Origin of the sequence: Peptostreptococcus russellii, from assembly GCF_003012055.1 — a bacterium.
Classification (GTDB): domain Bacteria; phylum Bacillota; class Clostridia; order Peptostreptococcales; family Peptostreptococcaceae; genus Peptostreptococcus; species Peptostreptococcus russellii.
Map to the genome: position 1 here is coordinate 57,672 of NZ_JYGE01000004.1, position 57,671 is coordinate 115,342.

General features: G+C 31.4%; 48 protein-coding genes and 1 pseudogene (2 of these 49 cut by a window edge). 3 read left to right on the forward strand and 46 right to left on the reverse strand.

The features are described 5' to 3' along the window. The 27 genes and pseudogenes from rlmN to UF10_RS05520 all read right to left on the reverse strand — a co-directional run. Window positions 1-605 carry the 5' portion of a 23S rRNA (adenine(2503)-C(2))-methyltransferase RlmN gene (gene rlmN, locus UF10_RS05390; RefSeq protein WP_106776811.1) on the reverse strand. 427 nt of this gene lie to the left of the window's left edge, so 605 of the gene's 1,032 nt are visible here — the first part of the coding sequence; the start codon lies at window positions 603-605; the stop codon falls past the left edge of the window. Between the two features lie 22 nt (window positions 606-627). Continuing rightward, window positions 628-1,995 carry a 16S rRNA (cytosine(967)-C(5))-methyltransferase RsmB gene (gene rsmB / locus UF10_RS05395; protein WP_330403930.1) on the reverse strand — a complete coding sequence of 456 codons (1,368 nt, stop codon included), beginning with the start codon at window positions 1,993-1,995 and terminating at the stop codon, window positions 628-630. Between the two features lie 356 nt (window positions 1,996-2,351). Beyond that, entirely contained in the window at window positions 2,352-3,041 is a 690-nt protein-coding gene (locus UF10_RS05400; RefSeq protein WP_106776812.1) for a zinc metallopeptidase, read from the reverse strand. 25 nt (window positions 3,042-3,066) lie between these two features. Beyond that, window positions 3,067-3,996, reverse strand: coding sequence for a methionyl-tRNA formyltransferase (gene fmt, locus UF10_RS05405; RefSeq protein WP_106776813.1), 930 nt, complete (start codon window positions 3,994-3,996; stop codon window positions 3,067-3,069). Window positions 3,997-4,017: 21 nt separating this feature from the next. Continuing rightward, window positions 4,018-4,482 carry a peptide deformylase gene (gene def / locus UF10_RS05410; RefSeq protein WP_106776814.1) on the reverse strand — a complete coding sequence of 155 codons (465 nt, stop codon included), beginning with the start codon at window positions 4,480-4,482 and terminating at the stop codon, window positions 4,018-4,020. Between the two features lie 108 nt (window positions 4,483-4,590). After that, window positions 4,591-7,053, reverse strand: coding sequence for a primosomal protein N' (gene priA / locus UF10_RS05415; protein ID WP_106776815.1), 2,463 nt, complete (start codon window positions 7,051-7,053; stop codon window positions 4,591-4,593). A 60-nt stretch (window positions 7,054-7,113) separates the two neighbouring features. After that, on the reverse strand, window positions 7,114-8,337 hold the full coding sequence (gene coaBC, locus UF10_RS05420) for a bifunctional phosphopantothenoylcysteine decarboxylase/phosphopantothenate--cysteine ligase CoaBC (protein WP_106776908.1): 1,224 nt from the start codon (window positions 8,335-8,337) through the stop codon (window positions 7,114-7,116). A gap of 35 nt (window positions 8,338-8,372) precedes the next feature. Beyond that, the gene (gene rpoZ, locus UF10_RS05425; protein ID WP_106776816.1) at window positions 8,373-8,639 is read right to left on the reverse strand and encodes a DNA-directed RNA polymerase subunit omega; all 267 of its coding nucleotides are present in this window, start codon (window positions 8,637-8,639) and stop codon (window positions 8,373-8,375) included. Next, window positions 8,633-9,265 (reverse strand): guanylate kinase, encoded by a 633-nt coding sequence (gene gmk / locus UF10_RS05430; protein WP_106776817.1) that lies wholly within the window; start codon window positions 9,263-9,265, stop codon window positions 8,633-8,635. Before gmk ends, rpoZ begins: the two co-directional genes overlap by 7 nt. Before the next feature lie 17 nt (window positions 9,266-9,282). After that, the gene (locus tag UF10_RS05435; RefSeq protein WP_106776818.1) at window positions 9,283-10,164 is read right to left on the reverse strand and encodes a YicC/YloC family endoribonuclease; all 882 of its coding nucleotides are present in this window, start codon (window positions 10,162-10,164) and stop codon (window positions 9,283-9,285) included. Window positions 10,165-10,223: 59 nt separating this feature from the next. After that, entirely contained in the window at window positions 10,224-11,051 is an 828-nt protein-coding gene (locus UF10_RS05440) for an alpha/beta fold hydrolase (protein ID WP_106776819.1), read from the reverse strand. Between the two features lie 2 nt (window positions 11,052-11,053). Beyond that, complete coding sequence (locus UF10_RS05445) at window positions 11,054-12,832, reverse strand: Rqc2 family fibronectin-binding protein (RefSeq protein ID WP_106776820.1); 1,779 nt, start codon at window positions 12,830-12,832, stop codon at window positions 11,054-11,056. 106 nt (window positions 12,833-12,938) lie between these two features. After that, the gene (gene pyrR, locus UF10_RS05450) at window positions 12,939-13,466 is read right to left on the reverse strand and encodes a bifunctional pyr operon transcriptional regulator/uracil phosphoribosyltransferase PyrR (protein WP_106776821.1); all 528 of its coding nucleotides are present in this window, start codon (window positions 13,464-13,466) and stop codon (window positions 12,939-12,941) included. Window positions 13,467-13,493: 27 nt separating this feature from the next. Then, window positions 13,494-14,468 carry an RluA family pseudouridine synthase gene (locus UF10_RS05455; protein WP_106776822.1) on the reverse strand — a complete coding sequence of 325 codons (975 nt, stop codon included), beginning with the start codon at window positions 14,466-14,468 and terminating at the stop codon, window positions 13,494-13,496. A 55-nt stretch (window positions 14,469-14,523) separates the two neighbouring features. Continuing rightward, window positions 14,524-14,970 (reverse strand): annotated as a pseudogene (gene lspA, locus UF10_RS05460) (signal peptidase II); the annotation flags it as partial. A 225-nt stretch (window positions 14,971-15,195) separates the two neighbouring features. Beyond that, on the reverse strand, window positions 15,196-16,203 hold the full coding sequence (gene trpS, locus UF10_RS05465) for a tryptophan--tRNA ligase (RefSeq protein WP_106776824.1): 1,008 nt from the start codon (window positions 16,201-16,203) through the stop codon (window positions 15,196-15,198). A gap of 378 nt (window positions 16,204-16,581) precedes the next feature. Then, window positions 16,582-17,481 carry a sulfite exporter TauE/SafE family protein gene (locus UF10_RS05470; protein WP_106776825.1) on the reverse strand — a complete coding sequence of 300 codons (900 nt, stop codon included), beginning with the start codon at window positions 17,479-17,481 and terminating at the stop codon, window positions 16,582-16,584. Window positions 17,482-17,723: 242 nt separating this feature from the next. Next, window positions 17,724-18,422: a 5'-methylthioadenosine/adenosylhomocysteine nucleosidase gene (locus UF10_RS05475; protein WP_106776826.1), complete on the reverse strand. Its 699-nt coding sequence runs from the start codon at window positions 18,420-18,422 to the stop codon at window positions 17,724-17,726. Between the two features lie 200 nt (window positions 18,423-18,622). Then, window positions 18,623-19,678, reverse strand: a complete 1,056-nt coding sequence (locus tag UF10_RS05480) for a YeiH family protein (protein WP_106776827.1) — start codon at window positions 19,676-19,678, stop codon at window positions 18,623-18,625. A gap of 312 nt (window positions 19,679-19,990) precedes the next feature. Further along, window positions 19,991-20,881, reverse strand: coding sequence for a sulfite exporter TauE/SafE family protein (locus tag UF10_RS05485; protein ID WP_106776828.1), 891 nt, complete (start codon window positions 20,879-20,881; stop codon window positions 19,991-19,993). Window positions 20,882-21,043: 162 nt separating this feature from the next. Next, window positions 21,044-22,051 (reverse strand): proline racemase, encoded by a 1,008-nt coding sequence (locus tag UF10_RS05490; RefSeq protein WP_106776829.1) that lies wholly within the window; start codon window positions 22,049-22,051, stop codon window positions 21,044-21,046. An 84-nt stretch (window positions 22,052-22,135) separates the two neighbouring features. Then, window positions 22,136-22,600, reverse strand: coding sequence for a glycine/sarcosine/betaine reductase component B subunit (locus UF10_RS05495; protein WP_106776830.1), 465 nt, complete (start codon window positions 22,598-22,600; stop codon window positions 22,136-22,138). Window positions 22,601-22,611: 11 nt separating this feature from the next. After that, window positions 22,612-23,370 carry a proline reductase cluster protein PrdD gene (gene prdD, locus UF10_RS05500; RefSeq protein WP_106776831.1) on the reverse strand — a complete coding sequence of 253 codons (759 nt, stop codon included), beginning with the start codon at window positions 23,368-23,370 and terminating at the stop codon, window positions 22,612-22,614. Between the two features lie 168 nt (window positions 23,371-23,538). Next, window positions 23,539-24,270: a D-proline reductase (dithiol) protein PrdB gene (prdB, locus tag UF10_RS05505; protein WP_106776832.1), complete on the reverse strand. Its 732-nt coding sequence runs from the start codon at window positions 24,268-24,270 to the stop codon at window positions 23,539-23,541. Between the two features lie 26 nt (window positions 24,271-24,296). Beyond that, window positions 24,297-24,683: a CBO2463/CBO2479 domain-containing protein gene (locus UF10_RS05510; protein ID WP_242969061.1), complete on the reverse strand. Its 387-nt coding sequence runs from the start codon at window positions 24,681-24,683 to the stop codon at window positions 24,297-24,299. Between the two features lie 48 nt (window positions 24,684-24,731). Next, on the reverse strand, window positions 24,732-26,633 hold the full coding sequence (gene prdA, locus UF10_RS05515) for a D-proline reductase (dithiol) proprotein PrdA (protein ID WP_106776834.1): 1,902 nt from the start codon (window positions 26,631-26,633) through the stop codon (window positions 24,732-24,734). A gap of 1,469 nt (window positions 26,634-28,102) precedes the next feature. Next, a complete protein-coding gene (locus UF10_RS05520; protein WP_106776835.1) occupies window positions 28,103-29,863 on the reverse strand; it encodes a sigma 54-interacting transcriptional regulator in 1,761 nt (586 codons plus the stop codon). A gap of 926 nt (window positions 29,864-30,789) precedes the next feature. On the opposite strand from UF10_RS05520, the gene prdC reads away from it, so the two are divergent. Next, window positions 30,790-32,103, forward strand: a complete 1,314-nt coding sequence (prdC, locus tag UF10_RS05525) for a proline reductase-associated electron transfer protein PrdC (RefSeq protein ID WP_106776836.1) — start codon at window positions 30,790-30,792, stop codon at window positions 32,101-32,103. A gap of 428 nt (window positions 32,104-32,531) precedes the next feature. Next, on the forward strand, window positions 32,532-33,119 hold the full coding sequence (locus UF10_RS05530) for a flavodoxin family protein (protein ID WP_106776837.1): 588 nt from the start codon (window positions 32,532-32,534) through the stop codon (window positions 33,117-33,119). Between the two features lie 226 nt (window positions 33,120-33,345). On the opposite strand, the gene selB is transcribed toward UF10_RS05530, so the two are convergent. The 5 genes from selB to UF10_RS05555 all read right to left on the reverse strand — a co-directional run bounded on the left by selB (window position 33,346) and on the right by UF10_RS05555 (window position 40,006). Beyond that, on the reverse strand, window positions 33,346-35,235 hold the full coding sequence (gene selB, locus UF10_RS05535; RefSeq protein WP_106776838.1) for a selenocysteine-specific translation elongation factor: 1,890 nt from the start codon (window positions 35,233-35,235) through the stop codon (window positions 33,346-33,348). Further along, window positions 35,235-36,668 (reverse strand): L-seryl-tRNA(Sec) selenium transferase, encoded by a 1,434-nt coding sequence (gene selA, locus UF10_RS05540; protein ID WP_106776839.1) that lies wholly within the window; start codon window positions 36,666-36,668, stop codon window positions 35,235-35,237. Before selA ends, selB begins: the two co-directional genes overlap by 1 nt. Before the next feature lie 121 nt (window positions 36,669-36,789). Continuing rightward, a complete protein-coding gene (selD, locus tag UF10_RS05545; protein WP_106776840.1) occupies window positions 36,790-37,842 on the reverse strand; it encodes a selenide, water dikinase SelD in 1,053 nt (350 codons plus the stop codon). Window positions 37,843-38,025: 183 nt separating this feature from the next. Continuing rightward, window positions 38,026-39,009: an NAD(P)-binding domain-containing protein gene (locus UF10_RS05550; RefSeq protein ID WP_106776841.1), complete on the reverse strand. Its 984-nt coding sequence runs from the start codon at window positions 39,007-39,009 to the stop codon at window positions 38,026-38,028. A 229-nt stretch (window positions 39,010-39,238) separates the two neighbouring features. Then, on the reverse strand, window positions 39,239-40,006 hold the full coding sequence (locus UF10_RS05555; RefSeq protein ID WP_106776842.1) for a helix-hairpin-helix domain-containing protein: 768 nt from the start codon (window positions 40,004-40,006) through the stop codon (window positions 39,239-39,241). Window positions 40,007-40,428: 422 nt separating this feature from the next. Between UF10_RS05555 and UF10_RS05560 the strand changes: the two genes are divergently transcribed. Further along, window positions 40,429-42,366: a D-alanyl-D-alanine carboxypeptidase family protein gene (locus tag UF10_RS05560; protein WP_242969062.1), complete on the forward strand. Its 1,938-nt coding sequence runs from the start codon at window positions 40,429-40,431 to the stop codon at window positions 42,364-42,366. 290 nt (window positions 42,367-42,656) lie between these two features. On the opposite strand, the gene UF10_RS05565 is transcribed toward UF10_RS05560, so the two are convergent. The 14 genes from UF10_RS05565 to yqeK form a co-directional block, all read right to left on the reverse strand. Next, the gene (locus UF10_RS05565) at window positions 42,657-42,980 is read right to left on the reverse strand and encodes a DUF2325 domain-containing protein (protein ID WP_106776843.1); all 324 of its coding nucleotides are present in this window, start codon (window positions 42,978-42,980) and stop codon (window positions 42,657-42,659) included. Window positions 42,981-43,252: 272 nt separating this feature from the next. Next, complete coding sequence (locus tag UF10_RS05570) at window positions 43,253-45,928, reverse strand: cation-translocating P-type ATPase (RefSeq protein ID WP_106776844.1); 2,676 nt, start codon at window positions 45,926-45,928, stop codon at window positions 43,253-43,255. Between the two features lie 374 nt (window positions 45,929-46,302). Next, window positions 46,303-47,220: a WYL domain-containing protein gene (locus UF10_RS05575; RefSeq protein WP_106776845.1), complete on the reverse strand. Its 918-nt coding sequence runs from the start codon at window positions 47,218-47,220 to the stop codon at window positions 46,303-46,305. Window positions 47,221-47,527: 307 nt separating this feature from the next. After that, window positions 47,528-47,905 carry a RidA family protein gene (locus tag UF10_RS05580; RefSeq protein ID WP_106776846.1) on the reverse strand — a complete coding sequence of 126 codons (378 nt, stop codon included), beginning with the start codon at window positions 47,903-47,905 and terminating at the stop codon, window positions 47,528-47,530. A 127-nt stretch (window positions 47,906-48,032) separates the two neighbouring features. Beyond that, the gene (gene ilvA / locus UF10_RS05585; RefSeq protein ID WP_106776847.1) at window positions 48,033-49,250 is read right to left on the reverse strand and encodes a threonine ammonia-lyase; all 1,218 of its coding nucleotides are present in this window, start codon (window positions 49,248-49,250) and stop codon (window positions 48,033-48,035) included. 279 nt (window positions 49,251-49,529) lie between these two features. Further along, on the reverse strand, window positions 49,530-49,916 hold the full coding sequence (locus UF10_RS05590; RefSeq protein WP_106776848.1) for a YhbY family RNA-binding protein: 387 nt from the start codon (window positions 49,914-49,916) through the stop codon (window positions 49,530-49,532). Window positions 49,917-50,017: 101 nt separating this feature from the next. Next, window positions 50,018-51,298, reverse strand: a complete 1,281-nt coding sequence (gene obgE, locus UF10_RS05595; RefSeq protein WP_106776849.1) for a GTPase ObgE — start codon at window positions 51,296-51,298, stop codon at window positions 50,018-50,020. 165 nt (window positions 51,299-51,463) lie between these two features. Then, on the reverse strand, window positions 51,464-51,754 hold the full coding sequence (gene rpmA, locus UF10_RS05600; protein WP_106776850.1) for a 50S ribosomal protein L27: 291 nt from the start codon (window positions 51,752-51,754) through the stop codon (window positions 51,464-51,466). A 13-nt stretch (window positions 51,755-51,767) separates the two neighbouring features. Beyond that, window positions 51,768-52,085: a ribosomal-processing cysteine protease Prp gene (locus tag UF10_RS05605; protein WP_106776851.1), complete on the reverse strand. Its 318-nt coding sequence runs from the start codon at window positions 52,083-52,085 to the stop codon at window positions 51,768-51,770. Window positions 52,086-52,091: 6 nt separating this feature from the next. Beyond that, entirely contained in the window at window positions 52,092-52,400 is a 309-nt protein-coding gene (rplU, locus tag UF10_RS05610; RefSeq protein ID WP_106776852.1) for a 50S ribosomal protein L21, read from the reverse strand. A 197-nt stretch (window positions 52,401-52,597) separates the two neighbouring features. After that, window positions 52,598-53,560: a DMT family transporter gene (locus UF10_RS05615; RefSeq protein ID WP_106776853.1), complete on the reverse strand. Its 963-nt coding sequence runs from the start codon at window positions 53,558-53,560 to the stop codon at window positions 52,598-52,600. Between the two features lie 459 nt (window positions 53,561-54,019). Next, window positions 54,020-56,440 (reverse strand): leucine--tRNA ligase, encoded by a 2,421-nt coding sequence (gene leuS, locus UF10_RS05620; protein ID WP_106776854.1) that lies wholly within the window; start codon window positions 56,438-56,440, stop codon window positions 54,020-54,022. A gap of 414 nt (window positions 56,441-56,854) precedes the next feature. Then, window positions 56,855-57,238 (reverse strand): ribosome silencing factor, encoded by a 384-nt coding sequence (rsfS, locus tag UF10_RS05625; RefSeq protein WP_207654578.1) that lies wholly within the window; start codon window positions 57,236-57,238, stop codon window positions 56,855-56,857. A 7-nt stretch (window positions 57,239-57,245) separates the two neighbouring features. Further along, window positions 57,246-57,671, reverse strand: partial view of a bis(5'-nucleosyl)-tetraphosphatase (symmetrical) YqeK gene (gene yqeK / locus UF10_RS05630; RefSeq protein WP_106776856.1) — the 3' portion only. The gene runs 159 nt beyond the window's last position; the window shows 426 of its 585 coding nt (coding positions 160-585); the start codon falls outside the window, past its right edge — the gene reads right to left on this strand; the stop codon is at window positions 57,246-57,248.

Consider the following 57,671-nt stretch of genomic DNA (forward strand, 5'->3'; position numbering starts at 1 on the left):
ATCATCTTATCTACAAGACCGCAAGTGGATAATGTTATATGTCTATAACCTATGTTTAGACCACTCTCTTCATTTACAAGCTTTAAAAATCTCTTTGTGTTTTCAAAGTTATCTAAAGGTTCTCCACTTCCCATCATTACGATATTTGATACTCTTTTTCCTAGATCTTCTTGAACTTTCATTATCTGATCTAGTATTTCCCAAGCTTCCAAGTTTCTTTCCAAACCATCTATTGTTGATGCACAAAATCTACATCCCATTCTACATCCTACTTGATTAGAAACACATACTGTAATTCTGTCTTCATATTCCATAGCCACTGTTTCTATAATATTTCCATCATTTAATAAAAATAAATACTTTTTTGTTTTATCTATTTTTGAATCAAGTCTAAGATCTATATCTATATTTCCTATAATTGACTTTTCTCTTAACTTATCTCTTAATGACTTTGGAATGTTTTTCATCTCATCAAAATCTCTTACATTTTTATATATCCAAGAAAAAATTTGCTTTGCTCTAAACTTTTTTTCTCCAATACTTAGAATAAATTCCTTCATTTCTTCTTCTGTGAGATTTTTTAACACTATCTTCCCTTTATACATTATATCACACCTCTAATACTTTTTAAATTTTTTTCATCTTACAAATAAAGAATCCATCCATATTGTTCTCGTAAGGATATATATTAATGTATCCCTCATCTAATGTTTCCTTATTTATGTCTATATTTTGAATAGATTCTAGTGTGAAGTTTTTATTTTCTTCTAAAAAATTTTTGATTACATCAATATTTTCTTCTTTAAATATTGTGCAAGTAGAGTATATCAAAGTTCCACCGCTTTTTACATAGCTAGATGCATTTTTAAGTATATTCATCTGTATATCTGGCAGATTATTTACATCTTCCTCGCTTTTGTATTTTATTTCTGGTTTTCTTCTTACTATACCAATACCAGAGCAAGGAACATCGCTTAAAACGTAATCAAACTTTTCTACATAATCTTCATTCAAAACTGTAGCATCTGATTTTTCAGATCTAATATTTTTTAGTCCCAATCTCTTGGCATAGCCGTCTATAAGCTTTATTTTATGATCATAAATATCCTGAGATACTACTTCTCCTGTATTGTTCATTATTTCTGCAATATGAGTACTTTTGCCACCTGGAGCTGCACACACATCCAATACCTTTGAACCTTCTTTAGGGTTTAAAACTTTGGCTACCAACATTGAGCTAATATCTTGTATGCTTATATAGCCTTTTCTAAACATAATATTTTTTTCTATATTTTTAAAGTTTTCAACTTCTAGAGCTTCATCAAAGCCATCAACCTTTTTTGCTACTATCTGATCAGCACTTAGATTGCTTATTATAAATTCTAACATATCTTCATAACTTTCGTGTCTATATGCCTTACTTTTATTTATCCTTATATACAGTTTAGGCTTTTCATCTAGCGCCTTTATAATTTTCTTTGTCTTTTCTTTTCCGTGCTCCTCTATCAGTCTATCCACTATCCATTTTTCATATGAGTACTTTATTGCTATATTATCAGATGTATCTTCTTTTATTTTAAATATTTCTTCCTTTTGTCTAGATACATTTCTAAGAATAGCATTTACAAAGCTAGAAGACTTTTTATCTATTTTCTTCATCATATTAACAGACTCATTGATAGCCGCATAGTCAGCAACTCTATCAAGGAAAACTATTTGATATACACCCATTCTTAATATAGTTTTTACTGAATGTTGCATTTTTCTAACCTTTATTTTTGATAGCTTATTAATCATATAGTCAATATATCTTTTATTTTCTATAACACCATACACTAGTTCAGTGACCAAACCTCTATCTCTATCATCTATCTTTTCCTTATCCAAATGGGAATTTAAAGATATATTGGAATAATTTTTATTTATTTCTATATCCATCAATACCTTGTACGCGATTTTTCTTGCCGACATATAATCTCCTTCCAAGATTTTCATATCTTTCTTATTATCTATTCTGTTTTTCAATCTTGCTGTTGCCTACATATGAGTATTTTAATAACTATATATAAGCCAGTATTATCTATTATAACCTATCATTCATATTAAATAATATAAATAGTGAAATTTTCCAAGTCATTTTATGTTTTTTTTATTTAAAGACTTTTATTTATAATTTTATAATTAATTTCCCAGAGTTATATTCCTAATTTTATACAATATATTTTATTTTTTTTATATTAATCTATGTTATTAGCTCTTTTATTTAATTTATTAAAGTATGAAAACAGGCTATCGTTACAACAAACAATATGACTATGTGCATAGCACATAGTCATATTTAATATTTCTTATTAATCATTATTTCTCGCTATCACAACTAATCTAAGTAATTGTAAAATAGCAGAAAGCGCCGCTGCTACATATGTCAATGCCGCTGCCTTCAATACTTTCTTACTTTGATACTTTTCTTCTTGTCCAACAATCCCCAAAGAGTCTAATTGGATTAAAGCTCTTCTTGAAGCATTAAATTCTACAGGAAGAGTTACTAATTGAAACAATACTGTTGCAGAAAATAATACTATTCCTATCCACAGTAAGTTTTTATTTACAAAAAATCCCATTAAAATTATTATCCAAGATGCTGATGATGCAAAGTTTACTGCTGGAACAATCGCACTTCTAATAACTAAAGGAACATAAGATTCCTTGTGTTGAATTGCATGGCCACACTCATGTGCTGCAACTGAAATTGAAGTTATAGAAGTTCCATAATAAACATCTTCAGAGAGATTGATTTTTCTACTCCTTGGATCATAGTGATCCGATAAAGTTCCTCTTACTGGATATATTGCTACAGATGAAAGTCCATTAGAGTCTAGTATTCTCCTTGCAACTTGTTCACCCGTCATTCCCCTTGCAGATCTTACTTTAAAGTATCTACTAGTTACAGAATTGACCTTAAAAGATGCATATGCTGATAATATAATAGCTGGTAATAATATTATCATCGTACTATCCCAATAAAATCCAAATGGATACATAAAATTCACTCCTTATCTAAAAATACTACTTTAAAATTGTTCCCTTCTCAATAGTATTTCCCTTTATATATTCTGACACAGGCATTCTTTTCTTATTTGGCATTTGTAAGTCAATTATTAAAAGTGATTTGCTTCCACAAGAAACTTCTAAACCATCCTTACTAACCCCAATAACTGTACCCGCTAATTCTTTGCTCTCTTTATCTATTACTTTTGTCTTCCAAATTTTCATCTTTCCATAGTCTGAATTACACCAAGCTCCTGGCCAAGGAATTGTTCCTCTAACAAGATTATGTATATCAATTGCATCTTTTGAAAAATCTATATGACCTAAATTTTTATCCATCATAGGTGCATATGTAGACAATGAATCGTCTTGTTTTGTTCTAGTATAGCTGTTATCCTCTATTGACTTGATTGTTTCGCTAAGTACTTTTGCACCTTCTTGCATCATCCAATCATGAAGTTCACCTGCTGTTATTTCATCATCAAGTTCAAACTCCTTTGTCATTATAATATCTCCAGTGTCAAGACCTTCATCCATAAACATAGTTGTGACACCAGTTTTGACATCTCCGTTTATTATCGACCAATTGATCGGAGCTGCCCCTCTTAATTTTGGTAAAAGGGATACATGTACATTTACACATCCATACTTAGGTATTTCTAATAACTCTTTTTTCAAAATTTGTCCATAAGCTATTACGACTATAAGTTCTGGTTCTAGACTTTTTAACTCTTCTATAAACTCTGAGTCTGATGCTTTTTGAGGTTGCATTACTTTTAAACCGTGCTTCAGTGCCACTTCCTTAACTGGTGACATTGCTAACTTTTTACCTCTACCCTTGGGTCTATCTGGCTGTGTAACTACAGCACATACATCATGACCATCAGCTATTATTCTCTCTAGAGAATCTACAGAAATATCTGGTGTTCCCATAAAAATAATACGCATACTACTCACCCTTTTCTTATTTTAATTTATTGTATCTTCTTCTTTTTCTTCATTAACTTTTTCTACAAATAAAACACCTTCTAGGTGGTCTAATTCATGACAAAATGCTCTTGCTAAAAAGCCTTCTCCCTCTAATTCAATTTCTTCTCCAAATCTATTTTGAGCCTTAAGCTTTACATAGTTTGGTCTAGTCACATCACCTATAAAATTTTCTACACTCAAGCAACCTTCAGGATCAGTTTGTTCGCCTGATGATTCAACTATTTCTGGATTGATTAGTTCTATTAGACCTTCTCCAACATCCACTACAACTGCTCTTCTAATAATACCTACCTGAGGTGCTGCAAGTCCTACACCATCATTTTCATACATAGTATCTGCCATATCATCTAGTAAAGTATGTAATCTTTCATTAAAATCTATCACCTTTTTACACTTTTTATTTAAAATTGGATCTCCCATTTTTACTACATTTCTAATTGCCATTTTATCCTCCTTGTTTTTCAATTAATTCAATTATATATTACTACTATATAACTATATTAACATTATTTCTTATATTTTTTAATATTTTTTACAAAATTTATTGTTGCTTTATATAAAGCTATTTGGATTTTGCTCAATACTGATAATAATATCTTCATCAAATATTTCATCAAATTTATTTATGCAAATGTATTTTATCATAGACTTTAATTTTTTTACGTCTATAAAACTATCTTTGACAATAACTTGCCATCTATATTTATCATTTATCTTATTTATAGAACACTCATTTGGCCCTAATATTGAATTTTGAGCCATAATTTCTTGTGATTCCATAAGATACTCGAGTGTCATAAAAAACTTATGGGCATTATCTCGCACCTTTGAATAGTTGACTCCTGAAAAAACAACTCTAATAATATTATTAAATGGTTCATATCCAAATATCTCTCTTATTTTTATCTCATCACTATAAAATCCCTCATAGTCATGTTCTACAGCTCTTTGTATAGCATAGTGTTCTGTGTTATAAGTTTGAAGAATTACATGTCCTTCTTTATCCGCTCTTCCAGCTCTTCCTGATACTTGAGTAATCAATTGAAATGTTGATTCAAAGGCTCTGTAATCTGGATAGTTAAGCATCATATCTGCAGATACAATCCCCACAAGAGTGACGTCCTTAAAGTCATGTCCTTTACTAAGTATCTGTGTGCCTATCAAAATATCGGCTTGATTGGAATTAAATTTATTCAATATATTTTCCAATTCTCCTTTTTTTGATGTAGTATCCTTATCCACTCTTAATATTCTATAATCTGGAAATTCTTCCTTCAAAACTTCTTCAATTTTCTCTGTACCTAAGCCTAGAGAGCTTATATGATTTTTGCCACACTCTGGACAAGTACTTGGAATATCTTTTTCCACTCCACAGTAGTGGCATACTCCCTTATTATTATATTTGTGGTAAGTAAGTGATATATCACACCTGTTACATTTAAATATATACCCACAATCCTTGCAGGTAACAAAATTTGAGTAACCTCTTCTATTTAAAAACAATATTACTTGATTTTTATCTTCAACTGTTCTTTTGACTTCATCTAGTAACCTTTTGCTTAAATCAGACTTATTTCCACTGTGTAGCTCATCTCTCATATCCACCAATTCTATATCTGGTAGCTTCATTTGATTAGCTCTTTTTTCTAGTTTCAGTAATTGATAATCTCCTTTTTTAGCTCTATAATAGTCAGATATAGATGGTGTTGCTGAACCCAACACTACAGATACATTCTGCTTATATGCCATATATCTTGCTACTTCTATAGAGTCATACTTTGGTGTCATCTCTGATTTATAGCTTAGTTCGTGAGCTTCATCAATTACTATTAAGCCTAGCGTTTGAAATGGAAGAAAAAGTGCTGATCTTGTACCTATTACAACCCTTATATTTCCATCTTTTATCTCTCTAAATACATCGTGCTTTTCACCTTCTGATAGCATACTATGAAATACTCCAACTATGCCACCAAATCTATTTCTTACTCTAGCAATTGTCTGTGGAGTAAGAGCAATTTCAGGTACTAAAAATATACTGTCCAAACCTTGATCCAAAGTATACTGAATAAGTTCCAAGTATACTTCTGTTTTACCACTACCAGTCACACCATGAATCAAAAATGGTTTTTTGCTTCCATCTTTTATAGACTCTTTTATATTTTTTAAAACACTTTCTTGTTCTATATTGAGGCTAATCTCTTTATTTTCATAATTTAATTTTGTTTCTATTTTTCTATAATACTTTACTTCATCTACCTTAATTAGTCCTTTAGATTTCAAACTTTTTATAGTACTTCTTGATATATCTAGTATTTCCATCAATGTCTGTTGCTCAGTCTCAGAGTTTATCTTAAGAAAATTTAAAAGAGCCTCTTGCTTGTGACCCAATCTGTATTTATTTTCCAGAATTTTTTTATCTATCTCGGCTTCTTCTCCATTTAAAGAAATATATTTTATAAACTTTTCATTTTTCTTATCTTGGTAAGTCCATACTATTTTTATATATCTCTTTTTTTTCATATCTGAAATTAATTTTTTGCTAAAAACTTCAGATAAAAGCTTATACTCTATAGAATCTCCATTGATATGTATAGTATTTATAAGCTTTTTTTCATTATCTTCTAACTTAAACTCATCTTCTATTCTATCTATCTCAACAATCTTTTTTGTTTCAAAACTATAGCCCTTTGGATAAAATAGATATAGGCAATCTGCATATGTACACATATACCTATTTCTCATCCAAAATATTAGCCTTATATTTTCTTTACTAAGAAAGGGTCTTTCATCTAGTATATCATCTATTTCTTTTATCTTATTAGGATCAAATTTATAGTCTATTAGCTCTTTTTTTAGTCCAACAACTATCGCCTCTGTTGGTTTATTAGAACGACCAAATGGAACACTTACTCTATGACCTATCTTGATTTCTTCCAACATATGAGAAGGCACCTCATATGTAAAAAGCATATCAGCGAATCTTCCCTTAGATCGCAATATCACATCTGTATACACACAAAGCACCTCCTTTAAAAAAGGGAAAAGTATCCACTCTCCCCTTAGAAAACTAATTTATTATTTCTTTTGGCTCAAAATATTTTCTACTCTATCCAATATTACATCTGCAACTTCTGTCTTTAAAAGTTTTGGATATTCACAAACATCGCCATTAGCTCCTATTATTCTAACTATGTTTGTATCTGAGTTAAATCCTGCTCCTGTCTTTGTCAAATCATTAGCTACTATAAAGTCTAAGTTTTTCTTTTTTATTTTCCTTGAAGCATTCTCCAACACATCATTGGTTTCTGCCGCAAATCCAACCAAAACTTTTTCACCCTTTATCTTACCTAACTCTTGAGCTATATCTTTATTTCTAGACAGTTCTATTACAAGATCCCCATCGCTTTTTTTGATTTTTCTATCAGAATAGTTCTTTGGCTTATAATCCGCTACGGCTGCACTTTGTATTACAACATCACATTCAGAAAACTCTGCCAAAATCTCTCTGTAAAGATCATCGGCACTCTCTATTTCTATATATTTATATAATTCCTTTGGTTTTTCTATATTAGTTTTACCTGATAGCAAGATTACATCCGCACCTCTTTTAGCTGCCCTTTGAGCTATTGAATATCCCATCTTTCCACTTGATCTATTCGTTATGTATCTTACAGGGTCAATCGACTCAACAGTAGGACCTGCAGTTACGAGTACCTTTAGACCTTTTAAATCTTTTTTGTCTTCATCTAGCTTAATGCTTTCAAAATAATTTTCAACATACTCTACTATTTTAGAAGTTTCTTCTAACTTGCCTGCTCCCACATCCCCACAAGCCAAAAGTCCTGATGCAGGATTTATAAACTTATATCCATAACTTTTTAGTCTAGATATATTTTCTTTTACAATTGGATTATTGTACATATTACTATTCATTGCAGGGGCTATAACTAGCTGTGAAGTAGTTGCCATAGCAGTAGTTGTAAGCATATCATCAGCTATTCCATTTGCAAGCTTACCTATAAAGTTTGCTGTTGCTGGAACTATCAAAAATAAATCTGCTGCTTTAGCTAGTTCAATATGTTCTACTTCCCAAGTCTTTGGATCTTCAAACATATCATCTATAACAAAATTATTACTTAAAGTCTGAAAAGTCATTGGACATACAAATTCTTTGGCTGACTTTGTCATTATTACATGGATATTTGCACCCAATTTCTTTAGTTTACTCACAACATCACAAGCCTTATATGCTGCAATGCCTCCAGTTACTCCTACAACAATAGTTTTATCATTTAGCATTGTCATCACCGATACATCCTTTACTATTTATTATATTATTCCTGTTCTAAAAGCTTTCTTTCCTGTTCTAGCTTATGTGCTATATCCTTTGCCTTTATCTCTTCGTCTGTAAGCAATCTATAACCTACTTTTCCTTCTATTATTTCTTCACTCGCTATTACCACTGGCTTATCTTTTGGATCAACTTCTATCAAAGGAGCTTCTCCATCTACTATTTCTCTCGCTCTCTTAGATACAGTAGCTATTAAGTAGTACCTATTTTCTATTTTTTCTACTATGTCATTTAATGATGGTTTTAACATTCCTTTATCTCCTTCTCAAACATCTCTAATACTTGTCTCTTATATCTTCCAACTTTATTTTTTTCTGCACCTACTATATTTTTAATATCATCAACTGATTTTTCCACTACATTGTTGAATATAAAATAGTCATAATCACCAATTAATTTAATTTCATTATAGGCACTTCCAAATCTTTTTTCTATTTGTTCTAGTGTTTCTGTCCCTCTTCCAACTATCCTATGTTTTAACTCCAATAGGCTTGGTGGGAGTATAAATATAAAAACAGCTTCAGGATATGCTTTTTTTATTTGCATAGCCCCCTGCATTTCTATTTCTAAAATTACATCATTGCCCTTATCTAACTCATCAAATATAGCCTTGCGCGGCGTTCCGTAATAGTTATCATAAATTTTAGCATACTCCAAGAATTCTTCTTCCTTTATCATACTTTCAAATTCTTGCATACTCTTATAAAAATAATTAACTCCTTCTTTTTCTCCATCCCTAGGTGCTCTAGTCGTTGCAGAAATAGATAATCTCATATGTTCTTTACTTACTTCCATAAGCTCTTTGCATATAGTTCCCTTACCTGCACCACTAGGACCAGAAATCACAAGCAAAAGTCCTCTTTTCTTTATACCCATATATTTCCTCCTCCTAGCTACTCTATATTTTGAATCTGTTCTCTTATTTTTTCTAACTCTGCCTTAACATCTATAACAAGATTCGTTATATCTATGTTTGAAGATTTAGAACCTATAGTATTAACTTCACGATTCATTTCTTGAATTAAAAAGTCCATCTTTCTTCCTATAGTGTCGTCCTTTTTAACTGTATTTCTAAGTTGATTTATATGACTTTTAAATCTTACTATCTCTTCTGTAATATTAGATTTATCTGCATAGATAGCAACTTCTTGAGCTAATCTAGATTCATCTAAAACACTTGGATCTTCTAGAATTTCACTAATCTTACCATTTAGCTTGTCCTTATATTCTTTGACTACACTGTCAGAATATTTTTCAATATCCAAGATAGCTTTTTCTAAAATAACAGTCCTATTTAATATATCTTCTTCCAGCTTTTCACCTTCTAAAGTTCTCATTTCACAAAGTTTTTTCAAAGATATTTCTGTAGCCTCTGACAGCATATCCCATAACAACTCTTCATCCTCTTCAGATTCTGAAGCTGTAATTATATCAGGAAACTTCGCAATATCTGTTACTTTTATATCATCTTCTATATCAAAATCTCTCTTTATCCTTCTTAGAATATCATAGTATTGAGATGCCAACTCATCATCATATTGTAGTTTGACACCAGATGATTTTACTGTCTCAAACTTGATAAATAAATCAATTCTTCCTCTACTTAAATAGTCCTTTACCAATAATCTTAATTTATCTTCTAAAAAAGATATTTTTCTTGGCAATCTAGGATTGATATCTAAGTATTTGTGGTTAATGGCCTTGCATTCTACAGATACATTGTAACTATCGTTTTTGTACTCTCCAATGCCAAAGCCTGTCATACTCTTTGCCATATTCATTCTCCAATTCAATTATATTCTTACCGTACCTTTTATTATAACATAAATATTTATCATTTTATGGTTTTTAAAAATAATTCTAGCTCTCTTGTAAATTTTTTTGCTTTATAATTTACAAAACTATGAGAACTCTTTTCAAACAAACAAGTGTATGTATTTTTGATATTGTTTTCTAAATATTCTACCGTTTCAGGGTTAACCAAAGAGCCTGGAGTTGCAAAAAATAAGGCTGTTGGAATAGTTATTTTTTTTATACTTTCTCTAAAGTCTTCATAGCCTATGGAAAACCACATTGACGTAATTGAATAAAAAGAATTACCTTTTAAATCAATATCAATCAATCTTTTTAAAGCATCATTATTTCTTCCTCTAAGTTCTGGATTAATGTCTAGATACATTTTTAAATACGCCTCAGTCATATCATCAAATTGACCTGCTATACTTTCTAAAAATTCTTTTTCTCCAAATCTTCCACCCATTATTCCATACTTCCACTGACTATCGCTTACAACTTTTGGTGTCATATCACAAATAACTACAGATGATATATTTTCTTCTCCATACATCTCTAGATACTTGTATACTACACAAGCTCCCATAGAGTAACCAACCAAAACTATATCTTTTAAATTTAAATATTCTATTAGCTCTTTTAAATCATTTGCAAGATGCCTTAGTGACATATTTTTATTGACTTTATCTGACCTGCCAAAACCTCTATGATCATACACTATTCTTCTATATCCATCTAAATTTTCAGATGGATACTTGAAATCCTTATGGTCTGATCCCCAAGCATGTAAAAATACTACTGGAGTATCCGCTTTTGATCCAAAATCTTCATAATAAATATTATATCCATAACTATTTTTAAAAAACATTACTACTCTCCTAGTTCTTCAAACTTCTTTATCTTTGCCTTTTCTTCATCTGAAGGCGTTACATATACAGTCTTATTCTTTTCATAAATCACAAGCCCTGGTTTTGCTCCACTAGGTTTTCTTACATTTCTCTTTGTAGTATAGTCTACTGGAACATTTTCAGACATCTTTGCCTTACTATAATAAGCTGCTAGAGTTGCCGCTTCTAATATTTCTTTTTCATCAAACTTCTTTCCACCAACCTTTAAAAGGACATGAGATCCTGGAATATCTTTTGTATGGAACCATAGATCTTCATTATCTGCTAGTCTTAAAGTCAGATAATCATTCTGCTTATTATTTTTTCCAACCATTATAAGATTTCCATTGGAAGATATATATTTCATTATATTTGTTCCAGGCTTATTGTTCTTCTTAGGCATCTTATAGGTCTTAATGTAGCCCTCTCTCATAAGCTCTTCTTTTATCTCTTTTAATTCCTTTTCATTTTCACAGTTTTCTATACTCAAAAGTGTATTTTCTAGATACTGAGCTTCTTCTTCATTTATCGCAATCTGTTTTGTAAGTTCTTCAGTTGCATTTTTAAGCTTATTATACTTTTTAAAATATTTCTGAGCATTCTCTGATGGTGAAAAATGAGCTTTTAACTTTATTTCTATCTCTTCATTATTATCATAAAAGTTAGCTAATTTAATAGACTCCATACCAGGCTTTATCATATAAATAAATGCAGTCAATAATTCACCTTTTACCTTGTATTCATCTGCTTTTTCCGAATCCTTAAGTTCCTTTGCTTGCTTTTCCAACTTATGATTTATACGTTCAAGCTTAAGACTTATATTTTTCTTCATATTTGAAGATTTTTGATTTATTCTTTCTTTCTTATCCTTAATTAAATAATAATCTTCTATAGCCTGAGATATTGTATCTTTTCTTACTTCTGTTAAATCCTCATACTGCTTCAATCTTATAGAGCTAAATTCAATGATTTTATCCCTTTTTTCATCTATTACCACATTTGGATAAATTTTATCCTTTGCTAAATCATCAAAAATTCTATTTATCTCATCTGCTATTTTTTTAGAATCTTCTAGACTTATTTGCTCTATATCTTTAGATTTATCTATACCTACTCTCAAGCATACATCTTTAGCTACTAAAGGTGATATTCCTAGTATATTAGTATATATTGATTTGAAAACTTGTCCTTTTCCACTTTTTATTCTTTCTAAGAGTTCATCTGCATTAATCTTATTTAAAGGGTTCATCTTATCCTGCTCTGGTGGCAACTCATACTCATTTCCAGGAAGAATCTGCCTTACTCTACTGATACTAATAGGCACTCTTTTTATAGAATCCAATATTTTATTCTGATTTTCCATAACCAAAATGATATTACTGTGCTTTCCCATTATTTCAACATAAAGATTTTTTATTGTTTTTTCTTTTAATTCATCGTATGACTCCACAGATATTTTAATTATTCTTTCAAATCCTACCTGCTCAATCCCCACTATTACACCATTTTGTATATGCTTTCTTAATGTCATACAAAATACAGGAGCCTTTTTAGGATTGTTTTTTTCATATTTATCTGCCAAGTATACTCTTGGATTAGATGCACTTGCACTTATTACAAGCTTTTTATTTCCTTCTCTAGATCTTACCTTCAAGCAAATCTCATCTCTTTCAGGTTGATATACTTTATCTATCTTAGATCCATTGAGAATTTCATTTAATTCTCTTGCTAGAGAATTTACTACTATTCCATCAAATGCCATTATCAAAACCGCCTTTTTAAAATCCATCTATTTGATAGTTCTTATTTTATTGTATAACTACTTATATCTTGATTTAATATTTTATTTTACTTAAGCCCACATTTTACTATTCCCAAATAGTAACAGAGCCTTCCTCATCTTCTTGAGAAAATTTAACCTTTACAGACTCATTCTTTGATGTAGGAACATTTTTGCCCACATAGTCTGCCCTAATAGGTAGTTCTCTATGTCCTCTGTCTATTAGTACAGCTAGCTGTATCAATTTTGGTCTGCCATTATCTATAATATAATCCAAAGCTGCCCTGATAGTTCTTCCTGTATAAAGAACATCATCAACCAATACAACTGTTTTATTTTCCACGTCTAGATTGAAGTTTTCATCCATAGTATCTAGCACCTTATCATGAGTAATATCATCTCTATATCTAGTAATATCTATAGAATCACAAGCTATTTTTGTTTCTTCTATTTCACCAATTTTTTCAGCTATTAAATTCGCTAGGGGTGTACCTTTTGTTTCTACACCTATTATATATATATCCTTTACTCCCTTATTTTTCTCTATGATTTCGTGACTAATTCTAGTAATTGCTCTAGACATAGCCTTTTGATCCATTATTTGTGCTTTTTCCATCTTATAGTCTAGCCTCCCAATACGCTTTTATAAATGTCTTATTATATTCAGTGCCTTCTTAAAATAATCAGGCAAATCTGAAGTAAACTCAAGATATTCACCCGTTGTCGGATGTATGAAACCTAATTTTCTAGCGTGTAACATCTGACCTTCTAAATGAGCAAACTTTTTGATTGGATATCCGTATATATTGTCTCCTATTATCGGATGTTTTAAGTAACTTGAGTGAACTCTTATTTGGTGGGTCCTTCCTGTTTCTAAAGTTGCCTTCATATATGTAAATCCAGAAAGATCTTCCAAAACTTCAAAATGAGTTACAGCTCTTTTTCCACCACTTTTAATTACAGACATCTTTAATCTATTTTTAGGATTTCTACCTATCAATGTATCTACAGTCTTTTTATCCCAGTCTACTCTTCCTGAGCAAATCATTTCATACTCTCTTGTAATTGAGTGAACTGCAAACTGTTCTGCCAATTTTTTATGGGCATTGTTGTTTTTTGCAACGACCAATAGCCCTGAAGTATTCTTGTCTATTCTATGTACTATCCCCGGTCTAATCACACCATTTATAGAAGATAACTTACCTTTACAATGATACATTATTGCATTTACTAATGTTTTATCTGGATTTCCTGGGGCTGGATGCACTACCATTCCTTGGGGCTTATTTACTATTAATAAGTCATCATCCTCATAAACAATCTCTATATCTATATCCTGTGCCTCTATTAACAACTCTTTTGGCTCAGGCATAGCCACTGTAACCAAATCTCCAGTACTCACCTTATAACTTGCCTTTTCCTTTTTTGAGTTTACTAAAATTCTATTTTCTTTTATTAACTTTTGTATATTACTTCTCGAAATATCTGTATATTGCTCAGATGTGAAAAGATCCAATCTTTTACCATCCCAATCCGCTTCTACAACAAATCCATCCACTTCCTCTGCAAAGGGATTTGATGCATCTATATTTTCCTTATCGTCTATTTTAAATTCCATAAATTATATTTTTCTGCTTATAGTTGAATATCTTTATTTATATAAAAACTATAAACTAATTTTCTTCCTTTCCACTTTTTAATAAATAAATACAGAGTAATAAAGTTCCAATGACTACAAATACATCTGCTATATTGAATACGTAATTCCAAATAAATCTAAAATCGAAAAAATCTACTACATAGCCCATCTTTACTCTATCTATTAAGTTGCCAATAGCTCCTGCTATGATTAGGCAAATTGATATTTTAGCAAGTTTAGAGGTCTCTGATTTATGTATATATACCAGGCCAACAACAGTCACAATAACTGCTACTATTATGAAAAATACTTGCATATTTTCAAATAAGCCAAATGCTGCTCCACGATTTTCAACATAAGTAAGATGAAATACTCCATCTAAAATTGCAACACTATTTCCATACTCCAAAAAATTCTGCATAAAAACCTTGGATACTTGATCTAGCAACACCAAAATTACTATAAAAATTTCGTACATAAAAACTCCTTTATCTACATCTAAGCTTTCATAATCACACTAAAGCCTTGATTTTATGTGATTGCATAATAGTCCATAATAAATTATTATACCATAAAAAATAAAAGTATCGGTCTAATTGCGATACTTTTATTTTTTATATTTTTAAATTATTTTAATGCTTTAATAGTAATTAAACACAGATAATTTATAATCTTATCAACTCTTGTCCTTATAAATTATTGATTACTAATAGTTTCTTTTTACAAAACCTATTTTATCATATACTGCATCTAAAGTTTCTTTCGCTCTCTTTTCTGCCTTCTGAGCACCCTTTACATAAATACTTTCTAGGTAATCTCTATTATCTAAAAGATAATTATACTGTTCTCTCATTGGTCTAAGAGATTCAACTACTGCCTCTGCCATTTCCTTCTTGAAAGCACCATATCCCTTACCTTCATACATATCTACTATCTGTTCTACAGTTTGATCAGTTAAAGCAGAATATATATTTATTAAGTTTCTAAGACCTGGCTGTTCATCACTATAATTAACAACGCCAACTGAGTCAGTAACAGCCTTTTTAATTTTCTTTGCTGTACTATCAGCACTTTCAGCTAAAAGTATATATCCATTTTCATTAGAATCTGACTTGCTCATCTTCTTTAGTGGTTCCTGAAGACTCATCACTCTAGATGTACCCTTTGGATAGTAGCCTTCTGGTACTACAAAAGTATCAGAAAATCTATTGTTGAATCTTTCAGCTAGATCTCTAGCCAACTCCATATGTTGCTTTTGATCATCACCTACAGGCACTACATCTGCCTTGTATAAAAGAATATCTGAAGCCATAAGTACTGGGTATGTAAATAGACCTGCATTAAGATTAGCCTCACTCTTTTTTGACTTATCCTTATACTGTGTCATTCTACTAAGTTCGCCCATGTAAGTCATAGTGCTTAATACCCAATTAAGTTCAGCATGTTGTGGTACATGTGATTGTATAAATATTGTGTTTAAGTCAGGGTCTATTCCACAAGCTATAAACTGTGCTAATAGCTCTATTGTTTGTCTTCTAAGTACTTCTGGATCTTGAGGTACTGTTATAGCATGCATATTTACCATACTGAAATAACAGTCAAAATCATGTTGTAAATCAGTCCAACTTTTTAGAGCCCCTAAATAATTACCTAATGTCATCTTTCCAGACGGTTGAACACCACTGAATATTACTTTCTTTCCTTCTCCACTCATATCATTCTCTCCTTATATAGTTATTTCAGAACCTATATAATATATTAAAAGTTTTTACCTAAATTCATTATATACTTCTTTAAAAAATGTGTCAATATTTGGGCTAATATAGCTATATGATGTTCGATTAGATTATATAGCTATTAAATAAGGGATTTATAATCTCATGATTATAAATCCCTTATTCTAAGTAAATATTTTTATGCTATTTTTTTAATATTTTTAATACTTCATTCAATATTGTTTTTCCCCTGATATCCTTTTATTAAGCTTTTACATAAAAAATAGACATCTTTAAGATTAGATTGTGCAAAATCACAAACTAATAAAAGATGTCTACTTAACTGATTATATATTTTTAAAAAATTGTAATATTACTTACACTGTTTCTGCATTTATTTCATTCTGTGAAGATTTGTTTTTAAAAGCAGCCTTTAACATCATGAATGATGTTACAGCAACTACTATTATTACTAATACCTTCAACTTTTCTATTGGAAGTCCCTTTACAAAGAATGCCGCTATAAATACACCTACCATACCTGCTAGCGATATTATTACTGAATTCTTCTTAGCATATGCATCTTCCTTAACAAACTTAGCTGATGCAACTGGCATAAGTAGTGCACATGATCCCATCATTATCGGGAAAGCTGCTGATGGATCCATTCCCATTGAATATACTACTACCATTGCTGGAGCATATAGACCTATACCTGCTGTCATTAAAGCACCTAGTACAAAGAATAGTACTATTGCTACTATTAACTTAACTCCATGAAGACCTAGTGCTGTTCCACCTATTGGTAATACATTTAATGTTGATAATAATAACATTACTGCTGAAATCAACAGTGCAATACCCATTATTATCTGTATTTTTCTTTCATCAGTCTTAGCTATTACTCCAGCACCTAGGTATGATCCTACTACTGCTGCAGCAATTAGAGATACCAATGTTATTGGTTCAACCTTTGTAGCCTGTATAAATATTATTGCCTCACAAAGTACTGGTAAAGTACATGAAACATTAAGAGTAGCAGGTATCTGCTTATCTTTTATATTACTCTTAAAAGCTTTAAATAAAAATACTGTTGGAGCAAATGCACCAATTCCTAGTGTATCAAAGAAATTAGTAGAGAAACCTATTATAGCTGGCTTCCATGCCTTTTCTTCCTCTAATCTACCTTCTTTTTTCGCCTTAAATATATCCTTGAAAAATACTATTGCGAATCCTACTACTGCAACATATAGTAATATCTGTAATACCTTTATCATTTTCTTCTAACCCTTCCTTTTAAACTAAACCTAATTAAATTTATTTTGCCAAATAAATTATTCCTATAATTTCCAATTTTTTCTCTAAGCAAGGATATGACTATATGAATTTGCATAAAAATAAAACACCCCACTTAATCATCAATCTATAAGTCTTTATATATTGATTTTCAGAAAAGTATTTTACTTTTTAAAAAACTATCAAATATATGCTTTTATAATCTTATAAAACTATTAAATTGTTATAATCTCTTCAACATATTTACTACCATTTCTTTTGAGTTTATGGCAGCAATTTTGACAAATTCATCATATGTCATATCTGCTGAACTATCAGCTTTATCAGATATTGCGCGTATTATAACAAATGGAACTTCATTTAAATAGGCTACATGAGCTATAGCTCCACCTTCCATTTCGCAGCAATATCCATTAAAATCATTCTTTAAAACATTTTTTGTTTCATTATCAGCTACAAATTGATCACCTGTAACTACTCTGCCTTTGTAGGCTTTGAATTTTAAATCTTCTTCAAGAAAAGCATCGTATGCTGCTTTTATCATTCTTTCATCAGATTTAAACACAGAAGTTTTCATTCTAGGTATAGTACCTTTTGGATCTCCCAATGGAGAAGCATCTACATCATATTCTATAGCATCTGTAGAGATAACTATATCATTAATATTTAACTTATCATGCAAAGCTCCTGCTACTCCAGTATTGATTACTGAGTCTACATTAAATTCACTTATTAATATCTGTGTACACATAGCTGCATTTACCTTAGCTATGCCACATTCTACTATAGCAACTTCTTTTCCTTCAATAACCCCTTCTTCAACAGATAGACCTGCTATCTTTGTAGTTTTTCTGTTTATTAGCATCGAAGTAAGTTCTTTTACCTCTTCTTCCATTGCTCCTATTATACCTATCTTTTTCATGCGCATCAGTATACTAAAAGTATACTTTACTCACTCCCTTCTATGTTTGTAGTTGTTTTCGTGTTAATGGAAATATTAAACTATATTACCATTTTAATAATCCATATTTATAACTAATTTTATATAGATTATTATTTGTGTTTGTGTGTTTGTGTGTTTGTGTGTTTTGTGTTTTTTATATTAAATGCAATTCTCTACACCTACAATAGGCCAGTGAATTTCTGCATCAATAAACTTACTAATATTATTCCTACCCAACAGAATGATCCAAGTAATATTGGCTTTCCACCTGTCTTTATTAACTTAACTATATCTGTATTAAGACCTATTGCTCCCATTGCCATCACTATAAAGAATTTACTTACAGTTTTCATCAATGAGAAAAATTCTGGAATCAAATTAGCTAAGCCACCTGATATTATACCACTACTTATCATAGATTGAAATACTGTTGTAATAATTGAGCAAAGAACAAAATATATTATAAATGAAGGTACCATTTTACTTATTTTGTAAGCTCCTACTCTTGAGCCCTTAGACTCTTTCTTAGAGTAGTATAGTGATAGGAAGAATGTTATTGGTATTATTGCCAAAGTTCTTGTTAACTTAACCACTGTAGCTGAATCCAATACCATTGTTCCTGTTTGGTGCATACTGTCCCAAGATGACGCCGCTGCAGTTACAGAAGACGTATCATTTATTGCTGTTCCTGCAAATACTGCAAATCCTTGATTACTTAGCCCAATCAAATCTCCTATAGTTGGAAATATTAGAGCCGCTATTATGTTAAAGAAAAATATTACTGATATAGCCTGCGCTATTTCATCACTATCTGCATCTATTACAGGAGCTGTAGCCGCAATTGCAGACCCTCCACATATGGATGATCCTACACCTACCAATATTGATATTTTCTGCGGAATATTCATCTTCTTACTCAAGAAGTATGAAATTATCAAAGATGTGGCAATCGTACATACAATTATTGGCAATGAAGCCTTACCAACCTTGACTATCATCTGCAGATTTAGACCAAATCCTAATAAAATTACTGCATATTGTAACACTTTTTTTGATACAAAATTTATACCACCTTGAAATCTTTCTTTCTTTTCATTCATTATTGTTCCAACAATTATACCTATAATTATAGAAAATACAGGCCCCCCAATTATCGGAAACATTTTCCCTAAAAACCAAGCTGGAATAGACATTAAAAAACAGAATATAATTCCTTGATACTTATTTTCTGACATGAATTTCTCCCCCTTCCTCTTACTATGTTCAATACATATCTATTTTACATTTCATTAGAGAAAAATTCAATGATTTAAGCAAATATTTTTATATAGTTTATAAAATAACAGCAAAATGATTATATGAATTTTTTTATTAATTTATAAACCTTGTATTTATTGAAATTTCAGTCTTTTGTGTGATTTTAGCTATTATTGTTTTTTTAATTTTTTTATATTTTTAAACCTTAATTAAGTAGTATTTTCTCATCAAAAATACCCTTAGAGGATATATACCTCCAAGGGCATTAATAATTATTATGAATAAGTAGATTAACTTACTTTTGGCTCTTTTGGTTTTTTATTTGTAAATGCTGCCTTAAGCATCATGAATGCTGTAACAGTAACAACTATTATAACTAATATTGTTAATTTTTCTGTTGGTAAGCTCTTTACAAAGAATGCAGCTATAAATACACCTACTAAACCGCTTATTGCGATTATAAAAGCATTCTTCTTAGCATATGCATCTTCCTTAACGAACTTAGCTGATGCAACTGGCATAAGTAGTGCACATGATCCCATCATTATTGGGAAAGCTGCTGATGGATCCATTCCCATTGAGTATACTACTACCATTGCTGGAGCATATAGACCTATACCTGCTGTCATCAACGCACCTAGTACGAAGAATATTGCGATACCAGCTATTAGCTTTCCGCCGTGTAGTCCAAGAGCTGTTCCTCCAATTGGAACAATTCCTAATACTGATAATAAGAATAAAAGTGCTGATGCTAAAAGTGCAAATCCCATAATTAACTGTATATTTCTTTCATTTAATTTAGATATAATACCAGCTCCTACGTATGAACCAACTACAGCTGAAGCTATTAAAGATACCAATGTTATTGGTTCAACATTAGTTGCCTGTATAAATATAATTGCTTCGAACATAACAGGTAGTGCATCTGCTGCATTTAGAGTAGCAGGTATTTGCTTATCATTTATATTGTGTTTAAATGCTTTGAAAAAGAACACTGTAGGTGCAAATGAACCTATACCAAGTGTATCAAAGAAATTTGTAATAAAACCTGTAGCTACTGGTTTCCAAATTTTTTCTTCTTCTAATCTATCTTCTTTCTTTGCTTTAAATACATCTCTAAAGAATATTATTGCATAAATAATAAATGCCGCATACAATAATATTTGAAGTGCTTTAATCATAACGATTTCCTCCTCATTTTACAAAGAATCAGGGGGGGAATCCCCCCTAATTAAATAACTAATTCCAAATAACTTTTCCTTTAAATCGCTAACAAAATAAATTAAGTAACTAGCTTAATTTATGAATAATTAAATCCTTTGTAAAGTAATTTTAAAAGTATCTTACTTTAATATAAATCCGTGCTTAACTGGGTCAGTTTCATCTATTACAAAATGGTTGAACCCTGTAATATAAGCTGAACCACTAATCTTCGGTATTACTGCATCAAATGTATCAACCTTTGCAGTTCCAACTATTTCACCTTCGAATACTGTTCCTAGGATTGATTCATAAACGAACTTTTCTCCCATTTTGAACTTACCCTTAGCATATAAAGTAGCAAGCTTAGCACTTGTACCAGTACCACATGGAGATCTATCTACCTGTCCCTGTCCGAATACAACACAGTTCTTTAATGTAGCACCTGGTGTATCAGTTTCTGACCACCACTCAATTAAGTCTACTGTATGAATATGTGGCATTTCTGGATGCTGAACTGGTATTTCTGCGTTTATGATATCTCTTAACTGCATACCTAATCTATTTAGTGTATCAGCATTTTCTGGAACTATTTCAACACCTATCTGGTCAACCTTTACTATTGCGAAGAAACTTCCACCAAATGATATATCAAACTTAATCTTTCCGTATCCTGGAAGTTCTACTTCTTGATCTTCCTTGTATAAGAATGCAGGAACATTTTCAAATGATACCTTCTTAGCCTTACCATTTTCTACAGAAACTTCACCCTTGATTATTCCAGCTGGTGCTTCCTGTACTATATGAGTTATAGGTTCATGTACTTCTACCATTCCTGTTTCAACAGCTACTGTCATAGCTCCTATTGTTCCGTGGCCACACATATTTAGGTATCCGCCACCATCCATAAAGATGATACCATAATCAGCTTCTGGGTTTGTAGGCTGAGTTACGATTGAACCGAACATGTCATTATGTCCTCTAGGCTCTAACATTGTTGCTGTTCTTAGATAATCAAGATTATCTTCCAACCACTGCTTCTTTTCTGGCATTGAGTTTCCAACTATGTTTGGTATACCACCTACTATAATTCTTGTAGCTTCACCAGCAGTATGGGAATCGATTGCATGAATACTTCTATTAAATTTCATAACTATGTACCTCCATTCAATTAATGTTATTAAATTATTAATTTATATTAAATTATTAATTTTTCTAATTTATTTTTTAATTAACTATTTTTGACGCATTTTAAACTTCAAATATACAAGTGCCTTCCTTGCATCTACTATATCGACATTGTTTTCTCCAACAACCTCTGTTTCAATACCTTCTTTGCTCTTGTTTATATCGACAATCGTGTCCATATATTTATTTGTTACTACAAATTTAGCTTGAACACCGTTGAATGTCACTCCAACTGTTGGTATACCTCTTTTTCCTATTTCCTCAAAGGTATTGGCATAGTCTACATGAGAATTTCCCCAACCGTCAGAACTCAAAACAACACCGTCTACTCTCATAGCTTCACACCATGCAGCAGCTCTCTGACCAACTAAATTTTTATACTTGTTATCATCAGGTGTACCAACTACGATTACACCTACAAAATCAACATCAGTATCTTCTCCCATAACTTCTACCAATGGGTCTCTAAACATATGTAGTGATGTCTCTTTTGTTGAAGGACCTATACCCATTACTACACCCCCTATACTAATGCTCTCAAGATTCCGTCCCTATATTCATTAGGTGACAGTACCATTGGCATATTACACATATCAATTATAGATGTACCGCCTTCGAAACCACTAGGCTCTTCAGGGAATAATAAATTGTCGTACATTGCGCCCTGTCCTGCAACTTGCTTTACTAATACAACTTTCTTTTTTCCTGGTGAAATCTTGTCTAAATATTCATATGAACCGCTTGCACTTCTACCATCAACTGTCTTAAGTGCTTTTCTAATTTCTTGTATAAAATTATCACAAGCTCTAAAGCAAGCATTTGGAAGCTTTCTATCAAATGGCAATCCACCCTTTATAGTAACGTCCATATGTATTATATAGTCTTTCGTATCAGGTGTACCCCTTCTACCAAATATCATTTGCTCACTCAGTATACCTTCAGATGATCCAAATTCATGCATCTGTCTACCATCTTCATCTACGCCAGTCAACATTACGCAAACACCAGTCAAAGTATGAGTTATACCTTCACCTATATCTCCTAAAACCTTTGTAGAAACAGGTATTATATCCATAATTGTATTAATTTGCCTGTCATAATCTCCAGGCTGTATAATCTCTAACTTTATATCACTGATTAAATCATCAGCTGCTTTCAATTCTTCAATCTTATCTTGAACTATCTCAAGAATATCGCCTTTGATTGCAAATCTTTCGCCATATTCTACCTTGTTTATAGCAAAAGGTTTAATTACAAGACGTCTAAGAATTCTTTCGTCCATAATATGACCACCTTTGGTATAAAATTAGCAATTAAGAATAAAAAAATCAATATTCTTAATTTTCAAAATAGTAAACTTACATCCCCTACATTGCTATAGAGGATGAGTTTACAATTTTATATTTCTATATTTTTATTTCCAATCACAATCAATTTGATTATCAGCTAACTATATAGCAGCGTGATATTCAAATGGTAGTGGAACTATCTTACCTGCTGAAGGAATAGCAATTAACTGCTCTAAAGTTGCCTTTAGTATTCCTGTCTGCATTTCGATATTGTGTGGTTCACCAGCGTTAGCACCCATTGGTACTAATGGAGCTACGGCTCTTGGAGTACCATTCTGTCTAACTACTGGAGGAAGTGCTGCTATTATTATTGTAGGTATACCAGCTTCCTCTATTGCTCTCTGCACGATCACGGCAGTTCTATGACAAGTACCTCAGCCAGCTGTCATAACAACGCCATCCACACCTTCTTCTTTTAACTTTTCAGCTATTGCTGGTCCAGTTTCGTGTGTGAATGCATCCTGGTTTCCACCGCCACCCATGAAAGTGTAGTGACAAGGAGCAACGCCCTTTATGAATCCTTCCTTAGCAAGTTCGTGTAATCTTTCGATTGGGAACATGCAGTTTACGTCTCTATTTACGTCAGAGTTATCGTATCCACCATGAGATACCATAAGATCTTCTGGAGTAGCTGTGTCTGGAACCATTCTAAATCCAGTATCACCTGCTAGGTTGAATTTTTCATCACTCTTCATATGTACACCGGCAGCTGAAGCCAATGCTATTACCATTTCATTTAATGGTTTTGTAACAGGAGTCCAAACTGGAGGTGGTGTTATTGGAACATATATCTCTGATTGAAGTCCTGGAACTGTTGTTAACTTACGACTCATTATATTTCTCTCCCTTCAAAATAGATCTAAATTTCTGATTCAAGTTCTTTAATTTTAATCTTTTTTTCCAAATCAGCTAAGATAGCCGTTTTTTCTAAGATTTCTTTTTCAAGTCTTGTCAGATTTTCAATCTTCTTTTCTTCTTCTACTTTTTGCTGACTAACTATTTTTCTCAAATATTCCTCGTTAGGTTCTGGACGTAATACCTCTGGGTTGCTTAACATAAATCCAACTTCATGTCCTACCTGAGGATTATAGTCAGTAATAAGCATTCTGTTTGGTATTTTAAATTGTCCAAGCCTACCTTTTAAGTCTATTGTGACAGCGCCACCTTCAACATTAGTGATGACACCCTCATAATATTTTTCTGAGGATATATATCTTAAATCTTCTTCCATTTTATCCCCTTTCAATAAAAAGTTCTTTGAACAAAATTAATTATTATTTATCAATTATATAGATTACTTGCTTTCTACTGGAGTATAAGTATCCTTAACTACACCAGCATCTATATCTTCTCTTTCGTATAATCTACTTCTCTTTTCAGTCATGTTAAGAGTAGTTTCATTATCTTCTAAAGGAATAGTTACTCCTAGAGCACTTTCTATAGCATCTATATTATTTAACTTAACGTTGTTATTCCACTTTCTTTCAGGAGCCTTAACTTCTTCTCCTTCAATAGCGTTCTTTAACATAGCTACTATTCTGTGAGCTTCTTCTGGAGCTAGAGTATTGTTTTCAAGTATTTCATTTTCTATACCCTGTCTAGACTTGTTGTTGTCTACCATGTGAGTCATGTACTTATTACCAACAACTAGAGCACCCTGAACAGCACAGAAAGATACACCTACTACTGGTATTCCTCTCATACCTATCTGTTCGATATGTGAAGCGAAGTCTATATGGTTGTTACCGAAACCTTCAGTAGTTACTACTGCTCCGTCAACTTCCATAGATTCAACTAACATACCTAATCTCTTAGATACATAGAACTTTTCTGAGTTAGCCTGAGGTGATCCAACGAATACTACACCTACTAGGTCTAGTTCATCATCTTCCATTACTCTCTTAACTAATGGCTCTCTCCAGTAATGTCTTGACATTTCCTTAGAAGCAGGTCCTATACAAGTTAATGCATGGATACCACCATCTAATACTTCAAGTGGAGATAATACAACTGGAACGTTTCCTAAGTCAACGTTAGGTCTAGCGCCTAAAGTACCAACTGGTTCAACTGGTAGTATTAGGTTATCATGCATAGCACCCTGTCCCATTATTTCCTTTACTATAACTACTTTTCTCTTTCCAGTTCTTCTGTACTGCTTGATTTCCTCAGTATCAACTACTAAAGATTCATCTTCAACAGCCTTAAGAGCTTCTCTTATTTCCTGAGTTATGTAGTCAAATGCCTTATGAGCTGCAAGAGGTCCTGGTCTTTCCATGTTAGTACCTTCTTTTATAGTTACCTGTCCCTTAATGAATATTTCACCAAAGTCAGCTGCACCTGGTCTACCCCACATCATTGTTGTATCCATTGCACCTTCAGATGAACCGAACTCACCTATCTGAACACCATTTGCATCAGTACCAGTAAGTACCATTACAACACCGTCAAGAACTCTAGTAACACCTTCACCAAGATCTCCTGATTCCTTAGTTGCTACTGGCTGTAAGTCAAGAACTGCTTCTGAGTATTCATTGTATCTGTCCTGAGTTATTATATCTAACTTCATGTCATATACAAGTTTTTCAGTATCTACAGCTTCCTTACATATTTCTTCTGGATGTCTTATTGTAAGAGTAGTTCCGTTGATTTCAGTTACATCACCGAATTCAACCTTATCTATCTTATAGTGCTTCTTAGTAAGACTTCTTATTAACTTTGTTTCTTCCTTTATTACTTCACCAGCTGGAGCTGCTTCTACTATTGTACCAGCCTGTCCTGCTGCTGCAGCGATTCCTGTAGGTATTTCAAGGTTTATATCCTTACCTTCACCTATATGAATCTTTATTGTTCCACCTAAAGCAGATGGAGCTGCTACTGTAGCTGTTGGAGCTGCTGTTTCTTCAGCTTCTTCTTCAACATCTTCTTCAGTTTCTTCTACTAATTCAGAATACCCTTCCATATTATCTGTAGTCATTGGAGCAAGTGCATCTAAAGTTTCCTTCATTGTAGCACCTAGCGCCTGACCAATTGTTAGAGCATTTTCTGGAATTTCCAGTAAACCAGAATCAATTAGGTCTGGGAATATAGCTGGATCTTCAAGATTTGCCGCCTCTACTACTGTTCCTGCTTCAAATCTGCAACAGCAGACTGCTGGATCATTAGCATGAGCTTTTGCTGTTTCATTAGTTATTGACATAGCAAAAAACCTCCTTAAAAGTTAAAATTTAATTTATAACAAATATATATAGTCCTTACCGCAAAAAATTGTCTATTGTGTTTTAATTAAAATAAAACGGTAATTCATTATACATATTTTTTTGTGAATTGATCTTTATACAGATCTCATAAATTATAAATACCCCTATTATACGTGTCTAAATTATAAAGCTATACAATATTGATATTTATTTTTTTGTGACACTGTCACACTTCTTGCTGATGTATCTATATTATATATTATACTGTTAATTCTATTATAATACAAATACTCGTTATTTAACACCCTTTAAACAACTACTTAAACAAAACACACTATACGCTATAATATATAGCAAAACAAATGCCAACTTTTTCATTTTTATTATAAAAAAGTATTTAGTCATATTTGCTTATTTTTTTAAATATATACTTTTACAATTGTTAGTTTAATATGAATAGAAAATATCTATAACTAAGATATATTTTTTCAATATGTCTGTTTGCCGACACATTTTCTTAAAACTCATTTAAAAAACTTCCTTCTTTTTTCGCATAAAAGACTACATACGTGTAAAACACTTATGTGTAAACGTTTATCATAAGAAAAAAACTTCTTATGTCTGTTTTTCGTCTATATGTCAAAAATCAGACATAATATTTTATCTGTTTTTTAGTTGTTTCTTAGTACAACATTTCCATTTCTTAAACTTTCATTCAAAAATACCAATTTAAATTATTTTATAAAATTATATTTAAAATATATTTTTATAAAACATTCAAGTATTATATCAACCTTCTATCACTTGCTATATACTTGCGGTGTTTTTAATAAAACTTTTATTTAGTACAGATACTTTTAAAGTTAAGTATGTTTTAACTTTTTTATACATATAATCAGATAATTATAAACATATATAAGTAAATGTCTAAATTTTTAAAACTACACATACAACACTACAATCTTGTTTTCACAAAATAAACACTCGCCTATCATATAAGCAAACAGCGTGCCAACTTATCCTTTTACCTTATTAATAAAGTTTTTATCTATTTCTCTTAATTTTACTACAGTTTTTATCTATCCTATTTATTTTTATCTTTTTATTTTCTAAAAACGTTTTTTTATCAACAACTTTTTATGTTCAATTTTAATACAACTGTACAACTTTTAGACGTTTTTATATTTAAAATCGTTTTTATAGGTTATTTTTTTACTTTTCATCTATATATGTTCTTCTTAAAATACATTTATTTTTTGATATTTTTATATTTTTTTCTTATTTTTAAATGTGTTTTTATCTTTTTATTATATCTACTACTATTTTACTCTTATAAGACCTTATTTAAATAAATTAAGTATCTTTTTTAGGGTGCAAAAAAAGATGTTCAATTTTATTACAGTTAAACTGTGTAAATTTAAACATCTCTTTTTATATTTATATTCTAAATATTTTCAGTATATTTATTTTAATTCTCAATATTGTACTGATTTATCTTATAGTACAGTGTTGTTCTAGGTATATTCAGTATCTTGGCAGCCTTACTCTTATTACCCTTTGACATTTCAAGAGCTTCATTTATTTTATTTATCTCTAGTATTTCAATTGCTCTATTTAAATCCATTGGATAAACTACATTGCTAGGTTTTTTAACTGCCTCTATTATATACTCTGGTATATCGTCTACTTCTAAAGTTGGCTTTGATGATAAAACTACCATATTTTCAATAGTATTTTTCAATTCTCTAATATTCCCTTTCCAGCGGTACTTTTCTAGCACCTTAAAAGCTTCCTTGCTTATTTTTAGGAAAGGTTTACCATTTTCCTTACATTGTTCTTCCAAGAAATGATATATTAGTATTCCTACATCTTCATTTCTCTCTCTCAATGGTGGAAGTTTTATCTCAACTACATTCAATCTATAAAATAAATCTTCTCTAAACTTCTCTTCTCTTACCATTTCTTTTAAATCTTTATTAGTTGCAGAAATTATCCTTACATCAACCTTGATCATTTCTCTGCCACCAACTCTCATAAATTCTCTCTCTTGAAGCACACGTAAAAGTTTAACCTGCATATTTAAAGGCATATCGCCTATTTCATCCAAAAATACTGTACCATTATTGGCTAACTCAAATATACCGCTTTTACCATTTTTCGTAGCTCCAGTAAAGGCACCTGGTGCATATCCAAAGAATTCACTTTCAAATAGCTCCTGAGGTATTGCACTACAATTTACGGGAATAAATGTACCTTCCCTCTCACTATATTTATGAATTGCTCTTGCAAATACTTCCTTACCAGTTCCACTTTCACCATTTAACATTATTGAACTGTTAGTTTTAGCTACTTGCTTAGCAATATTCTTTGCTTTTTCAAATGGATAACTCTTACCTAGAATCTGATCAAATTCATTTTTTGATAGCGATTTCACTTCATCTTCTAAATATGCCAGTCTATCATTAGCAACCTCAAGTTCCTGAGATAGCTTAGTTGCATCTGTAATATCAACTTCTGTACATACAACTCCAACAAATTCATCATTATAATATATAGGGTTCGCTTGAACAAAACCGTATAAATCAGTATTATCATCTATTTTTTTAGAATAGTAAAAATCATTCATACTTTCTCTAGTTGTCAACACCCTTTCCATTATGGTATCTTCTAGAAAATCATTCATATTTTCTCCAACCATATCACTGGCACGGATATCATATCTTTCTTCCATGAATTTGTTCCAAAGTATGACTACTCCATTCTTATCAATCGCTGCAATACCTTCATTTATCTGTTCAGTAACATACTTTAGTGTTACAAACTTTTCTTCTAAAGTAGAATAATTATTATACTTTATATTCTTCTCAGTCATATATCCTACAATTTCATCATCTTTATCTATAATTATATTAACATAAGCTCCATTGTCCAATAAATCTCTAAATGATGAAAAATCATAGTCACTTCTTACCAATTTAAAATCCCTATTTATAACACTCTTAACTTCAACATCTCTATATTTAAAATCATATCTTTCAATTATTTCCGACATATCTAAAATAGATAAGTAACCTGCAATTGTATTACTAAGGCTATCCATTACTATTATTAGCTTATTTTCAGTAACCATATATTCAAATACTTCTCCTATGGTACAGTAGTCCTTTACAATTTTAAAGTCCTTTTGAATTACATTGTCAAAAGACTCTTTGATGGGGACACCAAACATATTTATACACCTCCAATACCTATTATATATCCAAACTTTATAACAAAAGCGGATTCTCAAATTAAACTTTAAATCTACCCTAAGTAGTACTTTTCATAAAGCTAAAGTTTTTCTATTATTGTCTTTTAGCCTATTAATTATATCTATTTCTACTATGTGTTATTAGAAATTCTTACTAGAAATATAATATACTATATTTAATCTTAAATCTATACAATTTTGTATTTAAGATTAAATACAAAATTACTATAGTCTAGCAGGAAATTAATTCTATCTATCATTCTATCATATTTTTATATAATTATAATCATATTTTTCATATTATAATTATATGCAGGGATATAATAGATTATATCTATTATAGATATCGGTATAATCTAAGTTGTTTTAGATTAATAATTTAAATGACATGATATATTTATCTATTTTTAATCAATTAATTTAGTATTTTTTTATAAATGCTTTTAAAAATTTCTTTTTCCGAACTAACAAAATCGCTATAACGCTTGATATATAAGCTCTATAGTTTGAATTGACTTATTTTTTTTGAAAATCTCTACATTATATATACCCATATTTAAGAAGTTTTTTCGATATATTTAAGTATTTTTTTTATATTCCATAATATTTTTCTGTTTTTATAAATTAATAAATTAACTTTTATAAATTTACTATTAACTTTTATCTATTATATGATATAATAAGAACGTGAGTACATGAGCTTGCTATAAATGGTTCTTTACCCACATCACTTTATGTTAATTTTTTAAATAAAACATATAAACTTAAACACTAGCAGCTCATATGCTTTTGACTTTTAGTCTAAAGTGTTTAGCTAAACAATACTTAATAAAACTAATACACTTAAAAATAAACTACAAATTATTAACACTACAGATTATTTATTATTTTAAGGAGGCAGGATTATGTCAAATACTATTCACTTATTATTAAAGCAGAATATTGGCGCAAAGAATTCTCCAGTAGTCAAAGTTGGAGACGAAGTTAAGAGAGGACAGCTAGTAGCAGATTTCGAAGGTTTAGGAGCTTACCTACATGCCAGCGTAGATGGTAAGGTTATAGAAGTTACTGAAGATGAAATCGTTATACAGCCAAACGAAGTACAAGGTGAAGACTTTGTTAAGATTGAAAAGGGTGCAACTATAGCAGAAACAGTTAAGAATGCTGGTATCGTTGGTCTTGGTGGTGCTGGTTTCCCAGCTCATATCAAGTTAGGTACTGACCTTGGTGGAACTGGATACGTTCTATGTAATGCAGCTGAATGTGAACCAATACTAACTCACAATATGCAGCAGTTACTTGCAGAACCTGAAAAGCTACTAAGAGGTATGAAGCTTTGTATGGAAGCTTGTAATGCAGCTCACGGCGTATTTGCTATAAAGGAAATTCACGAAAAAGAAATATTAACAATGCAAGAAATAATAGATGACGAAAGAATCTCTGTACATATACTACCAGATATGTACCCAATGGGAGAAGAAAGAGCTATAGTTAGAGAATGTTTAGGAATCGTTCTTGAAACTGATAAGCTTCCAGCAGAAGCTAATGCTGTAGTAATAAACTCTGAAACAATGTGTGCAGTTGCTAATGCAGTTGATGATCTTAAGCCTCTAATTGAAAAGGACTTAACAGTAGCTGGATACTTAAATACTGCAAACTCTCTTGAAATATACAATAATGTTCCAATCGGAACAAGAGTTGGAGATTTAATAGAAAGAGCTGGCGGATTATTTAAGCACGGTGAATACGGCGAAATAATCATGGGTGGACCTTTCACAGGAAAGTCTACTACTTTAGACTCTCCTATAACTAAAACTACAGGTGGTATCCTAGTAACTAAGCCATATCCAAAGGACGAAAGAAAGATGGGTCTATTGGTATGTGCTTGCGGTGGAAACGAAGACAGATTAAGAGAAATCGCTGATCATATGGGATCTACAGTAGTAGGTGTTGAAAGATGTAAGCAGGCAATCGAAGGTAAGGGTGGCGCATTAAAGTGTGAAAACCCAGGACATTGCCCAGGACAGGCTCAGAAGATGCTTTCTCTAAAGAAGGCTGGTGCTCAGACAGTTCTTATTTCAAACTGTACTGACTGTACAAATACAGTAATGGGTATTGCTCCAAAGATGAATATACCAGTATATCATCAGACTGATACTCCACTAGATACTATGCACATCGAAAGAGTAAGATTCTTAAAGGATGGACAGAAGAAGTAAATTACTTTTTATATAAAGAAGATAGCTTATTGCTATCTTCTTTTTTTTATCAAAATTATCTTATACTTATATATAAAACTCTTTTTTATCTATACTAAAAAAAATTGAATCCTTTTAATAGCTTTTTATAAAATACCTATCTATACCTTTACTTTAAAACTTCTAAATACTTTTATTCTATATTTATAAAATACTTCTCTATATATTTACTTTAAATCTTTTATATACTTTTTTTACTATCCATTTAAAAACTTTTTTTATCTATTTACTGTCTCTCTATAAATATGTTTTATTGCTTAAATTTTTCCCATTATTTTCCAATATAAGTATTAATCTTTATAATATTCTGTTATATTTAATATATATAAGACAAGTTCTATTAAAAGGAACTCATTTCTAAGAAGTATATTATTTTATGGAGGTATTATATGAAGGTTTATATTTTGATGGGAAGCCCAAGAAAAAATGGAAATACCGCTTCTCTACTGGATCCATTTGTAAGTGAGTTGGCAAGAGATAATGTTGAGATTGAAACAGTTTGGCTATATGATAAGGAAATAAATTCTTGTATTTCTTGTAGAGTCTGTCAAAAAGACTGGACAAAGTTTGGATGTTTTCATAGTGATGATGTTGGAGAAATATTTGATGGCATACTAGATGCAGATTTAATTATTCTAGCAACACCTATTTATTCTTGGTATTGCACTTCTCCTATGAAGGCACTTTTAGATCGTTTAGTATATGGTATGAATAAATACTATGGAGAAGAAAAAGGTCCTGCACTTTGGGAGGGCAAAAAATTATCTATTATCACAACTTGTGGCTACAGACCTGAAAAAGCTGCAGATCTCTTTGAAGAAGGTATGAAAAGATATTGCAAACATTCAAAGCTAGAATATTTAGGTATGCTTGCTGAAAGAAGTTTAGGCTATAATCATGACTTTATGAATACTGATAAAAAGAAAAATGCCGAAGAATTTGCAAAAAAAATCTATGAACTCTGCCAAAACGAGTAATTTTCTTTCCTAAGATTGATAAAATTAATTACAAGTATTTTTATATACAGCTATAAAAAGCATTTATTGCTAAATTTAATACATTATTGAAACAAAAATAATGGCTGGAAAATATCCAACCATTATTTTTTATGTAATCTATTAATAAAAAATTACTATACATGAATAAAATCAGCTATATAGTCTAATATTTACTAAACACTTATCTTCAAAAACTATAAAAACTCTAATATAAGACTCTCTTATTTTCTACTCTCTTTGTAATTTTCTGCTTATCAAAACTTTCAAGTATTATCATACAAATTTTTCTACTAGAATCCATCATATCTCTAAACTCAGCCAAGCTCATCTCTCCATTCTTCTTTATAAAGTCTATCATTTTTCCCTTAGCCTCTTCATAAAGTTTTGTTGAAATAATATATTCATCATCTAATAGCTGAACTTCTGTTCCAATCATAGAATCCAATACTTCTTTTTTAGCCTTATTTCCATCACATATATCATCTATTGTAGATATATCATTGTAACCCATAGAATCTAACTTACTTTCCAATTGTGACTTCATCTTCTTCTGTTCATCACTTAGTTTCACTTCAAATTCTTTCAAAGAAATAAGATTGTTTATAATTTTAATTCTATCATCTTCAACTACTAACGCTAAAAAAGCATCTATATCTTTCGCCTTAAATGATGAATCAACCTTTGTTCCAGCTTCCTGTTTTAACATTCCTATTTTAAGAGGATTTGACTTATGATACTTTTCAAGTATTCTCATAAGCTTTCCTTCTAAAAAGTCAAAGTAGTCTATATGAATTATTCTATTATTTATTTCAACTATTTTGCCATCAGCTTTTAACTGAGATAATATTTCCTCAATCTTTTCTTTAGATAAACTTACATAACTCATCATATCAGATATTTTTGGATAAGTTGATGAATTGTTCTTTAGGAATACTTCTAGTATCGACTTTTCATCGCCTGATTCCTTAATTTTCAATTCCTCTATTACCTCTCCAATATGCTTATTTATACTGTGCTTTTCTTTAGAAACATCAATTATTACTCCACCACCAATAGTATCCATCGGTGAATATGTTCTGATTACAAAAGGATCCTGTTTTTTACAAACTATCTTTTCTTCTAATCTTAACTGAACAAAGCCTTCATCTCCAGCTTTCATCACTTCTTTTTCTAAAGGTACTGCCCTAGATAAAATCTCTCTTGTTCCATGATAAAGCTTTAATCTATCCCAATTTTCTATTTTGCACCCTTCGTGCTTTAGAAGTTTTATCTTAACATCTATCATCATTGATTCAAGTAATGAGTCTGGAGCCGCTAGTATATCTCCTCTTTCTATATCATTTACTTTTATATTCGCTAGGTTTATAGCTGTTCTTTGACCTGCAAATGCCTCTTCTTCATTATTACCATGCACCTGTATATTTCTAACAATAGCCTTTTTACCCCTTGGATATATTTCAAGCTCATCATTAAGCTTTATCTGTCCTTCAATAATTGTCCCAGTAACAACTGTTCCAAATCCCTTTATTGAAAATACCCTGTCTATATTTAACCTAGCTGGCAAGTTATTATTTTTTTCTTCAACTTCTTCGCTCATTTCATCAATCTTTTGAATCAGCTCAGCTATACCTCTTTTAGACAAGGAATCTACTCTAAGTATATCTGATCCTTCAAGAAATGTACCTACAAGCCCCTCTCTAATATCATCTTCTGCCAATTCAATCATCTCATCATCTACCATATCACACTTAGTCATTACAACTAAGCCCTTTTTTATGTTTAGATAGGATAATATATCTATATGTTCTATAGTTTGTGGCATCATGCCTTCATCTGCAGCTATAACTAGAAGTACCATATCTAATCCTGATGCTCCTGCTAGCATATTTTTTATAAACTTTTCATGTCCAGGAACGTCCACTATACCAACATTTTTCCCACTTGGAAGATTAAAATATGTAAAACCTAGATTAATAGAGATACCTCTTTTTATTTCTTCATCTAAGGTATCTGTCGCTCTACCTGTAAGGGCCTTTATTAAACTTGTTTTTCCATGGTCAATATGCCCTGCTGTACCCACTACTATATGCTTCATTAATTATCCCCTCCTAAAGCCTTCACTGTTTCCAAAGCAATTTCTTCAAATTGATCTTCAAAAATTGTTCTGACATCTAGGATGTATTTATCATCATAAACTCTTGCGATTATATGGGAATCACTAAGTCTTAATTTTTCTTCAAAATGACCTACACTCATTTTTTCTGGCTTAATAACAACTGCAACTGAATTCAGTTCTTCAGTAGGCATCGATCCACCACCGACTTGTCCCTTACAATCCTCAATTGATAAATCAACTGATATAGACTCCTCTGCTAGTGCATCTTTTATAGTTTTCAAAAGATTTTCAGCCTTCGCTCTTAGCTCATCATATGTGTATGTAAGCATTCTTAATGTTGGTATATTCTTTATTGCCTTTTGTTCATCAAGATAAAATCTTAAAGTAGCTTCCAAGGCAGCTATAGTCATTTTATCAACCCTAAGAGCTCTGGTAAGTTGATTTTTTTTCATCTTTTCTATATATTTCTTTTTACCTACAATAATACCTGCTTGTGGCCCACCTAACATTTTGTCTCCACTAAAGCTAACAACATCTACACCCTTATTTATAGAGTCAAATACTGTTGGTTCATAAGACATTCCATACTTAGAAAGATCTACAAAAACACCACTTCCCAAATCCTCAACTACTGGTAAGTCGTACTTATCTCCCAATTCTCTCATTTCCTCAAGTCCTACTTCTTCAGAAAATCCTACTATTCTATAATTACTTGTATGAACCTTCATCAATACTTTTGTATTTTCTGTGATGGCATCTTCATAGTCATTGTAATGTGTTTTATTTGTTGCACCCACTTCTACCAAATCAGCACCACTAAGAGACATAATACTTGGTATTCTAAATGCACCGCCTACTTCCACTAGCTCACCTCTTGAAACAATGGCCTCTCCACCTTTTGCAAGAGTGCTTAAAACAAGCAAAACTGCTGCTGCATTATTATTAACCACCAAAACATCTTCTGCCCCTGTTATCCTTTTTATCATTGCTGTTAGATGATTATATCTAGATCCTCTATGTCCTTCATCTATATTGTACTCTAAGTTTGAATATCTCGAAGCTGCATTCCATAGCTCTTCTTTTATATTTTCACTCAGTAAAGATCTTCCTAAATTCGTATGAACTACTATACCAGTTGCATTAATAACCTTTTTTAAAGATAGCTCATATGACTTCTGTGCCAAATTAATGCTTTCAATTATTATATCTTCTTCTTTTAGTTCAAATTTTTCTATTTCTTCTTCTTCAATAGAAACTATTAACTTTCTATATTTGTCTACAGTATTTCTTATTGAATCTAATACTATTGATCTAGGTAGCTTCGTACATAGCTCTATTATTCTATTGTCACTTAATACTTCATCAACCGATGGAAGAATTGCAAATAATTCTTTTTTACTTTTATCATTCATATTTTTTACCTTCCCAAACTTAAGATTTTAATCATCTAATACTTTATAATAAATTCTATACAGACGCACCCAGTAATTATACTAGGTGCATCATATATATTATACTATAATATTTAATTAATTAATTTATTTCTAAATATTTTTCTTGTTTTGGAATGACTTCTCCTATTACAGCAGCTGATATTGTACCGTTTGATAACATATCCTCCACAATTGCATCTGCGTATTCGCTTGGAAGTGATATCAATAAACCTCCAGATGTCTGTGGATCGTGGAATATATCTGAAAGAGCTTCTTCAACACCTTCAGATATATATGTATCATCTTGAACATATCCCATATTCTTATATGCACCTTCTGGTATTATTCCCATTCTAGCAAAATCTAGTGCATGATTCATAATTGGAACCTTTTTAGAATCAATTGATATTGTAACTTCAGATGCCTTGGCCATTTCAAGCGAATGACCCAAAAGTCCAAAACCAGTGACATCAGTTACAGAGTTTACTGGGAATTTTCCTAGGCTCTTTGCTGCATATTTATTTAGGTGAATCATTACCTCTATTACGTGATTTGATGTTTCCTCATCTACAAGACCTGCCTTCATAGCTGTGTTCATAATCCCTGCTCCAATTGGTTTAGTTAAAACCAATTTATCACCTACTTTTGCTGTAGAGTTTGCAAGCACTTTGTCAGGATGAACAATACCTGATACAGATAATCCATACTTTGGCTCTTGGTCATCTACTGTATGTCCACCTACTAAAAGGCAACCACTTTCATTTACCTTATCTGCTCCACCTCTTAGGATTTCTCCCAAAACATTCATATCGTGACAAGATGGAAAACACACTATATTCATTGCTACAGTTGGCTCTCCTCCCATAGCATAAACATCAGACAAAGCATTTGCCGCTGCAATTTGTCCAAATATATAAGGGTCATCTACCATTGGCGTAAAAAAGTCCAAAGTCTGTATTAATGCCAAGTCATCATTTAACTTATATACAGCCGCATCATCTGCTGTGTCAAGGCCTACCATAAGATTACTTACTTTATCACTTGTATTTTGTGGTAATTTTGCAAGAACTGTAGCCAGCTCTTCTGGTCCAATTTTAGCCGCTCAGCCCCCTGCCTTTGTCATATCTGTCAATTTTTTATATTCTTTTGCCATTTTTTCTCCTTAAAAAATAATAAGAGGATAGCATTCCAAAAAATCGGTGGCATATTCCTCTTATATTTAAAACTAATAATAAATCTTTTTATTTAACAAGAAATATCTATTATCTATATAAGCTCTTGCCATAAATAGAATATTAAATATTTAAAATTTCTAAAAGCAATAAATTGTTTGCTATTAAAATTCATAACCAACTTTATTTTCTATTGCCTTATCATATATTGCTTTTCCAGTTACAAGGTCTTGAGTACTTATACCTACTGACTTAAATACAATTATTTCATCATCATTTTCTCTTGAAACAATATTACCATTAATCATATCCCCAAGATCTCCCGTAAACTTATCTTCTGAGATTTTTCCTTCTTTTAGAGGAGTTATTATACAACCTGCTTCTGACAATACTGCATCCTTTGAGTCAAAGTATATTTTATCAGCTCTTATAAGAGTTTTTTCATCTATTTCATGCATAGTTGGCATATAAGATCCTACACCACACACAAGAGCCCCCTTTTTCAACTTATCTCCATTGATAATAGCATTCTTAGAAGTTGTAACCAAAACTATAATATCTGAATCTGTTACTGCCTCATCAGCACTACTAGATGCAACTACCTCCACTTTTCCTGAGTATTTATCTTGCATTTTCTTTGCAAAAGCTTCTCTTTTTTCTTGAGTTCTAGAGAATACTTTTACTGTCTTCACTGTATCACAAGCTGCTATTATAGCATCAAACTGTGACTCAGCCTGTCCACCAGTTCCGATCAAGGCTGCTGTTTCTGATCCCTCACGAGCAAGCAAATCAATCGCTGCACCTGATGCTGCACCTGTTCTTACTTCAGTTATATAAGTACCATCTAGTACAGACGTTACTACTCCTGTCTTATCATCAACTAAAAGCACAGTTCCTGGTGTAACAGGCAAGTCGTACTTAGAGTTGTCAGGAAATACAGACACTATCTTCAAGCCTGCAACTCCAATATCAGCTGCATATCCTGGCATGAAAAGTATATTTCCATTTTCATTTCCTGATGCAAAGTTAGTTCTCAAAGGAGATAAACACTTTCCTTTACTAAATATTGAATAAGCTAACTTATCTGCCTCAATGGCATCTCTCATTGTAAAAATTCTTTTTATATCTTCTCTATTTAAAAGTAACATTTTTCTTTCGTCCTCCAATAATACTAATTAAAACCACAACTAGACACAATTTCATACTATAATATTATAGCATAAAATTATATTCAATTCTATAAATCCAAATAGTAATGATGATTTATTTCAACTATATTTATTTAAGCTATATAGATAAAAACTATAGCAATTTTTAAATATAATAATATAGCTATAATATAAGTTTTTAGTAATTTATAGATTCTAATTATCAAAATCATTTTACATCTATACTATCTTTCATACTCTCAAATTTTTTGTCTCCAATCCCTGATACATTCTTTATATCTTCTATACTTGAAAACTTACCTTCCTTTTCTCTATAGTCAATAATCTTTTTAGCTGTAGATGGACCCACTCCAGAGATTGTCTCTAGCTGACTTTCATCTGCAGAATTTATATTTACCTTAGAGTCTTGTGAATTTGAAGCAGATGAGCTATTAGCCAAACTGCCAGCACTGTCAGATGAATTGTTAGATGAATTGTTAGATGCTTGCATATCCTTTTGAGAAGGATCATCCTCTTGTCCAATATAAGGTATAATATAGTGTTGAGAATCCTCTAACTTCATAGCTAGATTTATTCTATTTATATCTGCATCCTTAGTAGTTCCACCAAGCTTTTTTAGAGCATCATCAAGTCTCATATTGCTATCCAAGCTTATTACTCCTGGATTTGCAACAGCACCAGTTATATATACAGTGATTGTTTCCTTTTTTTCCTCATTGCTAGGTACTATATTATCTTTTCTTCCACCTTTTATGGCTTCATTCTTTCCCTCTTTATCTGATGAATAACTACTTGCAGAAGTTACAGGATCATCTATTTTTTCTCTTCTATCTAATATGACAATCGGTCCTGAAAAAATAATCTTGTACAATAAAAAAAGTAAAATTAAGCTTGTTATAATCAATTTCTTTTTATCAAGCTCTGAAATTTTATTTTTGATAGATGCTAGCCTTTCTATATCTTTATTTTTACCCATTTTGCCCTCCATATAAATATTAATATATTTGTTTTTATTTGTTTATATATAGATTCAATTAACTGATATTCATATAAAATATACTTAATTTCATATATATTAAAACTTACTTTGTTTTAATTTTAAAGTATATTTTTCCTGATTATTGCTGCATAATATTTAGTCTTATAAAAAAATGCTTATACAGTTCTCTAATATATAAATAAATCTATTTATATATATATAGTCATAAATTTAAAATTTCTACACCAAAAATAAGGAAATATGTGATATACTATTTTTGCGAACTATATTCAAATATAAACAGGCAAAGGAGGTCGATGCGTAGTACAAATATGTCTTATAAAAGGTATATTTAAGCAATTTTATATTTTTTTATAAACAAGATTTGATGTATTAGTACAATGCATCCTATAAAAATTATGCTCAAAAAATTTATTTCCATTTTTTCAGCAACTATACTATGTGTAGCTTTATTATCTAGCTCTGCAGTAGGTGTTTTTGCAGATGAAAAAACTGAATTAGATTCATTACCGTCAAAACACATGATTTTGATGGACTATAATTCTGGAAAGGTATTATATCAAAAGGATGCTGATACAAAAATGTATCCTGCCTCAACTACCAAAATTTGGACTGCCTTTTGTGTTCTAAAAAAAGCTGATGATATCAATGAAATTATAGAGATTAAAGATATGCCCACAGTGGAAGGCTCTAGTATGTATCTTGAAGATGGAGAAAAATTCACTTTATTAGAGCTTTTACAAGCCCTATTGATACACTCTTCAAATGACGTTGCTTATGTTTTGGCTAAACACTACGGAGACGGCAATGCTGACAATTTCATTAAGTATATGAATGAAGAAGCAAAAAAATATGGTGCGATGAATACTCATTTCAACAATCCACATGGTCTTCCAGATGAACAGCATTATACAACTGCTCTAGATATGACTAATCTTTCCAGAGTAGCTTTTGGTAATGAAACTATCAAAAAAATTGTTTCTACAAAAGAGGTTAGCTTCAAAAAAAGCGATAATTGTAAGCTTGATAGACAAATGTTTAATAGTAATAAATTCCTATCTTCCAAGCAAAATATGGAGTATAAAGGTAAAGAAATTCCTATCAAGTATGATATAGTTGATGGAATAAAAACTGGATATACAGATGATGCTGGAAATTGCCTAGTATCATCTGCTCAAAAAAATGGAGTTAGATTAGTGGCTGGAGTATTTGGCTCTCCAGGTGGTAGTTTATATCACGACTCTAGATCTGTCTTAGATTATGGATTTGATGGATTTAAAACAGTTACCGTTTTTAAAAAAGAAGATATGAAAGGTGAGAAAAAACTCAAATTTTCTAAGCCTTCTTCAGTGAAATACAGTATTGCAAATGATTATATAATTACAATACCTAAAAATGATAACAGTTCAAAGAAAAACTATAAAACTAAGTTAAATTTTGAAAACTTGAAAATGCCAATTAAAAAGGGTGATATAATAGGTACACTAAATGTCTTTGAAAATAGCGAAATGGTATCTAGTATAGGCCTAGTTGCAGAAAGTGAGTCAAAAACATATACACAGTATATGATGAGCGTTCTACCTTTTGGAAATTCTAAAAAGAAAGAAAAGAAGGAAGATACTTCTAGTAAGAAGGCTGAAACATCTAAAAAAGAAGACTCGAAAAAGAAAAAAGAAAACGCTAGTGGTGATAAGAATTCTAAAGACTCAAATAATGAAAGTAAAGCAACTGATAAAGTAAAAACTGAGGTTTCAAACTCATTTAACGGTTTTATCGGTATTTTCTATGGTATAGGAGATTTCTTTAAGAATGCCTTCTCATCTGACTTAGTAAAAACTTTTGAATCTAGCAATTTTTATAAATTTTTAGATAAACAAATAAGCAGTAAAATTAAAATTATACCATCAAAGTTTATTATTTTCGGAATACCTATTATAATTATCCTTGCTGTTATAATGCTTATTATAGGAATAGTAAGAGATAGTTTTAAAAATAATTCTGATAAAAAAGAAAAAAAGAAAAAAAGAAAAAAAGAAAGAGAAGATAGAAAAAACAGAAAATCTAAGAGAGAAAAAAAGAAAGAAAATAAAGCTGAAATGAATGTTGAGGATATAATTCCAATGGATCCTGATCAGCCTACTTCTAGCAATAAAAAGGATGAAAATAAAAGTCCTAAATCTAAAGAAAGAAAAAAGTTAAACACTAAAGAAAAGTCTACTTCAAAATCGAATGATATCTATAAAGAAAGTACAGTAGATGCCAAAGAAAGTACAGCAGATTCTTCTGCCGATACAAAAAGAATACCAATCGTAAAAGATTCTGATTCAGAAAAATAATAAAAAAAGACTAGGAATTAATTCCTAGTCTTTTTTTTCTATTCAAAATTTTAATATATACTCATTTTTACTAATATCTGGTACTTTACTAATACTACTCTTATTGACAAGATACTTTGCTTTTCATCAATTCTAATCTCTAGTAATATTTTTCACTTATTCTTTTTCAAAAAACTAGGGATAGCATCTAAAACCATTAAATAAATCTCTAGTATCTAATGATATCAAAATTACTTTATAAAACTTTTATTTTAGTTTTTACAATACTTAAATAGTCTATCAAATACTAATTAATTATTGATACATTTTTTACAGTCAGCACAATTTCCCAAGCAATTTTCAACATCTTCAAGACATTTATTAAATGCTACTTTACTACTATTTTTGTGTCTTATTATTGGTATGGACATTTTTTTAGCGTGTGACTCTACAATTTTTGTCATCTTATGTGATACAGTAGAAGTCAGTATTACTATAGCATCTGGACTACCTATCGAATTTTTTACCTTGCTAGACATTGTTGTATATACTTTTGTCTTATAACCCTTGCTTTTTGCCAACTTATAATAATCTTTCTCCATTCTTTCATGACCACCAATCACCAATAAACTCATAAATTACCTCCTAAAAATATTTTTCTAATAAACTATACTCGCTAATAATGAATAAGTAAAATCTTCCTATGGGTTTTAAACACTTTTATTTAATCTAGAACTTAATTACTATTCACTTTATTTTTAATCTAAATAGGGAGGTTGATAACAATTATCATCCTCCCTATTATAATATAATTTTTTTCGAGATTTGTCAAGTCTTATTGATACTCTTTCTTAATTAGAAATGATTTTCTATAAATTATTTTTATCTCTTTTATATATCTTTTATATTATTTTCTAAACTTTTTAGTTATTTCCATACATAATACCGCTCCTAAAGAAAGACCTACTGCTATAGCCAATTCTCTAATTGAGTATGACATTGGTATTGCAAATATAGGTCTTATAGCTGGTAATAATACTAGCCCTAAAAGCAATAAGCAAACTAATACTGCATAAATTACATATTTATTTGAGAAAAATCCTGCAGAAAATGCACTATTAAAGTCAGATCTACAAGCAAATGTTTGGAATGTTCTAGCTAGAAGAAGCGTTGTAAATGCCAATGCTACTCCCATCTGTGAAGATGTTTGCATACCTATATACTGTGCTATTATAGCTGCTATACCTACAAATACACCACGTGACAATATAGATTGAAGTGTGCCACCGCCTAATAGACCTTCATCTTTTTCTCTAGGCTTTCTATCCATTATTCCCTTTTCTGGCTTTTCCATTCCCAAAGCAATCGCTGGCAATGAGTCATTTACCATATTTATAAATATTAGCTGAAGTGCTGTATAAGGATTTGACCAATCAGCAAACACAGCAAATAATATGGATATTATTGCTCCTAGATTTCCTGAGAATAAATATGTTATTGATTTTTTAATATTACTGTATACTGTTCTTCCAACTTCTACTGCATCTATTATACTAGCAAAGTTATCATCCATTAGAACCATTGCAGAAGCATCTTTAGCTACTTCTGTCCCACTTCCCATAGCAATACCTATGTCAGCATTTTTAAGCGCTGGTGCATCGTTTACACCGTCTCCTGTCATAGCTGTAACTTTATTTTTTCTTTGCCAAGCAGCGACAATCCTAATTTTATTCTGAGGTGATACTCTTGCATATACACTTATTTTTTCTAGGTCTTTGTCCAACTGTTCATCACTGATATTATCTAATTCTTGTCCAGTATAAGCTATATCTCCATCTTCAAATATACCAATCTCTTCTGCTATTGCTACAGCAGTTGTCTTGTGATCTCCTGTAATCATAATTGGCTTAATACCCGCTGACTTTGCTTTTTCTACAGCGTGTATTACTTCTTTTCTTGGAGGGTCAATCATTGCTATAAGACCTATGAATATAAAATCTTTTTCATAGTCTAAATCAATAGAAATATCTTCGTCCATTACTTTATATCCAAAAGCTAATACTCTAAGTGCTTTTTTTGAATAGTTTTCATTTTCCAATTTGATATTTTCTAATATATCACTTGTCATATCTATTACTTCATCGCCCTGTAATACCTTTGTACATCTTGACAATAGTATGTCTGGAGCACCCTTTGTAAACATAATTTCTTTTGAGTTGATATTATGAGAAGTAGACATTAGCTTTCTATCTGAATCAAATGGAATTTCTTGAAGTCTAGGATATATATCCCTTACTCTATTTGTCAAATATCCTGTTTTATCAGCAAATACTGTTAAGGCTACCTCTGTTGGATCACCCAATTCCAAGCCGTCCTCTTTTACCACTGAGTCATTACATAGCGCTGCTGCATAATTTATCATTAGCTCTGAAGACTCTTTGTCCATAGAAATATCTTCTATCGCCTTTTTTTCTTCTACTTTAATCGACTCTGATTTGCTGGCATCTTTATATGTATAATATTCTACAGCTGTCATCTTGTTCATTGTAAGAGTTCCAGTTTTATCTGTACATATAACAGAAGTTGAACCCAATGTTTCCACAGCAGGTAGTTTTCTTATTATTGAATTTTTCTTCGACATCGTCTTTGTTCCCGCAGACAATACAATTGTTACTATTGATGATAATGCCTCTGGAATAGCCGCAACAGCTATGGCAACTGCAAACATAAATGAATTAAGTATTACCTGCTTCATATCTGCTCCAGCACTGTGCCTAGTCGCTCTAAATACCTGTATTGCAAATATAAATATACACATAGCTACTATTGCAATACCTAGCTTTTTAGAGAAATGTTCAATATTTGACTGAAGTGGTGTTTGTTTTGTTTCTGTACTTTCCAAAAGACCTGCTATTTTACCTATTTCTGTATCCATACCAGTACTTGTACACAGATATGTTGCTCTACCATTTACAACCATTGATGTTGAATATACCATATTGATTCTGTCGCCAACGCTACACTCTTCGTCTATTTTTTCTATATTCTTTTCTGCTGGCTCTGATTCACCTGTAAGCATACCCTCTACAATTTTCAGAGATTCTGCTTCCAAAAGTCTACCATCTGCTGGTACGTAATCTCCAGCTTCTAATAAGACTATATCCCCAGGTACAACTTCAGTTGAAGATATAGTTATCTTTTCGCCATTTCTTATGACCTTGGCATTTGGAACAGACATTTGTTTCAAGCTATTTATAGATGATTCCGCCTTTTTAGTCTGAACAGTTCCCAAAACAGCATTTAATATCAATACTAAAAATATTATGAGTGATTCTACTACCGAACCTGTTGCTATTTGTATTAAAGCTGCAACTATTAGGATAATGACCATAGGATCTTTAAAACTTTCTAGAAAAATTTTCCAGGTTGGATCCCCCTTCTTTTCTCTAAGTTCATTCTTACCATATTTAGATAGTCTTTTTGAAGCTTCATCATCATTAAGTCCCTCTTTAAAAGAATGGAGCGAATCTAATGCTTCTTCACTACTCATCATATAGTATTTTTCATTTAAATTACTTTTCATAATTTCCTCCTTAAAATAAGATTGTTATTACTCTTGTAAAATGGTTCTGGCGAGTACTATAATTATTATATTCTTCCAACTCTATTCTTAACTAAGGTAAATACACAATAGTAAAAATATCTAGATAGTTCTTTATAATAAAAAAAGCCCGACCTCAAAACTTCAAAATAGGCATACTTCACCTACTTGAAAGTCTCGCTGCCAAGGCATAATAATCCTCGTTCCACTACCCGAGTATCATAAGATACCGTCCTGACGAATAATGGCTGTACTTGGGTGTACATCGCTACTCCCCTTCTACACATTAGTATATAATAATTATTAGTAATTGTCAAAATATAATCCTAAATTTAACTAAATATTATATTAAAAATTTAGTTATCAAGTTGATCAATCAAGCCTATAGCCTTTTTTAGCCTTAACTCCATAGTATCCCTAAGAGACTTTGGGCTCATTATTAGGACCTTTTCTAGAAATTGAAAGAAATATACTTCAGCCTGTGCTTCTGTACATTCAAACACTTTTATATGATTGTCTTTTAACTCTGTTTCATCTAATTTTAAAATTTTATTTATTTCTTTGTTTTTATACATTGTTTTTTTGTCTACTTCAAGTGGCCTATTCAATGTGATTTTTTTTAGACTCTTTAATCCATCATCATTAAATTTTATTTTTACATACTCGCCATAAGACAAAAATGCATCAAAATATTTGTCAACTCTTTTTAGTATCCCATTGTTTTTCTGTTCTAGCTCTGACTTACTAGCCTTGACTTCTAAAATCCTAGAAATCCTAAAGCTTCTAAAATCTTTTTTCTTTTTACAATAAGCTACTAAATAATTATATTCCTCTTTCGGTGTAGTTTTAATCCTATAAGGCTCCACTATTCTATATTCACCCTTAGCATCTTTTAAGTATTTAATTTTTAATGACGACTTATTAAATATTGCATTTTTTATGTCTCTTACTGTGCTGTTGAATATTATTAATTCACGAATATTCAAAGGCTTTGATAGATAGGAAACAATATATCCTCTCAAAATCTCAGATTGATGCCTATCTTTTTGCTCATTTATTATATTATTCCACTTGCGCTTATTCCTTTTATTTATAAGAACATTTACTGTTTTATTTTTTCTTTTATCCTTATCAATCTCGCTATAGGCTGGAACTAAATCTTCGCTACTTTCTATTAACCTATTTATAAAGGTATTAAATTTTAAATCATAATTTTTTAATTCTCTCTCTATTCTCTCATGAACATCCTTTTCAATAGTTAGTCCAACCTTCATATCAATCACCTCACATCAATTATACAATTTATGATATATGACTTCAATACCCAACATTTTTTGAAATATTGTTATATATATTTCCCATATATTAATTATTTATTTTTTTTATTTATTCCCTGTAAGTACTGCTATAACTTAATTATTGGAAGAAAATAATATTTTTTTAATTCTAATAAATTTTTCTTTTTAATAATAAATATTTATTAGAATATTTACACAACTAAAACTTTACATAACTAAAAAAGTGTGGGAGATAAATCTCCCACACCAAATATTTTAATCCAATAGTATATTAAATATATAATTATAATACTACTAAAACTTCTATTTCTACCTTAGCGCCCTTTGGTAATTCCTTTACAGCTACACAAGATCTAGCTGGCTTATGATCTCCAAAGAAATCAGCATATACTTCATTTACTCCACCGAAGTCTGCCATATCAGTTAGGTAAACTGTAGTCTTAACTACATTAGTTTCCTTAGCACCTGCTTCAGTAAGTACAGCCTTTACATTCTTTAAAGCCTGAGCTGCCTGAGCCTTTATATCTCCCTGTACTAATTCTCCAGTTTCTGGCACTAGTGGAATCTGACCTGAACAATATAATATATTACCTTCCTTTATAGCCTGTGAATATGGACCAACTGCTGCTGGAGCATTCTTTGTAAATAATACTTCTGACATATTGATTTCCTCCTAATTTGTTTTATGTTCTTATTATATACTTATTTTATTAAAAAATCAAGCTGTTTTCCTTTGCTATACATCTTTTAAATAAGCCTTTTTCTATTTTATTCTATTTATTTGAATTTTATAGATATTCTGCCTTTATTCCATTTTCTATAAGTGCAGATTTTATTATATTTATTTGATCAAAGCTTACTGTTTCTACAGTTGCTTCAACTATTTGCTTCTTAATATGCTTACCAGTAGAAAGCTTGTCCTGATTTATACTTAAAACATTTGCTCCATTTTCTGCAAATATAGATACAAACTTTGCAAGAGCTCCTGGTTCATCTGCTAATTCAGCTACAACACTTAATCTTCTTCCCTGTTCCTTTAATGCAACGCTCATTATTCTATATAAAGTGTTAATGTCTATATTTCCACCTGATACTACACATACAACATTTTCACCCTTTACTGGCTTATACTTACCAGATAATAATGCTGCTGTACTTACTGCACCAGCTCCTTCACTAACTAACTTCTGATTTTCCATCATAAATAGTATTGCTTCAGCTATTTCTTCTTCAGTAACAGTTATTATTTCATCAACCTTATTAGATATTATATCAAATGTTAAATCCCCTGGTGTCTTAACAGCTATACCATCTGCTATTGTTACATCGTTAAATGCTGAAGTAACCTTTCCTGCTTCATAAGAAACCTTCATAGATGGGATATTACAAGTCTGAACTCCTACTATCTTAACGTCTGGCTTTAGCCCCTTAAGAGCTGTAGCCACACCTGCTACTATACCACCTCCACCTACTGGAACTAATACAGTGTCTACATTTCCATCTAGCTGTTCGAATATTTCTAAACCAATTGTTCCCTGTCCAGCAATTACTTCCTTATCGTTGAATGGTTCTAGGAAAGTAGCTCCTGTCTTTTGCTGAATTTCTACTGCCTTAGCATGAGCATCATCATATACATTACCATGAAGTACAACTTCTGCACCGTAGCTCTTTGTTGCTGCTACCTTTGATACTGGAGCTGTAGCTGGCATACAGATTGTTGCCTTTATTCCAACATTCTTTGCACTTAAAGCTACACCCTGTGCATGGTTTCCTGCACTTGAAGCTATTACTCCATGAGCTTTTTCTTCATCTGTAAGATTAGCAATCTTATTACATGCACCTCTTATTTTGAATGAACCAGTTCTCTGTAAGTTTTCACACTTATACCAAACCTTTGCTCCTGTCTTTTCAGATAATCTAACATTTTCAAGAAGATCAGTCTTTAAAACGATATCCTTGATAGTCTCTTTTGCTCTTTTTACATCAGCTAATGTAACATTTTCCATTTTCTTATCTCCTTTTTCCCGAGTTATACAAACACCCGTACCTAAAATTATTATTATTTTCTTGAGTTATACAAACACCCTTTTTGTGCAAACTATGATTTAATTAAGAAAATATTTTCCTGAAATTTAACATTTTTTCAAGCATTTTCTTTAAAATATAATTTGCCTACGTATTTAATATAATACTATCAGACAAAAATTTCAACATCAAATCGATATTTTTTATATTTTTCTTCAAAAAAAATAATAATCGGTATAATACCGATTATTATAATAAGCTTATTTTCTATTTCTCTTAGCTAATTCACTTGCCTGTTTTTTAGTAATTCTTCCACTCTTTGTTTCTCCCTTTTTCTTAGCCTTCGCAGGTCCATGTCCAGGGAAAAGAATCTTAGGTTCATCTACATTTTTCTTATAAACTGTAAATCTATTACCTATTGACTGTACATACTCAGCTCTTATAGCCTCACAAACTTCATTTGCTGCTTCCTTTGCATCTAATCCAGCCGTTTCCAGTATAGTTACCTTTACAAGTTCTCTTGCTCTTAACTGATCGTTTAACTGAGTCAAAAATTCTTCAGTTATGCCTTCCTTACCAATCTGAGTGGTTGGTTTAGTCGTATTTGCAAGAGATCTCAAATATGAACGTTTCTTTCCGTTTAACATAATTTCACCTTCCTAAATACCATTACTTATGGTCATTATCTATTATTATCAAAATTAAAACTTAATTAAAAACTATAAATATTTTAATTCTTTATTTTCATTTAGTTATAAAATTCAAACTCTAACTCGTATATTTTAACGGTATCACCATCTTCTATTCCCATTTCTCTAAGCTTATCGAATACTCCTCTTGATTCCATTTGTTGCTGGAAGAACTGTAGAGATTCCATATCTTCAAAGTTTACAGAATACATTATTCTTCTTAACTCTTTACCTGATACCACATAGATTCCGTGCTCATCAACTTCTACCTTTAGTCCTTCTTCTTCAGTATCATCAAGTTCTGGTCTGTAGATTTCATCATCTGAAACAAGTTCTATCTCTTCAGCATCTGCAAGTATAGCAGATACTCTATCAATTACCTGATCAACACCATCTCTTGTTGCTGCAGACATTTTAAATACTTCATATCCTCTATCTTCCATAGTTTTCTTGAAGTTATCATATACTGACTCATCATATAATAAGTCCGCCTTATTTGCTACTACAAGCTGTGGTCTAGAAGCAAGTTTTTCATTGTAAAGACTTAATTCTTGGTTTATCTTATCAAAATCTTCAATAGGGTCTCTTCCTTCTACTCCAGATATATCAACTATATGAAGCAAAACCTTAGTTCTCTCAACATGTCTAAGAAATTCATGTCCAAGCCCTACGCCATCTGAAGCTCCTTCTATTATTCCAGGAATATCTGCTATTACAAAACTATCTCCATGTCTAGTCTTTACTACTCCCAAATTAGGTGTAAGTGTTGTAAAGTGATAGTTTGCTATTTTAGGTTTTGCAGAAGTTACTACTGAAAGGAATGTTGATTTTCCTACATTTGGAAATCCTAATAAGCCCACATCTGCAAGCATCTTTAACTCTAGTGTTATCCAACGCTCTTCTCCATCTGTACCAGACTTTGCAAATGCTGGAGCCTGTCTTACTGCATTTGCGAAATTAAAGTTACCCTTACCGCCAAATCCGCCTTTAGCAACTACTACAGAGTCTCCTTCATTTCTTAAATCTGCTATTATAAGACCCGTCTTTTCATCTCTAACCAAAGTCCCCTCTGGAACTTTAAGAACTAGATCTTCACCATTTTTACCAGCTCTATTTCTTTTTGATCCATCTTCACCACTTTGTCCAGAATATTTTGTCTTATATTTAAAATCCATTAAAGTTCTAAGCCCTGTATCTGCTACAAGTTTAATACTTGCACCTTTTCCACCATTTCCACCATCTGGACCACCAGCTGGTACGTACTTTTCTCTTCTAAAAGAAACCGAACCGTTACCACCGTTTCCAGCCTTAACAAATATCCTAGCCTTATCTATAAACATATGCGCCCCTCCTTTTCAAAATAATTTATATATTTATCTTATAACTTAGTATTTTATATATATTATATCCACACTATATAATCTATAATCTAATTTTACAGTATGAAAATTTGTATATAATTTAAAAATAGAGCTATCAATTATTTGATAGCTCTATAGCTTGTATTATTCAGCGATTTCTACTGGATATATACTAACTCTCTTTCTCTTCTTGTCTAATCTTTCGAACTTAACTTTACCGTCTACAAGTGCGAATAGAGTATCATCTCCACCCTTACCAACGTTAGTTCCTGGATGTACCTTAGTTCCTCTTTGTCTTACTAGTATAGAACCAGCTGTAACAGTCTGGCCATCAAATCTCTTGACACCTAGTCTCTTAGAGATAGAATCTCTACCATTCTTAGAAGAACCTACTCCCTTCTTAGATGCAAGAAGCTGTAAATTCATTTTCAACATCTGGAGTCACCCCCTACTTCTCAAATATTTTTATATTTTTTGGATATTCTCTACTTATTTCCTCTAGTGCAAGCCTTAAATGTTGTAATAGAAGTTGAGATTTTTCTATATCACTGTCTTTTACTAAACAAGATATTAACCCTTCTTCAGCAATTACCTTATTAAAACTTACTTTCTGTAGGTTTTCTAGTGAATTAATTACAGCAACAGAGTTGCTAGTAGCGGCCGAACAAACTATATCATATCCAAATTCGTCATAGTCTGCATGACCTTTTAATTCAAAACCTTTAATTTTAAAATCGTTGTTATAAAAAAATGTTACCTTAATCATATACGATTATGCGTTGATCTTCTCAACTACTAACTTAGTATATAGCTGACGGTGACCATTCTTTCTTCTGTAGTCCTTCTTTGGCTTGTACTTGTAAACGATAATCTTCTTATCCTTACCCTGCTCAAGAACCTTAGCCTGAACATTAGCACCTTCAACTACAGGAGCTCCTATTTTAAGCTCACCATTGTTAACAGCCAATACCTCATCTAAAGTAACAACATCACCTTCGTTAGCTTCTAACCTCTCAACGAAAAGAACATCTCCTTCAGAAACCTTATACTGCTTTCCTCCAGTTTTTACTATAGCGTACATATATACACCTCCTCGTTTCAAACTCGCCGGATCAGGTATCTATTTCAGGTATAAATATCTGTAATAGAATTTCAATGCCGAGCACTGTTTACACGTGCAGCTACCCTTCCCGTGCGGCAATTACCTTATCATTATACTAAATTGATTTTAGTATGTCAATGTATTTTTTAAAGAATCTATTTGTTTTTATTTTCATTTCACTGTGCTAGCTCTCGATTTTCTCCATTTTGACCAAGTTCTTCTACTTGTTTGCTTTTTCTTAAAGGTAATTGTACTTGAGCTATTAGTACAGATATTACCATCACTATACAGCCGACTATTTCTCTACTACTTAATATTTCTCCTAGGAACAACACTCCTGCTACTGCCGATACCCCTGCTTCCATACTCATTATTAATGAAGTAATTGTTGGAGGAAGATTCTTCTGTGCAATAATTTGAAGAGTAAATCCAACACCACTTGATAATAAACCAGTATATAAAATTGCAACGAATGCAGCCTTAACACCTAATAAAGTTGTAGTTTCTGTTGCAAGCATTGCAACCAAAGACAATAGTCCACTTGTCATAAACTCAACCATTGATAACTTTATTGCATCAACTCTTGGTGCAAATATATCGATAATCACTATCTGTAGTGCAAAAAAGATAGCTGATAAAAATACTAAGAAGTCACCTTTTTCAATAGCGAATCCTTCTTTTATAGACAGCATATATATTCCTATGCATGCTATTGCAACGCATAACCACATTTTTGGAGTAGTTTTTCTACCATAAAATATTCCCATTATAGGTACCAACACTATATACATAGTAGTAATGAATCCAGCTTTTGACGCTGTAGTACTTACCATTCCTACCTGCTGTGTACTCATAGCCAAAAATAATGCAATCCCTGCTAAAACACCACCTATAATTAATGACTTGCTACTGAATTCTGACTTGTCTACCTTATGACCAATTCTCTTGTTCCTTAGCTTGAAACTAGTACTTACTATCAATAAAAATGTTAAACTTAATAAGCACCTAAAAAAGTTAAAGGCGAACGGACCAATATGTTCCATTCCTGTTCTTTGAAATACAAATGCAAAACCCCAAATAACTGATGTTAATATCATTAATAAAGCACTTTGAGTTTCTTTTCTCTTCTGCATGTTCATAATAATTCCTCCTTCCAATTACTAAAAATTCTCAAATAAAAAGGGCATCGCTGACGCAATCACCCTTTATAATCATATCCACGTATTCTTTTCACAACTCAATATTATCATAATTTATTAGCTTATTCAACACCTTCAAGAGAAATATTTTTTTCTAGCAGCTATACCTAACTTGTAATAAAATATCTATAACTTTAGTTATTTTGCTTTTTTTTTCTTAAAGATAATCATTCTTATTCTTTTTTATCTTAAAATTAAATGTTTTTCAATTTTTACAAAATTAAATAAAGAGGTTTAATTGATAGCTTTCACTACTAATTAAACCTCTTTTTTTGAAAAACTTTTAAATATCAGGACTACTAATTTTTTTTTTAAATATTTTCATCTAGAAACTAGATATTTTTAATAATCTTAATTTTTAAAAATATACTCTAAAGTAAATGTTTTTTGCAACTTTTATTACTTTATTACAATATTTACTAACTTTCCTGGTATTGCAATTACCTTTACTATATTTTTATCTCCAATAAAGTCTTTTACCTTTTCATCTTCAAGAGCAATATTTTTCATATCTTCCTGAGTAACACCTGTTGGAGCTAATACTTTGCTTCTAACCTTACCATTTACCTGAACAACAAACTCTATTTCATCTAATACAAGAGCTTCCTCATCATATTTTGGCCAAGCTATATCAAATACGCTTCCTTCTTTTCCTATTTTCTCCCAAAGCTCTTCTCCTAAATGAGGAGCAAATGGAGATAATATTATTACAACCGCTTCTAAAGCTTCTTTGATAACTGCATCGTTTCGATTATCAATTTCCTTATACTTGTAAATATCATTAATCAATTCCATCAATGATGCGATTGCAGTATTAAGACCAAACTTACTACTCAAATCGTCAGTAACTTTCTTTAGAGTTGAGTGAGTCTTGGCTCTCATATCTCTATCCTCTTTTGTTAATTCGCCAAGCTTTATGTCAGATTTAGCTATATACTCTAGCTCATCTAATAGTCTATATACTCTGTTTAAGAATTTGAAGCATCCTTCTACTCCCTTATCTGACCAGTCAAGATCTCTCTCTGGTGGTGCTGCAAACAATATAAATAGTCTTGCAGTATCCGCACCGTATTCTTTTATTATTTCCATTGGAGATACTATATTACCTTTAGACTTACTCATCTTTGTACCATCCATAAGTACCATCCCCTGAGTTAAAAGATTTTTAAATGGTTCTGTATGTTTAGTCCAACCTAATTTGTTAAATGCCTTTGTAAACCATCTAGAATATAGTAGATGTAGTATTGCATGTTCTACTCCTCCTATATACTGATCTACTGGAAGCCAATGATCTACTAAATCAGTATCAAAAGCTTCTTCTGTATTTTGACTATCAATATATCTCATAAAGTACCAAGATGAATCTATAAATGTATCTATTGTATCAACTTCTCTTCTTGCAGGCTTTCCACACTTAGGACAACTACATTCTTTAAATGACTCAGATGTAGCAAGAGGAGATTCACCCTTACCTGTAAATTTAACATCTGTTGGAAGTAGTACTGGAAGATTTTCTTCAGGAACAGGAACTATTCCACAATCATCACAGTATATAATAGGTATAGGACAACCCCAATATCTCTGTCTAGATATTAGCCAGTCTCTTAATCTATAGTTTGTAGTCTTTTTTCCTCTTCCTAGCTCTTCAAGTTTTTCAACAATTGAATCAAATGCTTTATCTTTATTCATTCCATCAAATTCACCTGAATTTATCATATTATCATCTTCGTCAATTACAGGAACTATTTCTAATTCATACTTACTAGCAAAATCTTCATCTCTTTCATCATGACCAGGAACTCCCATTACCGCACCTGTACCATAATCCGCTAAAACATAATTTGCTATCCAGATAGGCATCTTCTTTCCTGTTAGAGGATTTGTTACTGTTCTTCCTATAAATCTACCTTCTTTTTCTAGCTCTGTAGATTCTCTTTCTACCTCAGTTATAGCATGAAGACTCTTCAAAAACTCATCTAATACTTCCTCATATTCAGTTCCTTGAACTAACTCTCTAGCTATCTTAGATTCTGGTGCAAGTACCATAAATGTTGAACCATAAATAGTATCAGGTCTAGTTGTATAGACAGTTATTTCCTTGTCCATATCATCTACCTTGAATGTAACATTGGCTCCATAACTCTTACCTATCCAGTTTTTCTGCATAAGCTTTACCTTTTCTGGCCATTCATCAAGCTTATCTAAATCCTGAAGTAGCTCTTCAGAGAATTCTGTTGTCTTAAAGTACCACTGTTCTAATTCCTTTTTATCTACAATAGAATTACATCTTTCGCATTCTCCTTGAACTACCTGTTCATTGGCAAGAACTGTTTCACAAGATGGACACCAGTTTACATATGAGTTTTTCTTATATGCAAGGCCTGCTTCTAAAAACTTCAAGAAAATCTTCTGTGTCCACTTATAGTATTCTGGAGTAGACGTTGCAATTTCTTTGTCCCAATCATAGCTAAGACCTAACATACTCAACTGATCTCTCATTTCATCGATATTTGACATTGTCCACTTATGAGGGTGTATGTTGTTTTTAATGGCTGCATTTTCAGCTGGTAGTCCAAATGAGTCCCACCCCATTGGATGTAATACATTATAACCTTCCATTTTTTTGAATCTAGCTATAACGTCTCCTATTGAATAGTTTCTTACATGACCCATATGTATTTTTCCTGAAGGGTAAGGGAACATCTCTAGACAGTAATACTTTGGCTTTGATGTATCTTTTACATCCATTTTATACTGTCCACTTTCCTTCCATACTTTTTGCCACTTTTCTTCTATTTGCTTAAAATTATAAGTGCTCATTTCTTCCTCCTTAAATTGCTAATAAATGTTTCTTAATAATAAATCTATAAAATTTCCTAATAATGACTTAATCGCAAAGTCCTAAAGTATAAACTTTAGAAAATAAAAAAAGCCCGTCACTAAACATTTCTGTTTAGGGACGAGCGTATTCTCGCGGTACCACCCTAATTAGCCTAAAAGGCTCTCTTGGATTAGTCTATAAGCCAACTACGGCTATATGGTTCTATCGACAAGTTCAATCTCTAAAACTACTATCCTCCCAGCAACGATAGCTCTCTAAAAGTTTTATAATAATCTACTACTTCGACCATATATAATTTGTAAACTAAAGTATATATACTAGTTATACTTACCTATATTAACATATATTAAAATATTCTGTCAATAGCAAAATATAATTAATTTGAGAAATTCCTATACTTCTACCTTAAGAGACTCTGCATCTATCGCTTCTAACTCTTTTATCTCTACATATGGAGCATCTTTCCAAAGTTTTTCAAGATTATAAAATCCTCTGTTTTCTTCATCAAATATATGAACCATAACATCTCCATAATCTAAAAGAATCCAACTCTGTGTATCTCTACCTTCCTTACCTCTAGCTTCTATTCCAATTTCCTTCATAGAATCTTCTACACTATCAGCAATAGACTTTACTTGTCTTGCTGAAGTTCCTGATGCTATTATAAAATAGTCACATAAACTAGATACTTTACCTATATTTAGGACTGCTATGTCCTTTCCTAATTTGTCACTGATAGAATCGCATATCAGCTTTGTCATATTTTCAACTGTAATCATAACCTTACCCCTTTTTTACACTTTTCAATTTATGGATATAATAATTTCTCGCCTCTACAGTTCTTGTGTGTAGTGGTGATTTCTTTTTCAATACAAGAGTAATAGTATTGTCTATTGATTTTACTATCACTTCATCAATTTTCCCAGAATAAGCCATTTCCCTTAATTCCTCAACACCAGGATAATCTCTTCCTGGCTCTATAAGATCAGCTAGATAAATTGCTTTTTCAAGAGGCTTCATATTCGCTCTCCCTGTAGTATGATATCTGATAGCATCTAATATTTCCCTATCTTCTATACCAAATTCATATCTTGCAATATATGCTCCAACTAAACTATGAGATAGTGCTGTGCTACTTTCCTCCAATTTATCTAACTCTATGCCATACTTCTTGCAATAGTCATCCACTTTTTCAAATTTTATGTATTT

Coding starts and splice junctions, on each gene's coding strand:
- rsmB (WP_330403930.1), bottom strand. CDS start 1,995: ATGAAAATCTTGGAAGGAGATTATATGTCGGCAAGAAAAATCGCGTAC.
- UF10_RS05400 (WP_106776812.1), bottom strand. CDS start 3,041: ATGTATCCATTTGGATTTTATTGGGATAGTACGATGATAATATTATTA.
- fmt (WP_106776813.1), bottom strand. CDS start 3,996: ATGCGTATTATTTTTATGGGAACACCAGATATTTCTGTAGATTCTCTA.
- def (WP_106776814.1), bottom strand. CDS start 4,482: ATGGCAATTAGAAATGTAGTAAAAATGGGAGATCCAATTTTAAATAAA.
- coaBC (WP_106776908.1), bottom strand. CDS start 8,337: ATGCTAAATGATAAAACTATTGTTGTAGGAGTAACTGGAGGCATTGCA.
- rpoZ (WP_106776816.1), bottom strand. CDS start 8,639: ATGTTAAAACCATCATTAAATGACATAGTAGAAAAAATAGAAAATAGG.
- gmk (WP_106776817.1), bottom strand. CDS start 9,265: ATGGGTATAAAGAAAAGAGGACTTTTGCTTGTGATTTCTGGTCCTAGT.
- UF10_RS05435 (WP_106776818.1), bottom strand. CDS start 10,164: ATGGCAAAGAGTATGACAGGCTTTGGCATTGGAGAGTACAAAAACGAT.
- UF10_RS05440 (WP_106776819.1), bottom strand. CDS start 11,051: ATGTTTTTTAAAAATAGTTATGGATATAATATTTATTATGAAGATTTT.
- UF10_RS05445 (WP_106776820.1), bottom strand. CDS start 12,832: ATGGCATTTGATGGAATAGTAGTAAATTCTCTAGCAAGAGAATTAAAT.
- pyrR (WP_106776821.1), bottom strand. CDS start 13,466: ATGGAAAAAGCACAAATAATGGATCAAAAGGCTATGTCTAGAGCAATT.
- UF10_RS05455 (WP_106776822.1), bottom strand. CDS start 14,468: ATGGAATTTAAAATAGACGATAAGGAAAATATAGATGCATCAAATCCC.
- trpS (WP_106776824.1), bottom strand. CDS start 16,203: ATGAGTGGAGAAGGAAAGAAAGTAATATTCAGTGGTGTTCAACCGTCT.
- UF10_RS05470 (WP_106776825.1), bottom strand. CDS start 17,481: ATGATAAAGGTATTACAGATATTACTATATGTTGCAGTAGTAGGATTC.
- UF10_RS05475 (WP_106776826.1), bottom strand. CDS start 18,422: ATGAAAAAGATAGGTATAATAGGAGCAATGGAAGAAGAGGTAAAAGAA.
- UF10_RS05480 (WP_106776827.1), bottom strand. CDS start 19,678: ATGTCAGAAAATAAGTATCAAGGAATTATATTCTGTTTTTTAATGTCT.
- UF10_RS05485 (WP_106776828.1), bottom strand. CDS start 20,881: ATGATTAAAGCACTTCAAATATTATTGTATGCGGCATTTATTATTTAT.
- UF10_RS05490 (WP_106776829.1), bottom strand. CDS start 22,051: ATGAAATTTAATAGAAGTATTCATGCAATCGATTCCCATACTGCTGGT.
- UF10_RS05495 (WP_106776830.1), bottom strand. CDS start 22,600: ATGGGTATAGGTCCTTCAACAAAAGAGACATCACTACATATGTTTAGA.
- prdD (WP_106776831.1), bottom strand. CDS start 23,370: ATGGACGAAAGAATTCTTAGACGTCTTGTAATTAAACCTTTTGCTATA.
- prdA (WP_106776834.1), bottom strand. CDS start 26,633: ATGTCAATAACTAATGAAACAGCAAAAGCTCATGCTAATGATCCAGCA.
- UF10_RS05520 (WP_106776835.1), bottom strand. CDS start 29,863: ATGTTTGGTGTCCCCATCAAAGAGTCTTTTGACAATGTAATTCAAAAG.
- prdC (WP_106776836.1), top strand. CDS start 30,790: ATGTCAAATACTATTCACTTATTATTAAAGCAGAATATTGGCGCAAAG.
- UF10_RS05530 (WP_106776837.1), top strand. CDS start 32,532: ATGAAGGTTTATATTTTGATGGGAAGCCCAAGAAAAAATGGAAATACC.
- selB (WP_106776838.1), bottom strand. CDS start 35,235: ATGAAGCATATAGTAGTGGGTACAGCAGGGCATATTGACCATGGAAAA.
- selA (WP_106776839.1), bottom strand. CDS start 36,668: ATGAATGATAAAAGTAAAAAAGAATTATTTGCAATTCTTCCATCGGTT.
- UF10_RS05550 (WP_106776841.1), bottom strand. CDS start 39,009: ATGTTACTTTTAAATAGAGAAGATATAAAAAGAATTTTTACAATGAGA.
- UF10_RS05555 (WP_106776842.1), bottom strand. CDS start 40,006: ATGGGTAAAAATAAAGATATAGAAAGGCTAGCATCTATCAAAAATAAA.
- UF10_RS05560 (WP_242969062.1), top strand. CDS start 40,429: ATGCTCAAAAAATTTATTTCCATTTTTTCAGCAACTATACTATGTGTA.
- UF10_RS05565 (WP_106776843.1), bottom strand. CDS start 42,980: ATGAGTTTATTGGTGATTGGTGGTCATGAAAGAATGGAGAAAGATTAT.
- UF10_RS05570 (WP_106776844.1), bottom strand. CDS start 45,928: ATGAAAAGTAATTTAAATGAAAAATACTATATGATGAGTAGTGAAGAA.
- UF10_RS05575 (WP_106776845.1), bottom strand. CDS start 47,220: ATGAAGGTTGGACTAACTATTGAAAAGGATGTTCATGAGAGAATAGAG.
- UF10_RS05580 (WP_106776846.1), bottom strand. CDS start 47,905: ATGTCAGAAGTATTATTTACAAAGAATGCTCCAGCAGCAGTTGGTCCA.
- ilvA (WP_106776847.1), bottom strand. CDS start 49,250: ATGGAAAATGTTACATTAGCTGATGTAAAAAGAGCAAAAGAGACTATC.
- UF10_RS05590 (WP_106776848.1), bottom strand. CDS start 49,916: ATGTTAAACGGAAAGAAACGTTCATATTTGAGATCTCTTGCAAATACG.
- obgE (WP_106776849.1), bottom strand. CDS start 51,298: ATGTTTATAGATAAGGCTAGGATATTTGTTAAGGCTGGAAACGGTGGT.
- rpmA (WP_106776850.1), bottom strand. CDS start 51,754: ATGTTGAAAATGAATTTACAGCTTCTTGCATCTAAGAAGGGAGTAGGT.
- UF10_RS05605 (WP_106776851.1), bottom strand. CDS start 52,085: ATGATTAAGGTAACATTTTTTTATAACAACGATTTTAAAATTAAAGGT.
- rplU (WP_106776852.1), bottom strand. CDS start 52,400: ATGTACGCTATAGTAAAAACTGGAGGAAAGCAGTATAAGGTTTCTGAA.
- UF10_RS05615 (WP_106776853.1), bottom strand. CDS start 53,560: ATGAACATGCAGAAGAGAAAAGAAACTCAAAGTGCTTTATTAATGATA.
- leuS (WP_106776854.1), bottom strand. CDS start 56,440: ATGAGCACTTATAATTTTAAGCAAATAGAAGAAAAGTGGCAAAAAGTA.